42 protein-coding genes are annotated in these 42,026 nt (G+C 45.3%); 32 read left to right on the top strand and 10 right to left on the bottom strand.

Features of this window, described 5'->3' with window-relative positions; all coding sequences use genetic code 11:
- Positions 1-249: 249 nt before the first annotated feature.
- The gene (mutS, locus tag AC1YY3_RS08440) at positions 250-2,817 is read right to left on the bottom strand and encodes a DNA mismatch repair protein MutS (protein WP_481824397.1); all 2,568 of its coding nucleotides are present in this window, start codon (positions 2,815-2,817) and stop codon (positions 250-252) included.
- 35 nt (positions 2,818-2,852) lie between these two features.
- Between mutS and AC1YY3_RS08435 the strand changes: the two genes are divergently transcribed.
- Complete coding sequence (locus AC1YY3_RS08435) at positions 2,853-3,332, top strand: CinA family protein (RefSeq protein WP_481824396.1); 480 nt, start codon at positions 2,853-2,855, stop codon at positions 3,330-3,332.
- Here the strand turns inward: AC1YY3_RS08435 and AC1YY3_RS08430 are convergent.
- The 4 genes from AC1YY3_RS08430 to smc all read right to left on the bottom strand — a co-directional run bounded on the left by AC1YY3_RS08430 (position 3,322) and on the right by smc (position 10,455).
- Positions 3,322-4,161 carry a quinoprotein dehydrogenase-associated SoxYZ-like carrier gene (locus AC1YY3_RS08430; protein ID WP_481824395.1) on the bottom strand — a complete coding sequence of 280 codons (840 nt, stop codon included), beginning with the start codon at positions 4,159-4,161 and terminating at the stop codon, positions 3,322-3,324. The genes AC1YY3_RS08435 and AC1YY3_RS08430 overlap by 11 nt on opposite strands.
- Before the next feature lie 96 nt (positions 4,162-4,257).
- Positions 4,258-6,222, bottom strand: a complete 1,965-nt coding sequence (locus tag AC1YY3_RS08425; protein WP_481824394.1) for a BRCT domain-containing protein — start codon at positions 6,220-6,222, stop codon at positions 4,258-4,260.
- Positions 6,223-6,229: 7 nt separating this feature from the next.
- On the bottom strand, positions 6,230-6,946 hold the full coding sequence (locus AC1YY3_RS08420) for a cell division protein ZipA C-terminal FtsZ-binding domain-containing protein (protein WP_481824393.1): 717 nt from the start codon (positions 6,944-6,946) through the stop codon (positions 6,230-6,232).
- Positions 6,946-10,455: a chromosome segregation protein SMC gene (smc, locus tag AC1YY3_RS08415; protein ID WP_481824392.1), complete on the bottom strand. Its 3,510-nt coding sequence runs from the start codon at positions 10,453-10,455 to the stop codon at positions 6,946-6,948. Before smc ends, AC1YY3_RS08420 begins: the two co-directional genes overlap by 1 nt.
- A 53-nt stretch (positions 10,456-10,508) precedes the next feature.
- Here smc and queF point away from each other — a divergent pair, with 53 nt between their 5' ends.
- Positions 10,509-10,898, top strand: a complete 390-nt coding sequence (queF, locus tag AC1YY3_RS08410; RefSeq protein ID WP_481824391.1) for a preQ(1) synthase — start codon at positions 10,509-10,511, stop codon at positions 10,896-10,898.
- Between the two features lie 19 nt (positions 10,899-10,917).
- Entirely contained in the window at positions 10,918-11,796 is an 879-nt protein-coding gene (asd, locus tag AC1YY3_RS08405; RefSeq protein WP_481824390.1) for an archaetidylserine decarboxylase, read from the top strand.
- 210 nt (positions 11,797-12,006) lie between these two features.
- Here the strand turns inward: asd and AC1YY3_RS08400 are convergent, their stop codons facing one another.
- Positions 12,007-12,444 carry a hypothetical protein gene (locus AC1YY3_RS08400; RefSeq protein ID WP_481824389.1) on the bottom strand — a complete coding sequence of 146 codons (438 nt, stop codon included), beginning with the start codon at positions 12,442-12,444 and terminating at the stop codon, positions 12,007-12,009.
- A 313-nt stretch (positions 12,445-12,757) separates the two neighbouring features.
- Between AC1YY3_RS08400 and AC1YY3_RS08395 the strand changes: the two genes are divergently transcribed.
- The 10 genes from AC1YY3_RS08395 (at position 12,758) to lysS (ending at position 21,736) form a co-directional block, all read left to right on the top strand.
- Positions 12,758-15,136, top strand: coding sequence for a DNA translocase FtsK (locus AC1YY3_RS08395; protein WP_481824388.1), 2,379 nt, complete (start codon positions 12,758-12,760; stop codon positions 15,134-15,136).
- Between the two features lie 2 nt (positions 15,137-15,138).
- On the top strand, positions 15,139-15,327 hold the full coding sequence (locus AC1YY3_RS08390) for a hypothetical protein (protein ID WP_481824387.1): 189 nt from the start codon (positions 15,139-15,141) through the stop codon (positions 15,325-15,327).
- 4 nt (positions 15,328-15,331) lie between these two features.
- Positions 15,332-15,757 carry an EamA family transporter gene (locus AC1YY3_RS08385; protein WP_481824386.1) on the top strand — a complete coding sequence of 142 codons (426 nt, stop codon included), beginning with the start codon at positions 15,332-15,334 and terminating at the stop codon, positions 15,755-15,757.
- 66 nt (positions 15,758-15,823) lie between these two features.
- Positions 15,824-16,486 carry a hypothetical protein gene (locus tag AC1YY3_RS08380; RefSeq protein WP_481824385.1) on the top strand — a complete coding sequence of 221 codons (663 nt, stop codon included), beginning with the start codon at positions 15,824-15,826 and terminating at the stop codon, positions 16,484-16,486.
- 16 nt (positions 16,487-16,502) lie between these two features.
- On the top strand, positions 16,503-16,877 hold the full coding sequence (locus AC1YY3_RS08375) for a hypothetical protein (RefSeq protein ID WP_481824384.1): 375 nt from the start codon (positions 16,503-16,505) through the stop codon (positions 16,875-16,877).
- Positions 16,878-17,018: 141 nt separating this feature from the next.
- Positions 17,019-18,117, top strand: a protein-coding gene (gene prfB / locus AC1YY3_RS08370) for a peptide chain release factor 2 (RefSeq protein WP_481824383.1) whose coding sequence is annotated in 2 segments (ribosomal slippage) — positions 17,019-17,093 and positions 17,095-18,117 — 1,098 coding nt in all. Because the reading frame shifts where the segments join, the coding sequence is not laid out codon by codon here.
- A gap of 1 nt (position 18,118) precedes the next feature.
- Positions 18,119-18,856, top strand: coding sequence for a DNA cytosine methyltransferase (locus tag AC1YY3_RS08365; RefSeq protein WP_481824382.1), 738 nt, complete (start codon positions 18,119-18,121; stop codon positions 18,854-18,856).
- Positions 18,846-19,250 carry a DNA cytosine methyltransferase gene (locus AC1YY3_RS08360; protein ID WP_482194407.1) on the top strand — a complete coding sequence of 135 codons (405 nt, stop codon included), beginning with the start codon at positions 18,846-18,848 and terminating at the stop codon, positions 19,248-19,250. The genes AC1YY3_RS08365 and AC1YY3_RS08360 overlap by 11 nt, the downstream gene beginning before the upstream one ends.
- The gene (locus AC1YY3_RS08355) at positions 19,243-20,199 is read left to right on the top strand and encodes an AvaI/BsoBI family type II restriction endonuclease (RefSeq protein WP_481824380.1); all 957 of its coding nucleotides are present in this window, start codon (positions 19,243-19,245) and stop codon (positions 20,197-20,199) included. Before AC1YY3_RS08360 ends, AC1YY3_RS08355 begins: the two co-directional genes overlap by 8 nt.
- A 37-nt stretch (positions 20,200-20,236) precedes the next feature.
- Positions 20,237-21,736 (top strand): lysine--tRNA ligase, encoded by a 1,500-nt coding sequence (lysS, locus tag AC1YY3_RS08350; RefSeq protein WP_481824379.1) that lies wholly within the window; start codon positions 20,237-20,239, stop codon positions 21,734-21,736.
- Positions 21,737-21,843: 107 nt separating this feature from the next.
- Here the strand turns inward: lysS and AC1YY3_RS08345 are convergent, their stop codons facing one another.
- Positions 21,844-22,773 (bottom strand): hypothetical protein, encoded by a 930-nt coding sequence (locus AC1YY3_RS08345; RefSeq protein ID WP_481824378.1) that lies wholly within the window; start codon positions 22,771-22,773, stop codon positions 21,844-21,846.
- Between the two features lie 432 nt (positions 22,774-23,205).
- Between AC1YY3_RS08345 and AC1YY3_RS08340 the strand changes: the two genes are divergently transcribed.
- The 14 genes from AC1YY3_RS08340 (at position 23,206) to AC1YY3_RS08275 (ending at position 34,674) form a co-directional block, all read left to right on the top strand.
- Positions 23,206-24,612, top strand: a complete 1,407-nt coding sequence (locus AC1YY3_RS08340) for an FAD-binding oxidoreductase (RefSeq protein WP_481824377.1) — start codon at positions 23,206-23,208, stop codon at positions 24,610-24,612.
- 43 nt (positions 24,613-24,655) lie between these two features.
- Entirely contained in the window at positions 24,656-25,672 is a 1,017-nt protein-coding gene (locus AC1YY3_RS08335) for a pyridoxamine 5'-phosphate oxidase family protein (protein ID WP_481824376.1), read from the top strand.
- A 176-nt stretch (positions 25,673-25,848) separates the two neighbouring features.
- Positions 25,849-26,205, top strand: a complete 357-nt coding sequence (locus tag AC1YY3_RS08330; RefSeq protein WP_481824375.1) for a type 1 glutamine amidotransferase family protein — start codon at positions 25,849-25,851, stop codon at positions 26,203-26,205.
- A complete protein-coding gene (locus AC1YY3_RS08325) occupies positions 26,190-26,885 on the top strand; it encodes a GlxA family transcriptional regulator (protein ID WP_481824374.1) in 696 nt (231 codons plus the stop codon). The genes AC1YY3_RS08330 and AC1YY3_RS08325 overlap by 16 nt, the downstream gene beginning before the upstream one ends.
- Before the next feature lie 110 nt (positions 26,886-26,995).
- A complete protein-coding gene (locus tag AC1YY3_RS08320) occupies positions 26,996-27,226 on the top strand; it encodes a hypothetical protein (protein WP_481824373.1) in 231 nt (76 codons plus the stop codon).
- Between the two features lie 57 nt (positions 27,227-27,283).
- Positions 27,284-29,071: a hydrogenase maturation protein gene (locus AC1YY3_RS08315; RefSeq protein ID WP_481824372.1), complete on the top strand. Its 1,788-nt coding sequence runs from the start codon at positions 27,284-27,286 to the stop codon at positions 29,069-29,071.
- 149 nt (positions 29,072-29,220) lie between these two features.
- Positions 29,221-29,373, top strand: a complete 153-nt coding sequence (locus AC1YY3_RS08310) for a hypothetical protein (RefSeq protein WP_481824371.1) — start codon at positions 29,221-29,223, stop codon at positions 29,371-29,373.
- Positions 29,374-29,622: 249 nt separating this feature from the next.
- Positions 29,623-30,000, top strand: coding sequence for a succinate dehydrogenase, cytochrome b556 subunit (sdhC, locus tag AC1YY3_RS08305; protein ID WP_481824370.1), 378 nt, complete (start codon positions 29,623-29,625; stop codon positions 29,998-30,000).
- A 3-nt stretch (positions 30,001-30,003) separates the two neighbouring features.
- Positions 30,004-30,366, top strand: coding sequence for a succinate dehydrogenase, hydrophobic membrane anchor protein (sdhD, locus tag AC1YY3_RS08300; RefSeq protein ID WP_481824369.1), 363 nt, complete (start codon positions 30,004-30,006; stop codon positions 30,364-30,366).
- Positions 30,367-30,391: 25 nt separating this feature from the next.
- A complete protein-coding gene (gene sdhA, locus AC1YY3_RS08295) occupies positions 30,392-32,176 on the top strand; it encodes a succinate dehydrogenase flavoprotein subunit (protein ID WP_481824368.1) in 1,785 nt (594 codons plus the stop codon).
- Complete coding sequence (locus tag AC1YY3_RS08290) at positions 32,176-32,955, top strand: succinate dehydrogenase iron-sulfur subunit (protein ID WP_481824367.1); 780 nt, start codon at positions 32,176-32,178, stop codon at positions 32,953-32,955. Before sdhA ends, AC1YY3_RS08290 begins: the two co-directional genes overlap by 1 nt.
- A 12-nt stretch (positions 32,956-32,967) precedes the next feature.
- Complete coding sequence (locus AC1YY3_RS08285; protein WP_481824366.1) at positions 32,968-33,168, top strand: FAD assembly factor SdhE; 201 nt, start codon at positions 32,968-32,970, stop codon at positions 33,166-33,168.
- Between the two features lie 111 nt (positions 33,169-33,279).
- On the top strand, positions 33,280-34,188 hold the full coding sequence (gene ylqF, locus AC1YY3_RS08280; protein WP_481824365.1) for a ribosome biogenesis GTPase YlqF: 909 nt from the start codon (positions 33,280-33,282) through the stop codon (positions 34,186-34,188).
- 141 nt (positions 34,189-34,329) lie between these two features.
- Positions 34,330-34,674 (top strand): PilZ domain-containing protein, encoded by a 345-nt coding sequence (locus tag AC1YY3_RS08275; protein ID WP_481824364.1) that lies wholly within the window; start codon positions 34,330-34,332, stop codon positions 34,672-34,674.
- A gap of 364 nt (positions 34,675-35,038) precedes the next feature.
- Here the strand turns inward: AC1YY3_RS08275 and AC1YY3_RS08270 are convergent, their stop codons facing one another.
- The 3 genes from AC1YY3_RS08270 to AC1YY3_RS08260 all read right to left on the bottom strand — a co-directional run bounded on the left by AC1YY3_RS08270 (position 35,039) and on the right by AC1YY3_RS08260 (position 36,746).
- On the bottom strand, positions 35,039-35,593 hold the full coding sequence (locus tag AC1YY3_RS08270; RefSeq protein ID WP_481824363.1) for a hypothetical protein: 555 nt from the start codon (positions 35,591-35,593) through the stop codon (positions 35,039-35,041).
- A 133-nt stretch (positions 35,594-35,726) separates the two neighbouring features.
- Complete coding sequence (gene hemJ / locus AC1YY3_RS08265) at positions 35,727-36,152, bottom strand: protoporphyrinogen oxidase HemJ (RefSeq protein WP_481824362.1); 426 nt, start codon at positions 36,150-36,152, stop codon at positions 35,727-35,729.
- A 3-nt stretch (positions 36,153-36,155) separates the two neighbouring features.
- Positions 36,156-36,746 (bottom strand): peroxiredoxin family protein, encoded by a 591-nt coding sequence (locus AC1YY3_RS08260; protein ID WP_481824361.1) that lies wholly within the window; start codon positions 36,744-36,746, stop codon positions 36,156-36,158.
- 2 nt (positions 36,747-36,748) lie between these two features.
- Here AC1YY3_RS08260 and serA point away from each other — a divergent pair, with 2 nt between their 5' ends.
- The 5 genes from serA to AC1YY3_RS08235 all read left to right on the top strand — a co-directional run bounded on the left by serA (position 36,749) and on the right by AC1YY3_RS08235 (position 41,885).
- The gene (gene serA, locus AC1YY3_RS08255; RefSeq protein WP_481824360.1) at positions 36,749-38,335 is read left to right on the top strand and encodes a phosphoglycerate dehydrogenase; all 1,587 of its coding nucleotides are present in this window, start codon (positions 36,749-36,751) and stop codon (positions 38,333-38,335) included.
- On the top strand, positions 38,332-38,973 hold the full coding sequence (locus AC1YY3_RS08250) for an HAD-IB family phosphatase (RefSeq protein ID WP_481824359.1): 642 nt from the start codon (positions 38,332-38,334) through the stop codon (positions 38,971-38,973). The genes serA and AC1YY3_RS08250 overlap by 4 nt, the downstream gene beginning before the upstream one ends.
- A 622-nt stretch (positions 38,974-39,595) precedes the next feature.
- A complete protein-coding gene (locus AC1YY3_RS08245) occupies positions 39,596-40,342 on the top strand; it encodes a YebC/PmpR family DNA-binding transcriptional regulator (RefSeq protein WP_481824358.1) in 747 nt (248 codons plus the stop codon).
- A gap of 103 nt (positions 40,343-40,445) precedes the next feature.
- The gene (locus tag AC1YY3_RS08240; protein WP_481824357.1) at positions 40,446-40,976 is read left to right on the top strand and encodes an REP-associated tyrosine transposase; all 531 of its coding nucleotides are present in this window, start codon (positions 40,446-40,448) and stop codon (positions 40,974-40,976) included.
- Between the two features lie 126 nt (positions 40,977-41,102).
- Complete coding sequence (locus AC1YY3_RS08235) at positions 41,103-41,885, top strand: hypothetical protein (RefSeq protein ID WP_481824356.1); 783 nt, start codon at positions 41,103-41,105, stop codon at positions 41,883-41,885.
- The last annotated feature ends 141 nt before the right edge of the window (positions 41,886-42,026 follow it).

Here is a 42,026-nt window from a genome sequence, read left to right as displayed (position 1 = left end):
CAATGGCAAGAATGGTAAGGCTATCGCCTGCGCCGCTATGCGTAAACTCATTCATCTTAGCTTTGCTATCTTGAAATCAGGCGAACCTTTTGATCCTCTTTTCGCAGTAAAATAAGCCTTGACACTTGGGTTTTAAGACGGTATCTACGGGTTGTCAGGTGCATTCCATGCACCAAAAACGACAAATGCACTGCTTATGAAATTGGTATTATTAGTCAAATACCGATATTTTGGTGCGTAGAACGCACCTTAAAGCAATCCCCTAAGCCGATAAACCAACTCCAACGCCTGTTTAGGGCTTAGCTCGTCAGGGTTAACATCCTCAAGCAACGTAATAGCCGGATGACTTTCTTGGTTGGCGAATAAATCCAGTTGGTTCGTGCCTGATTCTGCCTGTTGTTCAATATAGGCTTTATCTTCCAGATGCCTGAGTTTTGTTTTGGCTTTCTCGATAACCGACCGTGGCACACCCGCCAATGAAGCGACTTGTAAGCCGTAACTTTGGTTGGCGGGACCGTCCTTGACCGCATGGAGGAAGATGATCTTGTCTCCATGCTCCATCGCATCCAGATGGACGTTAGCGATAATTTTTTGCTCGTCAGCCAATGTCGTGAGTTCAAAATAATGGGTGGCGAACAAAGTAAAGGCTTTGGTTTCCTTGGCGAGATAATCGGCACACGCCCAAGCTAATGAAAGCCCATCGAAGGTGCTGGTGCCACGGCCTATTTCGTCCATCAGGATAAGGCTGTTGGCTGTTGCATTGTGTAAAATATTGGCAGTTTCAGACATTTCCACCATAAAAGTCGAGCGGCCACTTGCCAAATCATCTGATGCGCCGATGCGAGTGAAAATCTTGTCGATAGGGCCGCAAATCAGGTTAAGGGCGGGTACGTAACAGCCTATATGCGCGATTAGCACAATCAACGCAGTTTGACGCATGTAGGTCGATTTTCCGCCCATGTTCGGGCCGGTAATCACCAGCATCCGGCGTTTATTGGATAAAGCCAAATCATTGGCGACAAACGGCATATCTGATACCTGCTCGACTACCAGATGCCGCCCGCCTTCTATATGGATTCCAGCCCTGTCACTTAGTGTTGGTTGCGATAAATTCAACGTGTAAGAGCGATCGGCAAAGTTGGTTAGCACGTCCAGTTCCGCCAAGGCGGCGGCACATTGTTGCAAAGGCAGTAAGTCCAATGAAATTCGGGTCAGTAGCTCGTCATACAAGGCTTTCTCGAAAGCCAACGATTTTTCTTTAGCACTGAGGACTTTATCCTCAAAGGCTTTTAATTCCTCAGTAATATAGCGTTCCGCACCTTTTAGGGTTTGCTTTCGAGTGTAATGGGGCGGGATTTTACTGGCATGAGTGTGGGAAATCTCGATATAGTAGCCATGCACACGATTGTAATTGACTTTAAGCGTGTTGATACCCGTTGCCAGCCTTTCCCTGCTTTCCATATCGAGCAGGTATTGGTCGGCATTTTGGCTTAAGTTCCTGAGTTCATCCAGTTCTTGGTTGTAACCTGTCGCTATCACGCCACCATCACGAATCAATACGGGTGGATTTTCGACGATAGCCTGTTGTAATAACGACAATAGCTGCGGATGTTCGCCGATGTCTTGCAGCAATAAAGTCAGGTGAGGGTTGTCACAAATACCCAGTACGCTTTGCAAGTCGGGCAAAACAGCCAACGTATTACGCAGCACCAACAAATCGCGTGGACGGGCAGATTTCAAGGCAATCCGGGAACTAATCCGTTCGATGTCACCCACTCGACGTAAGTGAATTTGCACGTCTTTGTACAGCTTGCCATCGAGCAAGCTGGCGATACAGGCATAGCGGTGTTTGAGAACCGTATGGTCACGCAATGGCCTGTTAAGCCAACGCCTTAAACAACGGCTACCCATTGCAGTTGTGGTTTTATCCAGTACGCCCAGTAAGGTAAATTCTGTTTGTCCCGTCGGGTGAAAGTCCAGCTCCAAATTACGGCGGCTGGCGGCATCCAGAGCTATGCTGTCGCTGCTGCTTTCCGTGCTAATGCCTTGAATATGCGGCAATGCGCTTTGTTGCGTATCTTTAATGTATTGAAGTAATGCGCCAGCAGCGGCGATGGCGGCAGGTAAATTATCACAGCCGTAACCTTTAAGATCTAACGCGTTGAATTGCTTCAATACCAGTAATCGGGCGCTTTCCGGCTCAAAATGCCAAGGTGGTCGTCTGCATAAGCCGCCGCGTTGTTTCAGGCTTAAAGGAAGTATCCAGCCTTCGCTGAATAACAATTCTGCCGGATTAAGTCGTCCGATTTCACTCAGCAACTGGTCTTCGCTATCAACTTGTTGCAACACAAAGCGTCCACTGGTTACATCCAGACTGGCTATGCCGTATTTGCTGTCAAAACCACACACGGCAACCAGCAAATTATCCTTACGGTCTTCCAGCAAGGCATCATCAGTGACAGTGCCAGGAGTGACAATTCGCACAACCTTCCTATCAACTGGGCCTTTACTGGTTGCCGGATCGCCGATTTGTTCGCAAATCGCCACCGATTCGCCATGCCGTAATAGTTTGGCAAGATAGCCTTCAGCGGCATGGTAGGGGATACCTGCCATCGCAATCGGCACACCTGCTGATTGACCACGGCTGGTTAAAGTAATATCGAGAATTTGCGAGGCTATTTTCGCATCATCGTAAAACAACTCATAAAAGTCACCCATGCGATAAAACAGGAGGGTATCGGGATGTTCCGCCTTGATACGTAAAAATTGTTGCATCATTGGCGTGTTCGGGTTGGCGGCCTTTTGCTCTATACTCATGAGCCTATTTTATCTGAACTCCAGGGAGTCTACACATGGATAATGCGTTATTTGAACTGGCAGAACGATTAGGGCAAAGCTTAAAAGCTAAAAGCTACAAAATTGCCACGGCGGAATCCTGCACGGGCGGCTGGATAGCGCAAGCCATTACTGAAGTGCCGGGCAGTTCCACTTGGTTTGACCGTGGCTTTATCACCTACAGCAACAGCGCAAAAGTGCAAATGCTGGATGTAAGCCCACAAACTTTAGAGCAGCACGGCGCAGTCAGTGCAGAAACCGCATTACAAATGGTGGCGGGAGCTTTGGTTAACAGTGAGGCAGATTGGGCGGTTGCAGTCACGGGCATAGCAGGACCTGATGGCGGCAGTGCAGAAAAACCCGTCGGAACAGTTTATGTCGCATGGCAAGACAAAGCTGGACATGCAAAAGTTGAAAGGCTGCAACTGTCGGGAAACCGCCATCAAATCAGAAAACAGACTGTTATCAGGGCAATTGAGGGCAGCATTAGGGATTAATAGCAAAAGTTTCCGTATAAGTACTGCCTTTTTTGCACACATCTCGTGCCGTTGGACTTTCACAGGAGGTATCGGAAATCTCGGCTTTTAAGATGCCAGCTTCATCAGGAACAAAGTAAAATCGAAGGTTGGGGTCAGAGCTGATTGCGATGTCGGTTTTTGCAATCAATATCGGTTTATCGTTAAATGAAACCTTCATTTGTTCAACAAAATGGGATTTTTTGATGAATCGTGATACTTGATCCATCTGCATACCACTTAAGTTAGGATGACTTATCAAAAGTTGCACCAGCGTGGGTTCTTTGGTTTTAATGCCATCATCCAAACGGAATTTCATTTTGCCTAGACGCTGCATGGCGGCATCTAAGTCCGCGCCTACAGGTGCAGAACAACCGCCGCTGGCTTTAACGTATTTCTTCGACATATACAATTTGCCATCATTCATTTCAGCAATCGCGCGGATATAACTGTAGGTGTTGACCCGAATTCGCAGCGCAAGGTCGGCTTTGCCACTGTGTGGGCTGAATTCAAATTCGCCGACGAAAGGGAAGGGGTTTTTATCGACCAATACCAGTATTTTCTTGATATAGCTGGAATCTGTTTGTTTGATTTTGGTGTTGATTTTTAATGGCACCAGAGCAGGATCTTCCGCTCTAACGGGGGCATCCAATTCAATGATGTTAGTCGATTCTTCAATTGACTTGCCCGAAAAATACTGGTTTTTTAAGGTATTGTCCCACTCGTTTTCGTTTTGGGTTTCAGCATGTAACAGCGCGGGTACTACCAGTAAAGCCAGTATGGATGACCTAAAAAATATTTTAAATAGCATGGTTATTCCTCCGTAGTGAGGACTATTTTAGCAAGGTAGGGCGAAATAACGTAATGTATTCCGCCGTTTGCAATATCGTTTTTCTGTGGTTACCTGTTATGAACTCAAAAGTGACAAATACTCGTCTTCACTGACGATTGCAACGCCATTTTCCTTGGCGGCTGAAATTTTTGCTATACCTACATCAGCACCTGTTACCAATAGATCAGTTTTTCCGGTGACGGAAGTGCCCACTTTTGCGCCTAAGCGTTTGGCTTCTTTAATCATATCGTCGCGTTTGCCGTGTACCATTGTGCCAGTGAAAACAAGGGTTTTTCCGGCAATAGGGCTGGATTTTTGCTGTTGTTCGGTAATCAAAGGCGTTTGGATTAGATTGAAACCTAAACTATAGATTTTCATAAAATCTTTTTTAATCAGCATCAAACATTCGACTACTGCGGTAGCGGTTTTTTCGGCAAAACCTTCGATGAGGATGATGTCCGCTATGCTTAATTCAAATATATCCAATAGTTGATGATGCTGTAGCAAGCGTTCGCAATTGCCCAAACCCATGCGGTAAATGCCGAATGCGCCTAGGAAACGCCAGTCTTCTATGGCTTCGGTGCGGCTGCGTTGGAGTTGGTCTAGCAGGTTTTTGGCAAGCTGGTTTTTTCCGTCCTGGCTGCGAAAACCCGTGTCGATCAATTGCTCCAAGGTAAGTTGATAGACTGCATAAACTGAATTAACACCATTGGCATGAAGTTTTTCGATGGTCTTCTGTCCAAAACCGTCATTATTGGCAAGCGTCCTGAAAAAATGTTCGATGGTGTTTTCAATTTGTGCTGGACATTGGCTGGTGTTTAGGCAGTAAAGATAATCGCCATCCCACACTAGGTTGCTTCCGCAACTGGGGCAATGTTCGGGGATTTGCGGTGGCTGCGGCGTTATCACCCGTTCGATTTTAGGGATAACCATGCCGCTACGGGTCAATTCGATCAGCGTTCCTACACCTATGCCTTGTTCCTTGACCATGCCGTAATGGTGTGCGGTGGCGCGGGAGATCATTGCGCCACTTAAACGGGTGGGTTCGAGTTCGGCGACCGGATTAACTCGACCTGAGCGTGAAGTTTGTGGCGTGACTTTTAATACGATGACTTGCGCGGTCTCTGCATTGCTTTTGTAAGCAATTTGCCAGCGATGGTGGTGGCGGGTTGCACCTAAGTGTTGCTTGATGCGGTCATCTGTAACTTCAAAGACAACACCATCAACATCGTAATCGACTAAGGTGTGTACTTTGGCGATGATAGCTTCATAATCTGAGGCTAATTCGGTGGCTGAACCTTGCCAGTCCGGTAGTTCGCAAAAGGGGTAAAATACGGCGGCGTGGTTTTGTATGGCTTCCAAGGCATGAGGTTCCAGCTCTTTTTCCTTGATGACGCTGGCTTGGAAATTACGGGCGTTTTCAAAGGTGTCCGCTAAATGGGTATTGAAGTACGTTTGGTTGACGACGATTTCACCCGCACCCAGCCCACGTTTACCGCTGCCGCCGACGATCATGCCGCGTTCAAATACGCGGGTAATGTCCGTGCCTTTGCGACCATCACCACGGGTGTAAAGGATTTTGCCGTCGTCGAAAGCGGCGAAACCGTCTAGCTTGGGGGTTGCTCGGAATATCAAGGTTTCTGGGTTGATTTCTAATTCCAGTGCGGCTTTCTCAATATTAGACAGCCATTTTTCGATGCTGCTTTTGGTGTAGGCTTTTTCGGTGGACAGCATCCGCTGTGGTAAGGCGACTGTTTTGCCAGCAAACGCTTTTTCGGCTTCTACTGCATGTAGGTAAGGATGGTCGGGGTGTCGTCTTTCCAATTCAGCCAGAAAGATTGAATCGTAAACCTTATCAGAAATAAGCGGCTCGCCGCTACGGTATAAGGAGTTGCAGGTTTGCAGGAATACCAGCAATTCTTCATCAGACAAATCGCTAATTTGCGTTTGTTTAGCGATTGTTTCTAATCTTTCTGGTCGTATGCTGAGTGATAACTGCTTTGATTTGCTGATGATTTCCAGTTGGGCAGCACTAAGCATCGGCTCATTACAAGCTTAACAAGATTGCCTGGATAGTGGCTTCGGTGAGTGGTTGCCGTTGGTGATCCCAGATTACGCCATCAAGTTCTTTTGCCACGGTTTTGATGGTGTCCACAAAATCTTCAAATACGGTTTGGGCATCTTCCAATTCTCGGTGCTGGAGGTAAAACACGATGCCAGGGCAATTAAATGCCATCAGGTCTTCGGCTTCTGGAAATGTACCAGGTTCAACCATGCAGGCGACACCAAAATCGACATCACCGTGTTTGTTGATGCGTTCATATACCTTCAAATCGCCGTATTCAAGCCCCACCATTTGGAACGCGAGTACTAAATCAACACCATTAAAGCCTTCGTCAGCATCCGCTACCACACCAAACTGGATAATGTCAGGGATAGCAAGGCGCGTGTCGGATTCTATGTCGTCATCGTCGAAGTTTTTGTTGAAACCCTCATTGAACTCATTGCTCCAATCGGATTCTTCTTCCTCATCAAGTGTGCGCGTTGCTGATCCCATTGGGATGATGTCAAATTCATCGCGTTCAGGGTGAATTTTTAATGATGGATCAATTGCGGCAGGTGAAGAGCCGATTGCTTGCTCGTTTTCAAAAACGTCCTCGTCTTGCTCCGTACTTCGACCTTTTATATAGCCCCACAAAATCATGCCGATAATGACCAGCAAGCCAGTGGCTATGATGACGATTCTTAAAAGTTCTTTATCCATTAGTGTTCCGCCAGACTGACTGCTTCATCAATATCAACCGCTACCATACGAGATACGCCAGGTTCTTTCATGGTAACACCTGCGAGCTGCTTCGCAATTTCCATAGTGACTTTATTGTGGGAAATATACAAGAATTGTATAGATTGTGACATATCTTCCACCATTTGTGAAAATCGAACAACATTCGCATCATCCAGCGGCGCATCGACTTCATCCAGCAAACAAAAAGGCGCTGGATTTAGCTCAAAAATTGAGAACACCAAGGCTACTGCTGTTAGTGCTTTTTCACCACCCGATAGCAAATGAATGGAACTATTGCGCTTACCGGGCGGCCTGGCAATGATGTTTACGCCTGATTCCAGTAGGTCGTCTTCAGTCAATTGCAGATAAGCTTGCCCACCACCAAATAATCTGGGGAATTTTTCTTGCAAGCCTGCGTTAATTTTATCGAAAGTTTCTTGAAAACGCAGCTTACTTTCTTTGTCGATTTTGCTGATGGCTTGATCTAAGGTGTCCAAGGCTTCCGTGAGATCGGCATGTTGTTCATTGAGAAAGTTCATCCGTTCTGATTGTGCCTGGAATTCTTCGATAGCGGTCAGGTTTATTGTTCCCAAGCGTTCGATTTGCCCAGTCAATTCATCAACTTTGCGTTTCCAGATAGGTTCTTCAGCATCTTCAGGTAGGGTTTTAAGTACGTCTTCGGCATTGGCATCAACTTCTTTAAGCTGCTCGTTGACGGTTTGCTGACGGACTATGCTTTCTTGCAACTCCATTCGCAGGGCGTATAAAACCTCTTTTTGTTTCTCTAAATCCCTTTCTGTACGAGCCTGTTGTTCTGATAATTGTGTTATTTGTGCTTCGATTTCTTCTAATAACTGACGTTGCGTTTTTAATTGTGCTTCCAAAGCTTGTTTATTGATAGCAAGGTGTTCTAGCTGCTTTTTTTCATCATCAATGGGTGCAAGCGTTTGTTCTAATTTGCTTTTAAGTTCAGATATTCGGGTTAACGCCTGCTGCTGTTGCAGTTGTAAGCGTTCAATCTGTTTGCCGGTCAAGGTTTCTGATGAGCGTAGCGATTCCAGTTTTGCCTTGATGCTGTAAACCTGCTGCTTGGCTTCATTGGCGGATTGTTCAGCTTGATGCAACTGACTTTGCAAGTCTTGATTGATGCCTTCCAGATTTTGACGGATGTCTTCCTGCGTTACGATTACAGTTTCGGCTTCGCTCAATAACGATTTAGCCTCTGCTAGTTTTTCAGCATTTTCTGATAATTCGTCAATTAGCTGGTTTTGTTCGTTGTTGATGTGTTCTAAGCGGCGTTGTTGTTGCTCAAGACGCGCCGAAAAAGCACTAGCTCCTGCCTGTTTTTGGGAGAGTTCTGTACCTAATATTGTATGCTGTTGTTGAATGGATTCGCGGTTGCCTTCCACTTCTTTCAAGCGTTGTTCGGCAGTTTGCAACTGATCTTCAACGGTTTCTATTGCAATGTGCAACTCTTGTTGCCGTTGCTTCAATGTGCGTAAGTCTTTCTCGCGTTGTAACACGCCGGATTTGCTGTCTTTATTGTTCTTAATACTTATCCAACTTGGGCCAAACCAACTGCCATCTTGGGTAATGATTGATTCATGCGCTTTAAGTTGTAAGGATAATGTTCTGGCTGATTCGATATTTTCAGCGCAATAAATGCCTGATAGCAGGGCGTTTAGATTCCAAGGTGCATTAACTTTATCCTGTAAGCGAAGCATTGCAGCATTTGATTCGGCAGAAACTTGGTTATCGGTTTCAAATAAACTTAATGAACTATCGTTGAGTTGATGCAGTTCAGGGATAAGCGGATTGACATTATCGGTGCATATTGCTTCAAGATTGCTGCCTAAAACCGTTTCAACCGCATTTTCCCAGTCGGACGCGACTTCCAGGTGTTCCGCTAAACGCTGGTTATTTGCCAATCCCATTTGGTCTAACCAAACACCTAACTTCTTGTTATCCTTGCCCATTGCATGTTGCTGTAGCAATTCCAGGGAGGTAGTTTTGCCCTTGACGTGCTGGATTTCAGAACGATGGGTATGCAATTCATTTTGAGATTGCTTGATCTGCTCTCGTAACTCGTTGATTTGTTGCCGACGTTGTTCCAATTGTGAATGGAGATCGACACGTTGGTTTTCTAATATGTCGATGGTTTCTGCCAGTGCTTCGATTTCACTTTGGAATTCATTTGCAGAAAGTTCACTGCTTTCGCCGTGCAACTTGTCCAGTCGGACTTGCAATTGCTGGTTCTGGCTGTCTAATTGGCTTATTTTTAGCCGCTGAATCTCCGCTTGTTCACGGTATTTAGCACTTTCTGTGCGGTAAGTTTCCCATTGAGCTTGCCAGGTGTTTTTTTGCTGTTGATATTCGCGGTAACGCTGTGCGGTTTCCTGTTCGCGTTCATCGGAAGTTTCTAACGTGGCTTCTGCTTCCAGAATGGCCTGTTTTATGGATTCTAATGCCAGTAAATCCGCTTCAATTTCATTTTTGGAATGATCGGCTTGCTCTTGAGATCTTTTGATTTCCAGCAAGGCTTGTTCGTGGCTGGTTTCAGTAAATTTGATGGTTTGCTCTAGGCTGCTGACTTCAGCAACTGCCGTGTAGTAATCTGCTTGAGTTTTATCCAAAGATTGTTGCTGGATTTTGTAATCGCTGCGCTTGGTGTCAATTGTTGTGTTTAGGTCGCGCAGTTGCTCAAACAAACGGTTATGTTCCAGTGCCACTTCTTGTAGCTTGGTTTCCATGTCTTTGGCAGCTTGATGGTAAAGATTCCAACGCATTGCCAATAATTCCAGTTTGAATTGGCGTTCTTCCTTTTTTAATTCGGTATATTTTTCGGCTTTTTCCGCTTGCTTTTGCAGGTGCTTGATTTGCTTATCGACTTCATCACGCAAATCATCCAGCCGCTCCAGGTTTTCCCGCGTGTGTTTCATGCGGGTTTCGGTTTCGCTGCGGCGTTCCTTGTATTTAGAGATACCTGCCGCTTCTTCGATATGGACGCGCAACTCATCGGGCTTGGCTTCCACCATACGTGAAATCGTGCCTTGCTCGATGATCGCGTAGCTTCTGGAACCTAAGCCCGTGCCTAAAAATATATCGGTAATGTCTTTGCGGCGGCATCTTGCGCCATTGAGCAGGTACAAAGACTGCCCATCTCGGCTAACTTGGCGTTTGATGGCGATTTGATTGTACTGGGCATATTCGCCGCCGATCTTGCCTTCGCTGTTGTCAAACACCAACTCGACAGACGCAGTGCTGACGGGCTTTCGCGTAGAAGAGCCATTGAAGATGACATCCGCCATGCTACCGCCGCGCAAATGCTTGGCGGAACTTTCACCCATGACCCAGCGTATCGCGTCGATGATGTTGGATTTGCCACAACCATTAGGCCCGACAATAGCTGTTAGGTTGCCATGTATGGGGATAACCGTTGGATCAACAAAAGACTTAAAGCCTGAAAGTTTGATTTTTTCCAGTTTCATTACTGGTAGAATAGCCTGTTAACTGATTTGAACAACGCGGTATTATAACGATTATGACAACTAAACCAAGCAAAGACCTGGAGACTTTCCCCAACCCGCAGCCAGGGCGGGATTTTACGATACGGATTACCATTCCTGAGTTTACTTGCCTGTGTCCGAAGACCGGGCAGCCTGATTTTGCCACGATAAGCATCGAGTATGTTCCTGACAGTTTATGCGTTGAACTGAAGGCGTTAAAACTTTATATGTGGTCATTCCGCGATGAAGGCGCATTCCACGAAGCCGTCACCAATGAGATGCTCAACCATATCGTCAATGCTATTGCCCCTAACTTCATGCGGATTCGCGCTGAGTTTAACGTACGTGGCGGCATTTACACCACCGTGATCGCCGAGCATAAGAATCCTGATTGGAAAGCGCCGGATTTAGTTAATCTTCCCTAATTTTCTACCGAATACAAGCATGAACTTCAAAGACGCATTAACGACATTGCCGCAATACATTTACCCTCAGCATACCTTATCCAAGCTGATGAGCTACATTACGCATTCGGAAAACAAAGCCCTCAAGAACTGGTGTATCACCACGATTATCAAGCATTATGGTGTAAATATGGAGGAGGCTAATGAGCAAAATCTGGATGAGTTCAAAAGCTTTAACCATTTCTTTACTCGCGAGCTAAAACCAGAAGCCAGACCTTTAACCCAGGTTAATAACGCCGTCGCTTGCCCTGCTGATGGCGCAGTCAGCCAAGCCGGTAAGATTGAAGACGGCAATATCTTTCAAGCCAAAGGCATGTCATTTACTGCTGTGGATTTATTGGGTGGCGATGTGGAACGTGCCAAACCCTTTGAAGACGGCGTATTTACCACGATTTACCTGTCACCTAAAGATTACCACCGCCTGCACATGCCACTTACGGGAACATTAAGGGAAATGGTGCATATTCCAGGCAAGCTGTTCAGCGTAAACACCGCAACTACGCGTTCAGTTCCTGGTCTATTTGCCAGAAATGAACGCGTTGCTGCCATATTCGATACCGAAGCAGGGCCGATGGCTTTGGTGTTGGTGGGTGCCATTTTCGTCTCCAGCATCGAAACCGTTTGGCATGGCGTAGTCACACCGCCCACCGCTCCATCTGTGCAAACTTGGTATTACGATAAGAAACCCATTACCTTGAAAAAAGGTGAAGAAATGGGGCGGTTTAATATGGGTTCAACGATTATAGTCTTGTTCGGCAAAGATAAAGTGCAGTGGGATAGTGAATTTAAGGCTGACCAACTGGTTAATTTGGGGACGAAGATTGGTGCGTTGGTCGCTAATCTTGATGAAGTAAAGTAGACTACGTTTACGCACCCAATAAGGTGCATGGAATGCACCTTACACGACTTTATAAGCGTTAAAATAGTGGAGTATAAACCTAGGTTTGTAGCTAAATTATATTTTAAAATCAAATAGCTATAAAAACACCTTAGCAGGTCGGTGCATTTTGCCCCGTGCTGAGGCGCGCCCTTCTAGGGGATACCTTACGGTTGATTAATAAGAACAACGTCAATCACATTCATCCTGCACGAGACTTTCATCTTCCTGCTTTGGATTTTCATCTTGTTGCTCTGGTTTTTCGACTTTGAACAACTCGGTGAGCAGGTCAATTTGAGCCGTCAACTGAGGAATAGCAGGAATTTTCCAGTCTTTTCCGATGATACCGGATAGCAAATTACTTAACCACGGACGGTTTGATTGCGCTTGTTGAATAATCATTTTGTAGGATTCTTCATCCTTAAAAACTGCAAAACCGTCTAGCCATACCTCAATTGATTCTGTTTCGCCGAAAAGTGTTGCTTGAACGTATACTTTGCGTGCTTCGAGGTCAAAATTAAAATCGGTTAATTCCGCAATCCCCTTAAGCTTACTGTTTGCCACCCACATAATCATCTTATTGGGTGTCCACTTTATTGCCGTCTTTATTAAACTGATAGTAACGCTCATTTGTTGCCTGCATCGGGTATGGTAAAAACGGTAATTTTAACCGTTCTTTGCTTGGGACGGTAAACACAATCTAAAAGGCGAGCTTGCTAATAGGTTCTGCCAAGTTGGAAACCGTTTGCCATTCAACCTTACAGCATCAAAAGTCTTCGTACCTATTTCGCAGATTTACTTGATCTATTGGTTCATTACCTGGGTTTATTTCGCGTAAATCTGTGAAAAAGAGGTAAAATTTTTTCATTATTTAATTAATGTAAAACCTTTCATTATTGGTCTATAATCATGTTTCATTGGAATTTTTATAGCGGGTTCTATCATGGCTGCTGTATTAGAAGAAAAAACATTTCGGAGTTTACGGGAAGTAGCGGTGCTGGTTTTTTTTGCTGGCGCATTATTTTTCCTGATTTCTCTGTTCACCTACAGCAACGAAGATGCGGGCTGGACGCACAGTAGCACAGTGCAGACGGTCACTAATGCCGGTGGGGTAGTCGGCGCATGGTTAGCAGACTTTTGTTTCAGCTTTTTTGGCGTGGTGGCGTACCTTTTGCCTTTAGTGATTATACGTCATGCCTACTTTGCATATATCCTCAACAAAGAAAGCCGCAAGAAAACGACGCTAGCCTTGCATTGGCTAGGTTCTGTCATCGTTATTATCTCCAGTGCGGCTTTATTTTATCTGCATGTTTTAAGAATCAGCGTGGAACTCCCTGGCAATACAGGCGGCATTATTGGTCAGGAAATCGGCGATGGCTTGCTGCTATTGTGCGGCAATTCCGGCGCGACTGTGCTGCTGATTGCGTCATTTTTGGCGGGTGTTACCCTTGCTACGCAATTGTCGTGGTTAACAATATTGGATTTAATCGGAAAATACTCAGTTCTATTGGTAGATGTCGTGGGAAATAGTGTGCTTCGTTTCTGGGAATTGGTGAGCAATCGCCCCAGACCTGCCATTGTGTCTGGATTTGCCGAGCAGAAATTAGAGGCGTATTTTAAACCGGTTTTTTCACCAGAAAAACCTGCAACAACAGCTTCATCACCGTCAATGCCTGCATCTAGCTCTAGCACGACGAAAAAACCTACGTCAGAGCTTAAATTACCTACCTTGCCCTCGTCGATTTTTAGCCCTGTTGAAACAGCCGTTAAACAACCGCAAAAACAGGCGCGCCCTACGCATTCGCCAGACACCAATGGCGAAGTTTTACCGGGTCTGACTCTCCTTGATAATAGGGATACCCGCGTAAAAGGCTATACCCAAAGCGACTTGGAAGAAATGTCGCGCTTGGTGGAAGATATTCTCGCCGATTTTAACGTGTCGGTAGAAGTCGTAGGCTTCCTGCCCGGCCCTGTCATTACCCGCTTTGAATTGCAACCTGCGGCTGGCGTTAAGGTGAGCCGCATCAGCAGCTTGTCCAAAGACTTGGCGAGGGCGTTGTCCGTCACCAGCGTGCGTATCGTCGAAGTCATTCCTGGCAAGTCGGTTATCGGTCTGGAAATCCCTAACCGTGAACGGGAAATGGTGACCTTGCGTGAATTACTGGCATCACGCACGTTTGAAAAATCAACTTCCTTGCTAACTCTGGCAATGGGCAAGGACATTTCAGGACAACCCCTGATGGCTGATTTGGGCAAAATGCCCCACGCACTGGTCGCCGGAACAACAGGTTCTGGTAAATCCGTCGGCATCAATTCCATGATCTTAAGCTTGCTTTATAAGGCTACGCCGGAACAAGTGCGGATGATTATGATCGACCCGAAAATGCTGGAACTATCCGTTTATGAAGGCATTCCGCATTTGTTGACCCCAGTGGTCACAGACATGAAAGAAGCCCAAAATGCGCTGCGTTGGGCAGTGGCGGAAATGGAACGGCGTTACAAGCTAATGTCCAAAATGGGCGTGAGAAACCTAGCTGGCTTCAACCAATTGATTGAAGATGCCGCCGCCAATGGCAAAACCATTCGTGACCCTATCTTCCAAATGCTAAACCCACTAGCGGAAGGCGAAGAATTTCCGACACTCGAAACCCTTCCCAGCATCGTCATCGTCATTGACGAATTGGCCGACATGATGATGATCGTCGGCAAAAAAGTGGAAGAATTGATTGCCCGTCTCGCACAAAAAGCCCGTGCCGCTGGCATCCACCTGATCTTGGCAACCCAACGCCCGTCGGTCGATGTCTTGACCGGACTGATCAAGGCTAACATCCCCACCCGTATTTCCTTTCAGGTTTCATCCCGTATTGATTCGCGCACCATACTCGACCAAGGCGGCGCGGAAGCCTTGTTAGGCAATGGCGATATGCTGTTTTTGCCTTCCGGCACTAGCATCCCGATTCGCGCACATGGTGCTTTTGTGGACGACAACGAAGTGCATCGTGTCGTCGAATTTTTAAAACAGACTGCGCCACCGAATTACCTTTCTGAAATCACCAGCGAAAGCTTTGAAAACAGCGATGGTTTCGGTACATCTGGCGGTGGTTACAGCAGCGATCCTGAATCCGACAGCTTATATGATCAAGCCGTGGAATTCGTCACGCAATCCCGTAAAGCCTCCATCTCCAGCCTACAACGGCGATTTAAGGTTGGCTATAACCGCGCCGCCACAATGATAGAAGACATGGAAGCCGCTGGCGTGGTAACTCCAGCAGAAACTAACGGCACACGCATGGTGTTAGCACCACCGCCGATGCGGGATTAAGCGTGTCATACGCGGTAATTGGTATTGTGCTGGTGATACTTTCAACAGTACTTAGCCTGCTAACCCTCAAATTCAAATCAGCCGAGCAACCCAAGCAAGTCAAAATCATCCTGTTTGGCTTGTACTTCTGGGGCTTCATTTTTCTGCAACTGGCTGTGTGTGCCGTGATTTATTACTTCCAAAAACAATAAGCAGATGGAAAAGTGGGTAGCTTTCGCATTAATTTCAATGATCTTTGCCGGATTTACCTCGGTAATCGCCAAAATGGGCTTGGTCGGTATCTCCGGCGAACTCGGCCTTACCATCCGTACCTTATTTGTCAGCCTATTCGTATTGGGCTTTGCAGCCATTGCCGTACCATTGAATGACTTTTCATTGCTCAACCGGACGAATATTATTTGGCTAAGTCTATCCGCCCTTACCACCACGCTATCGTGGATTTTTTACTATAAGGCACTGAAATTGGGTGATGTGGCAACCGTCGCATTAATCGACAAAGGCAGCGTCGTGGTCGCCATCTTGCTCGCATGGCTGTTGCTTAAAGAAGTGATTACGCTACGTATTCTTATTGGTGGGGCTTTGATTGTTGGGGGGTTGTTGGTGATGGTTAAGAAGCCATAAGTTTGGTAAGTTTGGTATGATGAGTGCCGAACAAAGACAAGTATTTCAATATACAGGAGAAATATCATGAAAACCAAACTTTTTATTTCCATAGTCGTTCTACTCTTTTCGCAGGCTATAACCCTCAGCAAAGCCGCGACACCTCCGCCGAATCCTACCCAAAGTGATCCAAATGGCAATACCGCAGGAGGTACTAGCGTATTATTAAATATAACGCCAATTGATGCTTTTCCTGATTTTCGCAGAGATCTTGGGAATACCGGATTTGGGTTTCAAGCACTCTATGCAAATTCGGGAGGATCTGGTAACACCGCCGTAGGTTCGCAAGCTCTCTGGCGTAATATCGGTGGTAATAGCAATACAGCTATCGGTGCTAATACAATCTCGCTCATCACGGCAGGTAGCGAAAACACTGTATTAGGTGCTGGAGCTGGCAGTAATTTAACTTCCGGTAGTAATAACCTTTACCTTAGCAATCTAGGGGTATCTAGTGAATCAGCAACCGTCCGTATTGGTGGTTCAAAACAAAAACGTATATTTATTGCTGGCATACGCGGTAAAAAGACTGGAAAGGGTAATGCTGTGCCTGTAATGATAGACAGCAAAGGGCAGCTAGGTACTATAAATTCATCAGAACGGTTCAAGAAAGACATTCATGATATGACCGATGCCAGCCATCGCCTATTAGAATTGCGCCCAGGTCACCTATCGCTACAAGGAGGAAAATGACGATGGCTCAAACCCCTTGGAATACGGTTTGATCGCCGAGGAAGTCGCCAAAATTTACCCTGACTTGGTAGCTTACGGCGCGGACGGTAAAATTGAGACTGTGCAGTACCACAAATTGACCCCGATGTTAGTCAATGAAGTCAAACGGTTAAGCACCTTACTGCAATCTGAAAAAGATAAGAATGTGTCTCAAACTAGAGAAATTTCAGAATTAAAAACGCAATCTCAAAAAATTGCTTTACTAGAAAGCAGACTTCAAACGCAGAACCAAGAAACTGCCTATCTGAAGCAACAAATGATAACCTTGCAAACGCAAGCTAAATCTCTTGAAGCCTTAACAACACGGCTATCCCGTATTGAAGCCACAAAGGTCTTGGGTATGGTCGAATAAAATAGCGAATTTCGCAGATCGTAGGCCGGCTTTCGTACCTCAACCCAGCCTACGAACGAATTGGCAAAATGCCCCATCCGACATAAAGTGATATAATTTCAGGCTTGAATTAATCAACGCCCTGCAACATCACACACCTCCATGCAAGAAATAAACCCCATCAAAAACCATATCGCTGACCTGAAAAGCCGTGGCGACGCGCTTAGGAGGTATCTTTGACTTTGACAACAAGAGCGAACGCCTCGTTGAAGTTTTAAGGGAGCTAGAAAACCCGAAAATCTGGGATAACCCCGAACAAGCGCAAGCCTTAGGCAAAGAACGCGGGCAACTGGAAATTGTCGTCAATACCATCCGCGACTTGGAGCAAGGTTTGGCCGATGCCGAAGAATTGCTGGCGATGGCGGTCGAAGAAAACGATGAAGCCACGGTTGACACCGTTGTCGATGATCTGGCTGACTTTGAAAAACGCGTTGCCGACCTGGAATTCCGGCGCATGTTTTCCGGTGAAATGGATGCCAACAATGCGTTTTTGGACATCCAATCCGGCTCCGGCGGCACGGAAGCGCAAGACTGGGCCTCCATGATCGAGCGGATGTATCTGCGCTGGGGTGAAGCCAAAGGCTTTAAAACCGAATTGATTGAAGAATCGCCCGGTGATGTCGCGGGAATCAAAAGTGCCACCATCAAATTTGAAGGCGATTACGCCTTTGGCTGGTTACGTACGGAAACGGGTGTCCATCGTTTGGTGCGTAAATCGCCCTTTGATTCCGGCAACCGCCGCCATACCTCGTTTGCTTCCGTATTTGTCTCGCCGGAAATTAATGACGATATTGATATAGACCTAAACCCTGCCGATATCCGCGTGGATGTTTACCGCGCCAGTGGCGCAGGTGGACAGCACGTCAACAAAACCGAATCCGCTGTACGTATGACCCACAACCCGACCGGAATTGTCGTGCAATGCCAAAGTGACCGTTCCCAGCACAGAAACCGTGATACCGCGATGCAGCAGTTGAAAGCAAAACTGTATGAGCTGGAAATGCGTAAGCGCAGCGAAAGCTCACAGGCATTGGAAGATTCCAAGTCAGATATTGGTTGGGGCAGCCAAATTCGTTCTTACGTGCTGGATCAATCACGGATTAAGGATTTACGTACCAATGTTGAAACTGGCAATACCCAGGCTGTTTTGGACGGATCTTTAGATCAGTTTATTGAAGCGAGCTTGAAGAGTGGGCTATAACATGAAAGTGATAAGTCTTTTTTCTGGTGCAGGAGGCATGGACATTGGCTTTGAAAAAGCGGGCTTTGAAATTGCTGTCGCAGTAGAACAAGACCCATCATGTTGCAACACGCTAAAACTTAATAGACCCAATTTGAAAGTAATACAAGGGGATATTTCTGGAATTGAAGCAGCGCATATTCTAAAAGAAGCGGACTTAACTCCCCTTGAACCCGCCTTAGTCATAGGCGGCCCCCCATGCCAGTCGTTTAGTTTGGCTGGAAAAAGACTTGGGATGGGCGACAAACGTGGCATGTTAATCCTCGAATTCGTCAGGATTGTTCATGAAACTTTGCCGAAAGCGTTTGTTATGGAAAATGTTCAAGGCATGATGAATTGGGAAAACGGTAAGGCACTTGAAACAGTGTTGAATGAGTTCAGAGACCCAGTAATCTATAACGGTAAAGAGTATAGCTATGATGTTAGCTACCACGTCCTCAACGCAGCTGATTACGGTGTTGCTCAGTTTCGGGAAAGACTTTTTATCGTTGGTAATAGATTGAAAAAGAATTTTACTTTTCCCTATCCAACACACGGAGCGAAAGAGTTAGCAGGTTCAGATATGTTTGGTAATAAAAATCTGCCCTATAGAACAACATGGGACGCTATAGGAGGGCTTCCCGATGCAGATGAGCCGTCCGAAACGGCAAAACGAGTTTCACAAACCATAAAGGGGCGTATCGAAAAACATGGTTATTAAAAATCATCAAATGACTTCTCATTCACCTACAACATTAGAAAAAATCATATCTGTGCCCATAGGCGAAAAACTTTCAACGCAGCAAAAAACCTTTGGTTCAACCTACAGACGGCTAGACCCTAACATCCCTTCGCCAACGGTAACACGTAGTGGTTATCGTGACTTTATTCATCCTTACGAGGATAGAATGTTAACGGTTAGAGAACTGGCTTGTTTGCAATCGTTTCCGTTGGATTGGGAATTTACCGGGGTAAGGTTAGATTCCTATAGCAGCAAAAGAATCACCACCATGACGCAATTTGGTCAAGTCGGTAACGCTGTCCCCCCAGGGCTTGCTTTCGTGGTTGCTAAATCGATAAAAGAACAATTTTTTATGGATGTTGAAGTTGAATAAACATGTAAAAAATCCTATAGACTTACAAACCACTTATGATGAGACTAAAAGTGGTTTTTTATCTATTGCAATCAGGAAAAGCAAAGAAGCATGTTTTTACATTGAAAAAGCCAAAGCCTTTAAAAAAATTGTTTCCGATTATAGCGATCCCAACGAGTTAATTAAAATTGGCAATATTAAAGACAGCCTTTGTGAAGCCGCAGGTGTTTCAACGAAAGCACGGGCATATCTAAAACCAAAAGACATAGAACTTATTCTTAGTGAATTTAGCGAGGAATTTTTGATCCACGCAGGAATTAACTTTGTTGATGAGCTTGTTAGCAGATACCTGCTTACACTAGGGGATGCCCTTGGTGGGAGAATGCGAAATATCGTAGGTAGCATTGCAAACGAAAAATTGACACAACATATAATCGCCACTCTCCAAGTTAGAAATTATCCATTTTCTTACTTTGATAAACGGGCAATCAAGTGGCTTGACGGAATATCGTTTAGGACAGAAATTAGCCCTGATGTAAAAGCTATCCGCTGGATCAACAACAACCAAACTAGACTTTTATATTACGATTTGACCGTACCAATTGTTAAAAAAAATATCGATATAGTTGTTTTTAACAATGATGATGTAAACATTACCCATACAGAAAAATTTAAGGCATTCAAAAACAACCCATCCAACTACTTAATTTTAGGTGAACTAAAGGGTGGGATTGATCCAGCGGGAGCCGATGAGCATTGGAAAACAGCAAGTGCCGCTTTAAACAGAATTAGGGCTTCGTTCTTGAAAGAAAATATCAATATTTTTACTGTATTCATCGGGGCAGCAATTGAAGCCGCAATGGCTAAAGAAATTTATAACCAGTGCATCTCAGGTGAACTAACTAATTGCGCCAATTTGACAAAAGACGACCAGTTAATTGAGGTCTGCGATTGGCTGGTATGCAAATGAATATAATCATATAAATCAATTTCACAACCTAAACAAAATGTCAGAAATCCAACAAGACGAACAAGAACAAATTCGCCAACGTCGCAGCAAACTCAATGAGTTACGCGAAAACGGTGGTATAGCCTTCCCTACCGATTTCCGCCGCAATGTGGTGGCGGGTGAACTGTCGGCGGAATATGGCGAAAAATCCAAGGAAGAACTCGAAGCCGAACCGTTACGCGTGAAAATCGCCGGACGTATCATGACCCGCCGCATCATGGGCAAAGCCAGCTTTGTGCATATTCAAGATATGTCAGGCAAGATTCAGCTTTATGTGACCCGCGACACCCTTCCCGAAGGCTTTTACAACGAGCAATTCAAAAAGTGGGATATTGGCGACATCATCGGTGCAGAAGGGGTGTTGTTTCGTACCCAAACTGGCGAACTTAGTATTAAGGTCGATGACATCAGGCTGCTCACTAAAGCCCTGCGCCCACTGCCGGAAAAATTTCACGGTATCGCCGACCAGGAGATCAAATACCGCCAGCGTTATCTCGACTTAATCATGAGCGATGACACCCGTAACACTTTCCTTATACGCTCGAAGATTGTCGCTCATATCCGCCAATTCTTGATCGAACGGCAGTTTTTGGAAGTGGAAACGCCCATGATGCAAGTCATCCCTGGTGGTGCTACCGCTCGTCCATTTATTACCCATCATAATGCGTTGGACATGGACATCTTCCTGCGTATCGCGCCGGAATTGTATTTAAAACGCTTGGTGGTTGGTGGTTTTGAGCGGGTATTTGAAATCAACCGAAATTTCCGCAATGAAGGGCTGTCCACACGGCACAACCCTGAATTCACTATGCTGGAATTCTACCAAGCTTATGCCGAATACCATGACTTGATGGATTTGACTGAGGAAATGTTGCGCGGTATCGCACAAGAAGTCGTAGGTCATTCCATTATTGACTACCAAGGCGAACAGTACGATTTCGGCAAGCCGTTTGACCGGATGACCGTGGTGGAATCCATCCTGCATTTCAATCCCGGCGTTACCTTAGAGCAAATCAGCACCCGTGATGGCGCGGTAAAAATCGCCACTGACTTGAAGATTCCGGTAAAAGACAGCTATGGTTTGGGTAAAATACAAATCGAAATTTTTGAAAAAACCGTCGAAAGCAAGTTGATGAACCCGACTTTCATCACCGCTTATCCGGTGGAAGTCTCGCCACTGGCGCGACGTAACGATAACGATCCGCACGTAACCGACCGCTTTGAATTTTTCGTCGGTGGGCGCGAAATCGCCAACGGTTTCACCGAACTAAACGATGCCGAAGACCAAGCGGCGCGTTTTCAGCAACAGGTACAAGATAAAGAAGCAGGTGACGATGAAGCCATGCACTTCGATGCCGACTACATCACCGCCCTGGAACACGGAATGCCGCCAACCGCAGGCGAAGGTATCGGTATTGACCGCTTGGTGATGTTATTTACCGATTCGCCGTCGATTCGGGATGTGTTGTTGTTCCCGCACATGCGACCTAAGGGTTAAGCAAAAAGTTAATCTTATGAGGGCTATCACCGCTGGGCATAAGCATACTTGATATTACACTGCATTTGCGTAATATGATCAATACTGTACAAACTACTGGGGCTTACTTATTTTTGCCCCAGGTTTTTGAGTATTTCCTTCAAAGGCACAAGATTCATCGTAATCCTGAACAACACAGCATTATTCTCTAACAAACCGTAACAGTTATAGCTTCTAAGCTGAATGTTGGTTTGATTCAATGTGTGATTGCGGGATTCTGGTAATTGTTTGACCAGAATATGCAATGTGTCATTATTTTTAAGCTGACCGACAAACTGGCGATCGACCGAAATTTCGTGCGATGTGTATACCATCGGGTTGAGTTTAAAGTCGTGGTTTTCCAATTGCGCTTTTTCCAGCAAAGCACCTGATGACAAGCTGCATGGGAAAATTTCAGGATAATTAGCTACTTGTGTTAATTCATCAAAATAATCCGATTGTTCGGCAAAAGAGCCGGACAGAAAGTTTTTGACCGAACCGTTATTCAGGTATTTCCGTTTGAGAAAGTAATCCGTGCCAGGAATAATGCTACGGTCAGGGATTTCGTTAAGATCAGGTAAGCCATCTAGTTGAGTATCTGCCAAAAATAACGGCACTTGCGTTTCCTTTTTAAACCCCAGCAACACGGTTTTACCGTCGGATTTCATGGAAATGCGATTGGCAAGCGTTAGATTAGGGATAGTGTTAATCAGTGTCTTTTTAATGTCCAGAAAGACAGGGACTCTAGGCCTGACGGCGTTAACAAAAGTAATCTGATAATTGCTGAACCGTAGCTTGTTCTCGGCAATCACCTTATTTTCATGATGCGCTTCCCGATACAGGCGCATTTGGTATTCAATCAGGGTATTGAGCTGATAGCCCAAAACAATAGGGCCTCTAAACGGATTATGGGTAATCTGTAACCATTTGTGCTTATCGTGGAACAAGTTAAAGTCATCGGATGCATTTCGCGCTACTTCGATATGAATTTGCTCGAAAGTGAAAGGTTCGTTACTCATAGTTAGCTTAGTCGCAACATGATTAGGCGTTAGCACAACTCAGGATTAAACCGAGATTGTAACCAAAACGCCGTAATATTGTGCATAAATCAGGTGATTTCAAGCTTCACTTGGCTATAAGCAACCACCCTGCTCACAAAACCAGCCTAATAAATTGTCCGAAAAAGAGGGATTATTGTCATTGTGACTGCAAAATAACAGCGCACAATTACCTTTAACAATAACCATCAAATCGGCTATATACCCTCCTTAAGTAGGGCGAAAATAGCTGTTTTTGCTGTTATTCTGGTACGCAGCAGTAATCGGATAGTGAATATATCACTAAATTCAAGTGGAAATAGTAACAGACTAAATACTATGTAATTGCATACACTTTAGTTTAACAAGTCAGATAATCTGTGAAATCACGGCAATCGTCGGGCAGGGATGATTATGAATAATAACGATAATAAAAAATCAGCAAAACTCTGGACACATCAGTTGTTCAAACAAACTTGCACATCGAAAACTGCGCTGAATAGTAAAACCTATTTTGCCCATCGCTATCATGAAGATGATGCTGGACTGGCGAAAATTCCATTCAGTGCATTTTTTTCTGATGGTGGCGAATATCAGGATAATCTGAAAGCTGATACAGCTAACTCTCTAGCGTTTGTCGAACATGGCTCAGTGTTATCGGAAGGCAATCTGGATGCTGATGAATTTGCTCAATCCAAGAGTAAAAATGGGTCGCTAGCGTCAGTTAACGGGTTTGATATGGCAAGCAGTGTCGCAGAAAGTACGCAATTCACCGTGTTGAATTGCTATGACGAAACCAGTGATACCAAGACTTTCCGGCTCGGCAGGCTTGATGGGCAGGTGTTTGATTATCTGCCAGGTCAATATATTACGCTGTCTGTGGTCATCTCAGGGCAGGAACACAAACGTTCCTATAGTCTGGCTTCTACATCTTCCCATCCAGGCATTCTGGAGATTACGGTAAAAAAATCGCCGAATGGTGTGGTTTCCAATTGGCTTAACGATCATCTAAAAGTTGGTGACACCCTCAATGTAAAAGGACCTTACGGAAAATTCAGTTGTGCAAAGCGCAACCCCCCAAAAATCCTATTTTTGGCGGCAGGTAGCGGCATAGTGCCGATTATGTCCATGTTGCGTTGGCTTGCCGATACCGAGGCGCAGGTTGATGTCACGCTATTGCTGTCGTTTCAAACCTTCTACGACATCATCTATTGCCAAGAACTTAATTTGATCGCCGCTCACCATAAAAACATCAAATTATTTATCACCTTGACAAAAGAACCGAGTGTACTCAATCAATGGACGGGCTTATTGGGGCGTATTAACGAAAAAATGCTTAATGCGCTGGTGTCGGATTTGCCAGAACGGGCAGTTTATTTGTGTGGACCAGATGCCTTCATGGAAGACTGCAAATATTATTTGCAGAAGCTGAAACTGCCAGCAGAACACCTGTTTTGTGAAAGCTTTACCGTCAACAGTCCACAAGTAATAGAACAAACAAAAGACCAAGCTTCCGCTCAAACATCCATTATTGGTCGCCCATCGAGAAGCACAACTGGAAGCTATCGGATCAGATTTGCCAAATCCGGTAAAACCATTGTTGCCGATGGCAGTGTTTCACTGCTCGAACTCGCGGAAAAATCTGGAGTTTCCATAGATCACGAATGTCGTGCCGGTAACTGCGGAGAGTGCATGGTCAAATGCCTGAAAGGTAGCGTTGAAATGACCGAGCAAGCGGAAATCGCCAATTTCGATAGAAAGAAAGGCTGGGTTTATGCTTGCTGTGCCTATCCGTCTTCCAATGCTGTGTTAGATGTGTAAGCAGGTATTGTAAGCACTCGGTTAAATAATAAAGGAGAACAACATGTTCCGATTATTTAAAGCCAAACCAAGAATTGTGCCGTCTTCTGTAGCTCCGCTCACCTTACTTCCAGGGTCTGAAGGTGAGCATTTTTTACAACAAAAATATGGCACTATGCAACGTGCATTACGTTTTTACGACAAGCAAGTATTAAATTATCTATCGCCGGTCATGAAAGAATTCATCGCTCGGCAAGAAGTGCTGTTTATAGCCACGTCGGACAAACACGGCGATTGCGATTGTTCCTTCCGTTTCGGCAAGCCGGGTTTTGTTAGGACACTTAACGATAACTATCTGGTGTATCCAGAATATCGCGGTAATGGTGTGATGGCAAGCCAAGGCAATATCACCGAAAACCCGCATATTGGCATGATTTTCGTAGATTTTTTTGCCAGCACCGTTGGGCTGCATGTGAACGGCAAAGCAAAAATTGTCGAAAATGACGATTTGCTGAAATACCGCAAAGAATTGTCTAAAGATGTCATTGACGAGCTGAAAGCCGAGGGCAGGTTTCGCCCAGAACGCTGGATAATGGTCGAGATAGAAGAAGCCTATATCCATTGCTCCAAACACATTCCTCTGCTCAAAAAAGCGGAAAAAGACATTACCTGGGGTACCGATGATGACGGACTAAAACGCAGTGATTTTTTTGCCTTGCAGGATATTCCACTTTATCAAAGAATCGGCGGTGAAGCGGCGATTCAAGCCATTGCCGAAGCGGTTACACGGAAGTTGTTGCTAGATGAGCAGCTAAGTCCGTTGATTAATGAAATCAATCTCCAAAAACTGTTGGATAAGCAAAAACATTTCCTAAAGACCGTATTTGGTGCTTATGAGGAAAAACAAGATTTGCCAGAAAATCTACGCGAACTTTATCGACAACAAAGCAATTCGCGCATGAGTGATGAGCTTTTGGATATGGCGTTAGTCCACCTAAAAGCTACCTTGGTCGAATTGGATGTACCTGAGCATGAAATTACTCAGCTGATGACGAATTTGTCGAAGAAAAGTAAGTCATGAATTCGGTACGAGACGTTTCTAAATCCAGTATTTTCATATAGTTGTTGGGTTTAGCAAACCAGCCTACAACTTGGCAAAACAAGCTAAAAGTTTGTCCGAAAAAGAGGGGTTATTGTCATTGTGTCTGCAATAAAAAAGCGCAGAATAACTGCTAAGTTTACCCACTGGAGCTTGTTATGAATCACGTCAAGCCTACCTACACTCAGCAACATCGGCATATTGCGATGTTAACGTATCCAGACTGCATGTTGATAGATGTATGCGGCCCGATGGATGTGTTTAATTTTGCCAATCATGCCTTGCGAATGCTGGGTCGGATTTCACCGTCCGAAATTGCTTATACATTGACTATTGTTGCTGAAAAAAGCGGGCCAGTTAAAACATCGTCAGGAATTTGTATTGTTGCCGATAAAGGCTACGAAGATCTGGATGAGGGCGTTGATACCTTACTGGTAACGGGATCGGCATCTGTCGATTCAGCCGTGCAAGTGTCGATTCAGCCGTGCAAGATACCAAAATGCGGGCGTGGTTAATGCACATGATGCCCAAAGTAAGAAGGATGGGTTCTATTTGTTCAGGTGCTTTGGTACTTGCGGAAAGCGGCCTGCTGAATGGCCGCAAAGCGACTACCCATTGGTTGTATTGTGATGAAATGGCGAAGAAATATCAAAATATCCGGGTTGAACCCGATAAGATATTTGTCCGTGATGGCAATATGTACACTTCCGGCGGCGTTACCGCTGGCATTGATTTGGTCTTGAGTTTGGTCGAAGAAGATTGGGGTTGGGAAATTGCTGCGGGAGTGGCGCGTGCAATGTTAATTTTTATGCGCCGTCCCGGTGGGCAATCGCAGTTTAGTAGCTACGTGTTCAATGAAGCAAAAACCCGTAAAGATTTTCGTGATTTACAGGCATGGATAGTCAGTAATCCACAAGCCGACTTAGGTGTTGAACAATTGGCTGAACGAATGGCTATGAGTCCACGTAATTTTTCCAGGCTGTTCTGTCAGGAAATTGGTGTGACACCGGCTAAATTTGTCGAAGGAATTCGCCTGGAGGCTGCCAGGAATATGATGTTACAAACTGATTTGCCCATGGAAAGTGTCGCTACCAATTGTGGTTTCACCAATGCGGAACAGATGCGGCGGACATTTCAACGCTTGTTGAAGACGACACCGCAAGAGCATCGGGCATATTTTAAGATAGCAGGATAACGTTTTGCATCATTCCTGCGCGGTTTCGTAAGTTGGGGCAGCAATGATTACAAGGAAAGTATCGTTTTAAAAATGAAATTGTTTTTTCACCGTTTTATAAGGAGAAATGTATGTCCAGTTACAACACAATGTTTAAGTTAAGTATTAAGGAAGTTGATTTGATTGAATCTTCAATCCGGTCTCAAATCAGCCAGTTCTCGCGTTTAGATGCTACCGAGACACACAGCGTAGCCGTAGATAGCCATAAACGCATTATTGAATTGATGCACGTCATGGGTACGTTACACAATCAGAAGATTTGGTATGGTCAGGTTCATCACACCGGTGTTCCTATGGGATAAGGCAAAAGTATTGTTAAAACATCATCATTAAAATAGCCCATTAAGGAACAATGCACCATGAAAATATTATTACTTTCATCAGCTTACAACGGCTTAACGCAACGAGTCCACATTGAGCTTTTGCAATGTGGACATACTGTCTCCATTGAAGTCGCTATTAATGAGCAAACCATGCTGGAAGGTGTGCAATTGTTTAAGCCTGACATCATCATCTGCCCGTTTTTAAAGCATAGAATCCCAGAAAGTATATGGCGGCATTATGTCTGCGTAGTCGTGCATCCAGGCATTAAAGGTGATCGTGGCGCATCATCCATTGATTGGGCGATCCAAAACCAGGAAGCGGAATGGGGTGTGACTGCATTACAAGCCGCCGCTGAAATGGATGCAGGTGATATTTGGGCAACCGCAACTTTTAAAATGCGTCCCGACACCAAAAGCAGTGTCTACTCCGTAGAAGTTACCGAGGCGGCGGTCAAGGTGGTATTGCAAACGCTAGACCGCTTTCAGGATGCCTGCTTTAAACCAGAACCCCTGGATTACAACAATCCTGATGTACATGGACAACTGCGACCTAACATGCAGCAACAAGATCGTCGCATAGATTGGCAGGTTGATTCTACCGATACCATCCTGGATAAGATACGCGCTGCCGATGGCAGTCCTGGTGTTGTTGATACTCTATTTGGCAATGACTATTATCTCTACGGCGCGACCAGGGAAATTACCTTAGGGGAAAGCCATCTGGGTGATCCTGGTGAGTTGCTTGCCACCCGATTAGGCGCAATATGTCGCGCTACAAGCGATGGTGCAATCTGGTTGTCGCACCTTAAACGCAAGGCCACAAATGGCGATAAACCGACCCTTAAATTACCGGCCGCAATGGTTTTGGGCGAGAAGATAAAAGATCTGCCGGAAATTCCGATTAGCATCTACCACAGCACACCCAACACCTTCAGGGAAATCTGGTACGAAGAGAAAAATTCGGTCGGATATTTGCATTTTGATTTTCATAATGGCGCGATGAGTACCGAACAATGCTTGCGCTTACGTGATGCAGTCATTGAGGTACGCAATCGTCCAACACGGGTATTGGTGTTGATAGGGGGAAGGTCTACCTGGTCAAATGGTGTCCATCTCAACGTTATCGAAGCGGCAGACAATCCCGCCGAGGAGTCTTGGCATAATATTAATGCGATTGATGACCTTATCTTGGCTATTCTCAATACCACGACCAAAATAACCGTTGCTGCGGTTCATGGCAATGCCGGAGCAGGTGGCGTACCGTTTGCACTGGCTTGCGATAAGGTGTGTGTGCGATCAGGCGCGGTATTTAACTGCCATTACAAAAGCATGGGTTTGTATGGCTCAGAATACTGGACGTATAGCTTACCTAAACGGGTCGGCTACGAAAAATCCCTTGAAATAACAGAAGGTTGTCTGCCTATGGGTATGCAAGAAGCCAAGCAAATCGGCTTGATTGATTTCATCATACCTGAGCTGTTAACTGCTTTTGATAACAAAGTGGAGATCATGGTTGAAACCCTTGCCCAAAGCAATAATTACGAAAAAATACTGGAGAGCAAAGTGCTAAGGCGTAGCCATGATGAATTTATCAAGCCGTTAAAGGTTTATCGCCAGGAAGAATTAAGGCACATGCGGGAAGATTTCTATAAAGCGAATTCGCCTTATCATCCCGCCCGGAAACAATTTGTGTATAAGATGCCAGCAACGGAAACGCCGGAACGCTTGGCACACCATCGACAATTTGATCGCAACGATAATAGTGTTTTGTCACTAAGGGAAAGAAATGGCAGCCCAGTTGCTTTAATACAAAGCGTGAACTAAAAAAAGGATGGATGGGGCATAAAAAAACTCCCAGGCTAAAAAAGCACTGGGAGTGTCAAATCAAACACATCAGGAGGATTCAATGTTTGTGGGGGTATGCCAGAACTGGCATAATAAGTTGAGCCGCAGGTTGAAAACTTATCGCTAGGATGGCTACAAGTCAACGTGACGGCAAAACAAAATTACACTGGATGAAAGCCCTGGTAGTCCATTATGTACATCGGGCTTGGTCATTCAGCTTAAGTCGCTCGTTAAGTAATGATTTAGGAGGTAAAAACAAAAATAAACAACTTGGTGCATAGTATATATAAGTCTTTATTGGTTAACAATGTGGCTATTAAGTAATGAATAGTTTCTTATAAAGAAACTATATGCGCTTGCCAGCCAAACAACCGCGCAAAGCGTTTGTTGTTCAATAAACAGTTTAATTGTTATACTCACACAGTGTAATCTACAATCTAACTTGCATAAGAAATGCGGAGTCTACGCATGATTGATGTGAGCATACGAAATGTAGACTTTGGTGGCAATACCAACCTGTGCGGGAAAATATGACGGCTAAACATTCCAGACCCACTTCACCCCACCTACAAGTTTATAAATTGCCGCTGACCGGCCTTATTTCTATCTCGCACCGCATTACCGGTGTCCTGCTGTCCGTAGGGTTGCTGCTGGTTGTCACGCTTTTTTGTGCGATTTCACAAGGCGCGGATAGTTATGCCGCCATGCAAAGCGTGTTTAACGTCTGGTTGGTAAAATTGATTTACTGGGGATTTATTTACGCGCTGTTCTTTCACTTATGTCACGGCGTTCGGCATTTATTTTGGGATATTGGCGGAGGCTTCGCGCCAGATAAACTAAATTGGTATGCCAAAATTGAATTAGCAGTGGCGTTTGCACTCACTTTAGCCACTTGGATTTTCATTTAGCCCATGATGAATAAACTAGCCATATTTGCAAAAGGTGCAGCAACATCGGCGACTCGGCACTGGTTGATGCAGCGTGTTACGGCAATCATCCTGATCCCATTAACTTTTCGTCTTATCGTTTTCCTCAATCTGTGTATGACTGCGCCGTATCAGGAAACCGTGGCGTGGTTGAAGTCGCCGTTAAATACGATCTGCATCGAGGTTTGGTTGCTTGCCGTTTGCTATCACTCGGCAATAGGTTTACAAGTCGTCATTGAAGATTATGTTGCCAATCAAGAACGTCAAGTTAAGTTAATTAAAGCAATCAATCTGAGTTTTCTATTTTTGGCTGTTGCGGCATTATTTTTTATCTTTCGCATTATGTAACCCATAAAACTTATCAGGACGACGCATGGCTAGCGATTACAAGATTACCGAACACGAATACGATGTCATCGTGGTCGGAGCAGGCGGAGCAGGATTGCGCGCAACATTAGGGATGGCTGAAAGAGGTTTAAGCACGGCCTGTCTCACCAAAGTGTTCCCAACCCGCAGCCATACCGTCGCTGCCCAAGGTGGTATTAGCGCCGCACTCGGCAATATGGGTGAAGACGATTGGCGTTTCCACATGTACGACACCATTAAAGGTTCGGATTGGTTGGGCGACCAAGATGCCATCGAATATATGTGCAAGGAAGCCATTCCCGCCGTCATCGAACTCGAACACTACGGCGTCCCGTTTTCCAGGCGCGAAGACGGCAAGATTTATCAACGCGCTTTTGGTGGCATGACCACGCATTATGGCAAAGGCCAAGCCCAGCGTACTTGTGCGGCGGCAGATAAGACAGGCCATGCCATTCTGCATACTTTGTACCAACAATCCTTAAAACATAATGCGTTGTTCTTTATTGAATACATTGTGTTGGACTTGATTATGCAGGACGGCGAATGCCGTGGTGTGCTGGCATGGTGCCTGGATGATGGTTCGCTACACTTATTCAAAGCCCACATGACCGTTTTGGCAACGGGTGGATATGGACGCACTTACTTTTCTTGCACATCCGCACATACTGTTACAGGTGACGGCAATGCGATGATATTGCGTGCGGGTTTGCCCTTGCAGGATATGGAATTTATCCAATTCCATCCCACTGGCATTTATGGCGCGGGTTGTTTAATCACCGAAGGTGCAAGAGGAGAGGGTGGTTATTTGACGAACTCCGAAGGCGAAAAGTTTATGGCGCGTTATGCGCCTCATGCGAAAGACCTTGCCTCACGCGATGTGGTCAGCCGAGCTATCCAAATTGAAATTAACGAAGGCCGAGGGCTGGGCGAACACAAAGACTACGTTCACTTACACATTGAACATCTTGATCCAACTGTTATCCATGAACGTTTGCCTGGCATTGCCGAAACATCAAAGATATTTGCCGGAGTCGATGTCACCAAAGACCCAATTCCGGTACTTCCCACCGTGCATTACAATATGGGTGGTATCCCGACCAATTATAAGGCAGAAGTCGTGACGTTGGCGGACGGCAATCCCGATAAAGTCGTTCCAGGTTTGATGGCGATAGGTGAAGCGGCCTGCGTCTCAGTGCATGGTGCTAACCGTTTGGGTTCCAACTCCTTACTGGATTTAATCGTATTTGGGCGTTCTGCCGCAATCCGCGCTGCTGAGATCATCAAACCGAAAACGAAACACAAGCCTTTGGCAAAGACCGCTTGTGATAAGGCATTAGCTCGTTTCGATAAGTTTCGACATGCCAATGGCAATCATCCTACCGCAGAGATTCGCTTGAATATGCAAAAAACCATGCAAAACAAAGCGGCGGTGTTCCGAACACAAAAAACAATGGACGAAGGCATAACCATGATGAAAGACATCATGCAATCATTGGGCGATGTCAAAGTCACCGACAAGTCATTGATCTGGAATACCGATCTGGTCGAAACCCTGGAGTTGGATAATTTACTGTGCCAAGCGATGGTGTCAATTTCTGCCGCCGGTAATCGCCAGGAAAGCAGGGGCGGTCATGCACGGGAAGACTTCCCTAAGCGCGACGATGTCAACTGGATGAAACATACCTTGACGTGGTTAGATAAAGATAAGGTCACGTTCGGCTACCGTCCCGTACATTTGTATACATTAACGGATGAAGTCGAGGTGGTCATGCCGAAAGAGAGGGTCTACTAATGGCTGAATTTACCCTGCCCAAAAATTCTGTCGTGGCTAAAGGCAAAACCTTTACAGCGCAAGAAGGCACGAAAAACATCCGCCGATTTGAAATCTACCGATGGGATCCTGACACAGGCGAAAACCCGCGCATCGACATTTACGAACTGGATGCCGACCTGTGCGGAACAAAGGTATTGGATGGCATCATCCATATTAAAAGCGAAATCGACAGTACCTTAACATTCAGGCGTTCCTGCCGCGAAGGGGTTTGCGGCTCTTGCGCCATGAACGTCAATGGCAAGAATTCGCTGGCGTGTACCAAGGCGATTAGCGATTATCCCGATACCATCAAGATTTACCCGCTGCCGCATTTGGATGTTGTCAAAGATTTAGTGCCGGACATGACTCATTTTTATGCCCAATATGCAGAAATAAAACCCTGGTTAACTGCCAATACCACACCCCCTGCAACAGAACGTTTACAAAGCAAAGAAGAGCGCGACAAACTGGATGGCTTGTATGACTGCGTATTATGCGCCTGTTGCTCCACCAGTTGCCCCAGCTATTGGTGGAATAGCGAGAAGTACCTGGGCCCTGCGGTCTTGTTGCAGGCCTATCGTTGGTTGGTCGATAGCCGCGATGAAAACACCGAAGAGCGGCTAAACCAGCTTGACGATGCTTATAAATTGTACCGCTGCCACACCATCATGAACTGCACCGATACTTGTCCTAAAGGATTGAACCCTGCCAAAGCCATCGCGGAAACCAAAAAACTTTTGGTTCAGCGGAAAGCGTAATCGGCATTTTCTATGGACGAGTTGGCAAAATTGAGGTGGCAATGTCGAAGAGGTTCTAAAGAACTGGATTTGCTGCTAATTCATTATCTTGAAACGCGCTATCCGATTGCCGACAAAGAAGAAAAAGCCCGTTTTGCCGAAATACTAAAACTGGATGATGCCGAGTTAATGATGCAACGAGATGTTTATTGGAGTTGCCCACCTCAAAAATAGGTCATATTTTAACCTGACAATCGTTAAACTCAGCTTGAGCTTATTCGCTCAAGCATCAACATAGCTAGAGCTGGTACACTACCGACTCTTATTCCAGCTTATAGAAAGATCATGACCATTCAATGGTATCCAGGCCACATGCACAAGGCGGGGCGAGAGATTAAAGAAACTCTTGTTCAAGTCGATGTGGCGATTGAAATCCTGGATGCGCGGATTCCGTTTAGCAGTGAAAATCCCATGTTGGCGAGGTTGCGGGGCGACAAGCCGTGCATCAAGGTGCTGAACAAAAGTGACCTTGCCAATCCCGACATCACGCAGCGTTGGCAAACCTACCTGGAACAGCAGAAAGGCGTAAAAACGCTGGCGTTGTCCATGGATCAGGCTGATAAAATCAAACAACTGACTGATCTTTGCCGCAAACTTGCCCCAGCGGATAAAAGCGAAGGTAAGCTCATAAATGCCCTGATTATGGGCATTCCAAACGTTGGTAAGTCTACATTAATCAATGTGTTAGCAGGCAAAACCATCGCAAAAACTGGGGACGAACCCGCCGTCACCAAACATCAGCAGCGTATAGCAATTGGCGATAACGTGGTCTTACTGGATACGCCGGGTATGCTCTGGCCGAATCTGGAAAATAAAAATACCGGTTATCGCTTGGCAGTCACGGGAGCCATCAAAGATACGGCAATTAGCCATGACGATATTGCTTTTTTTCTGCTGGAGTATTTGTTAGAAAAATATCCAGACATGCTAAAAACTCGCTTCCAGCTTGATAGTTTGCCAGCCACCGCACAGGAATTGATAGCCATTATTGGAAAACAGCGGGGATGCCTACGCGCAGGTGGATTAATTGATGTAGACAGGGTTGCTAAAATTCTATTGAACGAATTGCGTTCAGGCACACTTGGGCGAATCAGCTTGGAAACGCCAGAAATGATGGAAGTAGAATTGGTAGAACTGGCGGTGATTCAGCAGATAAAGGCCGAAAAAAAACAGCAGCGCAAAGCCAAAAAATAGTAATGATATGTTTTAATCTATTGAATTAAAACATTTATTATTTTATGCTCTCCGAGCTTACCCCTTTATATTCGCCTAATCTTGTTGTTATCAGCAAATTGCCTATAATCAACACAGTTAAAATTTGTTGGAATCCAAGTCATGACCGAAGTAGAAAGACGACAATCGCCCCGATTTAATCCGCAAGGCTTAAAAGCCAATATTATCTTCGAACCACCACATGAGCCTGCTAACCTGCAAGGTGAGGTTGTCGATATAAGTCATACAGGTGTTAAAATCAAATTAAATTCGCCAGCCGCCGCTGGTTTGAATGGCAAGGTCAAGATACAACTTTTTTTACCTGAATCAGGCATCCCGTTCTCCATTAGCGGAATCCTTAAATACCACAATAATTCCGATGAATTAGGACTTCATTACATGGATTGTCCGGTCGTAGAAGCGTTAGACAGCTTTATGTTTGAGTGTGTCAAGTTGTCAAAAACTTGAAAAATATCAATAAATTAGAGTGAAATACATTGGGTGTTTCGCCAAGAATGTCGGAACACGGCTAACGCCGCTTTATTTACGGGTTATCAAAAACCCAAGCAATTATCTGGAGTAAATACCATGAGCAAAGAACAAAAAAGTAACAAAGAAGACAAGAAACAACCTGCCCTGAGTCCGAAAGAAAAGAAAGCGGCTAAGAAATCCAAGAAGGATTCTAAGGGTTAATAAAGTTTGTAGGCGGTTGTATATAATAAGTTTTATGGGAATGCGTAGGGCGGAAACTGGCAGGTGTTCCACCTAAAACATCGGAACAAGGCTAACGCCGCTTCCGACTTGCCGAACTATAAGCGAAATCGACTTTTGTTCAGAAATGATGAATTTTGCATATTTTCGATAAGTTCCCTAATTTAATACGTCGCTCAGAATAGCTACTGGCTTGAATATTGCGCTGTACACCTAGTGGTACAAGTTTAGCTTCGACGTTATATACATCGAACGCCCCGTTCACAGCAAATGCGAGCCGATATTCATTCTGCCATGAAAATGACGAAAGCTTAGAAAGTGCAATCTTCTCAGGTAATGCCCAATCAATAATTGGTGGCTCATATGGTTTGTAGTACTTCACTAGGCTATATTCCAAGTGCTTATTTTTTATGGATGGCCTTCGATTTAAAGCATTTTGGATTAAACCAATAAACAACATTGGTTTCAGTATTTCAATACAAGATTTTGCTTCAAATTTCTCGGCAAGAATTCCGCTACAGGTTGTGCTTAAGCAGTAGACGAATATGTCATCTTCTTTTGCAATCGATTCGAAAGTATGTGCTAATGGTATTTCTTCACCAGTATCAACTTTTGTGATTTTCAAGCCATCAATTGGCAGATGTATTTTGGTTCCTTCGTATTCATCTCTTCGCACATTTTTGTCCTCAAAGTCTCGGTAGTAAGACAATGGCCGAAATAATATTTCTCCACGTTTTATAAACGATTCGACGTATTCTTCAGAGCTATAGCGAAAGAGACTTTGTTCGACTGTGTTTTAACGTGTTTGCTTAAAACGGTTTCACCACCGCTAAAATAACAATCGCAATCAAAAACAGCACCGGCACTTCATTCATCCAGCGGTAAAAAACATGCCCGTGCTGGTTGCGGTCGTATTTGAAATCCAGTAGCCACTTGCCGCAGATAATATGGTAAATAAATAGTACAGCCAATAAGCCCAGCTTGGCATGTAGCCAGCCACTGCTGCCATAAACATCCCAGGCATAACTGGCGAGCATCCAGATCCCGAAGACAAAGGTCAAGATCATGCCCGGTGTCATGATGCCGAAATAGAGCTTTCGTTCCATCACTTTAAAACGCTCAATACTGATCGCGTCGTCGCTCATGGCGTGGTAAACAAATAAGCGTGGCAGGTAAAACAACCCAGCAAACCAGGTCACCATAAAAATCAAATGTAAGGCTTTTAACCAGAGCATAATTTATCCTTTGAGTAAATGTTGAATGCGGTTTTGCATATCTGTTAGCTCAAATGCACCAACGACACGTTTTGCAACCGTGCCATCACCACCAATCAGCAACGTCGTCGGGGTTGCCCACACCCGACCAAATGCCCTGGCATGTTCCGAGCTAAGATCAAGCACAACAGGATAAGGCAATTTACGTTCCTTGGTCATGGCGACAACTTGATTCGGAGGATCATAAGCCATTGCAATCGCAATGATTTCAAGCCCTTGCGGATGAAACTGCTGATACAAAGCAAGTAAATGAGGGATTTCCTTGATGCAGCTAGGGCAATTCGTCGCCCAAAACGTGATGAGGACGGGCTTTCCCTGCAAGTCTTGCAATGCCAAATGCTTCCCGGTAATCGTGGTAAAAGTTGTCTTTGGTGTAAAAGTATATTTCTCGCTTCTCGCCATCCATAAGGCAAGCGCGATCAACGCTATCAACATGAATCCTCTTAGCCACGGATTGGTTTTAACACGTTGTAAGTTCACATCTAACATATCCCGATTATACCAAAGCTGGTAAACTATTGGATTTTTAGCGTCTTTTCTTTTGGTTTTTAACATACATGAAAAAAATCCTTATTTCCGACAAATTGGCAGAAGCCGGCATCAACTATTTAAACGAACAAGCCGAGTCCGGCATTAAAATTCACATCGAAACCGGCCTTGATGAAGAAGGGCTGTGTAACATCATCGGCGAATACGATGCCTTATTGATTCGCAGTGATACCAAAGTCACCAAAAAAGTGCTGGAAGCCGCCAAAAACCTGAAATTAATCGGCCGCGCTGGGATCGGTGTAGATAACGTCGACATTCCCATGGCAACCGAAATGGGCGTGATCGTTATGAACACCCCTGACGCCAATGCCACCACCACGGCGGAATTGGCGATTGCCCACATGATGTCGTTGAGCCGTCGTTTGCCCGCTGCTGACCGTTCCGTACGCGCCGGCAAATGGGATCGTACGTTGGTTGGTGCGGAAATCGCCCATAAAACCTTGGGTATCGTCGGTTTTGGAACGATAGGCCGGATCGCTTCTACACGTGGGTTAGGTTTAAGAATGGACGTGATTGCATACGATCCGTTTGTTGCCCCAGAAATATACGCAGAATACGGTGTTGAGTCTGTCAGCCTCGACGATTTGGTCAGCCGCGCCGACTACATCACCTTGCATTGCCCATTAATCGAAAAAACCAAAAACCTCATCGGTGCAGCGCAGTTTGCCAAAATGAAAAAAGGCGCTCGTATTATCAATTGCGCCCGTGGCGGCTTAATTGACGAAAAAGCCTTGTACGATGCACTTAAAAACGGCCAATGCGCGGGTGCAGCGCTCGACGTTTATGAAAACGAACCGCCAGCCGGATCGCCATTGTTGGAATTGGAAAACATCGTGTTTACCCCTCACTTAGGCGCATCAACGTCAGAAGCGCAAGTGGCGGTGAGTGTTGAAATCGCACGGCAAGCGGTGTTGTTCTTGAGAACGGGCGAAGCGGTTAATGCGCTCAATTTGCCAAGAGTATCGGCAGAAGATCTCAATAAGTCGCATGATTTTATGAATTTAGCCACAAAATTAGGCAAAATATTGGCTGGATTAGCCAACCAGCCTATCACAAAAATAGAAGTGGCGTTATACGGCAAAGCGGCTGATGCGGCGGTGCGTCCAGTTTCGGTTGCCGCCCTGATTGGGGTGTTGAGCGGTCAGGTTTCCGCTCCCGTCAATCGCGTGAATGCCGAAAATATTGCCAAGCGTCAAGGCATTGCCTTGGTTGAGTCGGTTTCACAAGACTCGCCAGATTACGTATCACTTATCAAGGTAACTGCACATTGTGCCGATCAAAGCATCTCGCTTTCTGGTGCTTTACTCGGTGGTCGCCAGCCGCGTCTGGTTTGCATTAACCATTTTGATATTGAAGTCGTGCCAGAAGGCACATTGATCGTTACCCGTCATGACGATAGGCCAGGCGTTATTTCCCAGATCAGTTCGGTTTTGGGCAATGCCAATATCAATATCACCCGTATGCAAGTGAGTACGGTAGATGTCAAAGACCAGGCAATGGCGGTTATTAGTGTGTCAGAGCCAGTGTCCGATGCCATCATGCAGCAAATTTGCAATCTCACTCCCGTGTGCAATGCCAAGCAAATTAGCCTATGAGCTATGACGTAATCTGCTTTGATTGCGATAGCACCTTAAGCAAGATAGAGGGTATAGACGAGCTGGCGCGACGAGCAGGTTGTTTTGATGCAATGGCTAAACTGACCGATTTAGCCATGAACGGTGAACTGCCGCTGGAAGCCGTGTATGGCAAACGCCTGGAAACTATCAAGCCGGATAAAACTAGTATCGATTGGGTAGCCGACTTGTACATAAAAGAAATCGTTAATGGTGTAACAGAGGTGTTCGCCTCATTGTCGGCACGCGGCAAAGAAATTCATATCATTAGCGGCGGTTTACGGCAGGCAATTCTACCTTTGGCAAAATTCTTAGGATTACCGGAAGACCATGTCCATGCGGTCGATATAGTTTTTAAGGATGACGGCAGTTATCGCGGCTATAACGAAAAATCCCCGCTAGCACGATCAGGCGGCAAATCTGAAATTTGCAAGCAATTGTTGAATGGCAAGCAATCTCTGGTATTAATTGGCGATGGCAAAACCGACATGGAAGCCAAGCAACCTGGGGTGACGGTGATTGGTTTTGGTGGGGTTTGTGATCGTCAGATTGTGCGCGAAGTTGCCGATTATTTTATTGCCGAAACTGATTTAAAAGCGATTCTTCCTTTAATCTTATGATTTTATTTAGATGTTTTGAGGGACTCATTTCATGCTATCGCTCAATTGTCGAGTAATTCTTTTATCCTTCAATGGTATTTTATCGACTCCAGAGCATTGTGAGCCTAGTGAAAACTATTGGGAATTAATTGGCGAACGCGGAACCGTAATAGAAAAAGTCAACGAGAGAGGTCGAGTTCTCGTCAAGTTTGACAATACTGTATCTGATCTTGGTCTTCAGTGTCACAATCCTATTCCGAATAGCTTGTATATACTTGAAACGGATCTTAAAAAAGCTTAAACAACTTACTCGAAAAACACGAAATATTTTTATCGCTCCCACACTCAGTGACACTGTCATTAAGTTAAGCAATGCGGAGTCAAAAAACATGTTTTTTGATTCCTTATAAACAGTGAATGCCGACGCGCAAACCTAGGTTTGCACTCCAAGTTAACGATGTCTCAACGCTTAATTTATTAGCAGTGTCACGGAGCGTGGGAATAACGAAGGATCATTAATAGGACGAAATAGTCGCGTAGGCTGCATTCCATGCACCAAACACGGCTGATGGTGCGTACAACGCACACTACGAATTGAAAATATTATCTTAAACATCAGAAATACACAGAGAGAAAAGTAACAATGGCTGGACACAGTAAATGGGCTAACATCAAACACAGGAAAGCCGGGCAAGATGCCAAGCGCGGCAAAATCTTTACCAAAGTGCTGCGTGAAATCACCGTCGCTGTAAAGACCAGCGGGGCGGATGCCGCCAGCAATCCCGCCTTACGTACCGCAATTGACAAGGCGCTGGGCAATAACATGAAGCGTGACACCATCGACACCGCCATCAAAAAAGCCTCCGGTGCATTGGAAGGCGCAAATTACGAAAACGTCCGCTATGAAGGCTACGGCCCAGGCGGTACGGCGGTGATTGTCGATTGCCTGACCGACAACCGCAACCGCACCGTCGGCGAAGTCCGCCACGCCTTCACCAAAGCCGGCGGCAACTTGGGTACGGATGGCTCCGTGGCTTATCTATTCAACAAATTAGGCATCCTCAGTTATGCGCCCAGCGTGGACGAAGATGCCCTGATGGAAGCCGCGCTGGAAGCAGGCGCAGAGGATGTAGTCACTTATGATGATGGTTCTGTAGATGTGATGACAACACCGGAAACTTATCTTTCTGTTAAAGAAGCCTTGGTTACAGCGGGATTCGAGCCGGATAACGCCGAAGTCACGATGCAAGCAGCAATCCAAGCTGAGTTGGATGCCGAAACCGCCGAGAAAATGATGCGCCTGATTGACCGTCTGGAAGACCTGGATGACGTGCAGAATGTCTATTCCAATGCGGATATTAGTGATGAGATTATGGAAGGGTTGGAGTAAACCAAAAAACAAGTTAAACAATCACAGCATATCGTTCCCACGCTCCAGCGTGGGAACGCAACCCCAGACGCTCCAGCGTCCAGTCCAATAATACAACCGACAAATGGGAAGAAGCCGTTACACCATAACCGAACCCGATAAGCCACACTTTATGACCTGTACCGTAGTAGAATGGTTGCCTGTTTTTACACGCCCGGACACGGTAGAAATCTTGCTGGATTGTTGGCGTTACCAACGGGAAAACGAAGGCTTAAAACTCTACGGTTACGTCATCTTAGAAAACCATTTACACTTTATCGCCCAGGCAAAAAATTTAAACAAATGCGTGAGTAGTTTCAAATCGTTTACTGCCCGGAAGATTATCGACTATCTTAAGCTACAGAAAGCAGAGATGTTGTTGACACGATTGCGTTTTGCCAAACAAGCCCACAAGCAGGATAGGGAATATCAATTTTGGCAGGAGGGCGTACATGCCGAACTGATATTTAGCGAGACGATGATGCGCGAAAAGTTGGACTACATCCATGCCAATCCCGTAAAACGCGGTTATGTAAACCTGCCAGAACATTGGCGCTATTCGAGTGCGAGTAATTACGCGGGGCAAGTCGGCTTGATGGAAATAGATGTTTGGTGAGACGTGACGCTGGAGCGTCCAGGGCTGCATTCCCACGCCGGAGCGTGGGAACGATGAATTTTAGTTAGCCCTCAATCGATAGGGCTTTAGGGTGCGAATTCAATATGCAAAATGGAGATTGATAATATGGGTTTAATGAAATGGCTCACAATTAGGCAAGAGAATAATAAGACAAAGGAAAAAGTAAGGCTTTTTCGAATAATGATCCGGGACCATATCAATGAGTATCTTTACAATGGGGAGGGCAGATTACTCTCTAATCATACCGAAGAATTCAAGCAATACTTAATTGATGAACTTGAACGCATGATTCAGGAAATTAATACCGCCGATTTTCCAATACTCGCGCTTCGAAAACTATTGTCATCGCTAGTTTTATCATTTGCATCCTATATGGTTCTTGCATTAACTGAAGAAGAAAAAAAAGCAATGGAGGATTATGCAGAAGTCCCATGGATTAGTGGACAGCTATACCATAACTTGCCAGCTATAAGTGAATATTCTGAGGAACTCAAGAAAGCTCGCTGGGATGGCAATATCGCGGACGATGATCTACACGATTATTGTTATGCGCAAGGAAGGAAACTATTGTTTTACGCCAATGGGTTGCATTATTTTCGAGTGGTTTTTGACGACACAGCAGGAGACAAAGATTGGTTTAGACCACTAATTGTCGCTAATATGATTTGGTGGGAAAATCAATACCGCTTCCTCACGGACATGGAGAACCTGGGGCTGGACATCGTCTTAGGAACGACATATAGCGAATTTGGTAAGTTTGTATATTCAGGAATTAAAAGCCCATTCTATGAGTTTGTTATGTTTTGGGATAAAGTTACGAAGGAACTTGGTTTTCCTGGGCAACACCATTTTCTTCCGGATAGACCAGGATACAATTCAAGCCCGTAGATACCGTCTTAAAACCCAAGTGTCAAGGCTTATTTTACTGCGAAAAGAGGATCAAAAGGTTCGCCTGATTTCAAGATAGCAAAGCTAAGATGAATGAGTTTACGCATAGCGGCGCAGGCGATAGCCTTACCATTCTTGCCA

The sequence above is a fragment of the Methyloglobulus sp. genome, from assembly GCF_964779595.1.
The sequence above is the reverse complement of the archived record's forward strand: the minus strand, read 5'-3'. Positions and strand labels throughout refer to the sequence as shown.

Coding starts and splice junctions, on each gene's coding strand:
- AC1YY3_RS08235 (WP_481824356.1), top strand. CDS start 41,103: ATGGGTTTAATGAAATGGCTCACAATTAGGCAAGAGAATAATAAGACA.
- AC1YY3_RS08260 (WP_481824361.1), bottom strand. CDS start 36,746: ATGTTAAAAACCAAAAGAAAAGACGCTAAAAATCCAATAGTTTACCAG.
- AC1YY3_RS08335 (WP_481824376.1), top strand. CDS start 24,656: ATGTTCCGATTATTTAAAGCCAAACCAAGAATTGTGCCGTCTTCTGTA.
- ylqF (WP_481824365.1), top strand. CDS start 33,280: ATGACCATTCAATGGTATCCAGGCCACATGCACAAGGCGGGGCGAGAG.
- AC1YY3_RS08435 (WP_481824396.1), top strand. CDS start 2,853: ATGGATAATGCGTTATTTGAACTGGCAGAACGATTAGGGCAAAGCTTA.
- AC1YY3_RS08325 (WP_481824374.1), top strand. CDS start 26,190: ATGCGGGCGTGGTTAATGCACATGATGCCCAAAGTAAGAAGGATGGGT.
- AC1YY3_RS08285 (WP_481824366.1), top strand. CDS start 32,968: ATGGACGAGTTGGCAAAATTGAGGTGGCAATGTCGAAGAGGTTCTAAA.
- AC1YY3_RS08345 (WP_481824378.1), bottom strand. CDS start 22,773: ATGAGTAACGAACCTTTCACTTTCGAGCAAATTCATATCGAAGTAGCG.
- AC1YY3_RS08275 (WP_481824364.1), top strand. CDS start 34,330: ATGACCGAAGTAGAAAGACGACAATCGCCCCGATTTAATCCGCAAGGC.
- serA (WP_481824360.1), top strand. CDS start 36,749: ATGAAAAAAATCCTTATTTCCGACAAATTGGCAGAAGCCGGCATCAAC.
- smc (WP_481824392.1), bottom strand. CDS start 10,455: ATGAAACTGGAAAAAATCAAACTTTCAGGCTTTAAGTCTTTTGTTGAT.
- AC1YY3_RS08365 (WP_481824382.1), top strand. CDS start 18,119: ATGAAAGTGATAAGTCTTTTTTCTGGTGCAGGAGGCATGGACATTGGC.
- AC1YY3_RS08250 (WP_481824359.1), top strand. CDS start 38,332: ATGAGCTATGACGTAATCTGCTTTGATTGCGATAGCACCTTAAGCAAG.
- mutS (WP_481824397.1), bottom strand. CDS start 2,817: ATGAGTATAGAGCAAAAGGCCGCCAACCCGAACACGCCAATGATGCAA.
- lysS (WP_481824379.1), top strand. CDS start 20,237: ATGTCAGAAATCCAACAAGACGAACAAGAACAAATTCGCCAACGTCGC.
- sdhD (WP_481824369.1), top strand. CDS start 30,004: ATGATGAATAAACTAGCCATATTTGCAAAAGGTGCAGCAACATCGGCG.
- AC1YY3_RS08380 (WP_481824385.1), top strand. CDS start 15,824: ATGAAAACCAAACTTTTTATTTCCATAGTCGTTCTACTCTTTTCGCAG.
- hemJ (WP_481824362.1), bottom strand. CDS start 36,152: ATGCTCTGGTTAAAAGCCTTACATTTGATTTTTATGGTGACCTGGTTT.
- AC1YY3_RS08290 (WP_481824367.1), top strand. CDS start 32,176: ATGGCTGAATTTACCCTGCCCAAAAATTCTGTCGTGGCTAAAGGCAAA.
- sdhA (WP_481824368.1), top strand. CDS start 30,392: ATGGCTAGCGATTACAAGATTACCGAACACGAATACGATGTCATCGTG.
- AC1YY3_RS08240 (WP_481824357.1), top strand. CDS start 40,446: ATGGGAAGAAGCCGTTACACCATAACCGAACCCGATAAGCCACACTTT.
- AC1YY3_RS08425 (WP_481824394.1), bottom strand. CDS start 6,222: ATGCTTAGTGCTGCCCAACTGGAAATCATCAGCAAATCAAAGCAGTTA.
- asd (WP_481824390.1), top strand. CDS start 10,918: ATGAACTTCAAAGACGCATTAACGACATTGCCGCAATACATTTACCCT.
- AC1YY3_RS08340 (WP_481824377.1), top strand. CDS start 23,206: ATGAATAATAACGATAATAAAAAATCAGCAAAACTCTGGACACATCAG.
- AC1YY3_RS08385 (WP_481824386.1), top strand. CDS start 15,332: ATGGAAAAGTGGGTAGCTTTCGCATTAATTTCAATGATCTTTGCCGGA.
- sdhC (WP_481824370.1), top strand. CDS start 29,623: ATGACGGCTAAACATTCCAGACCCACTTCACCCCACCTACAAGTTTAT.
- AC1YY3_RS08360 (WP_482194407.1), top strand. CDS start 18,846: ATGGTTATTAAAAATCATCAAATGACTTCTCATTCACCTACAACATTA.
- AC1YY3_RS08430 (WP_481824395.1), bottom strand. CDS start 4,161: ATGCTATTTAAAATATTTTTTAGGTCATCCATACTGGCTTTACTGGTA.
- AC1YY3_RS08310 (WP_481824371.1), top strand. CDS start 29,221: ATGGCTACAAGTCAACGTGACGGCAAAACAAAATTACACTGGATGAAA.
- AC1YY3_RS08320 (WP_481824373.1), top strand. CDS start 26,996: ATGTCCAGTTACAACACAATGTTTAAGTTAAGTATTAAGGAAGTTGAT.
- AC1YY3_RS08330 (WP_481824375.1), top strand. CDS start 25,849: ATGAATCACGTCAAGCCTACCTACACTCAGCAACATCGGCATATTGCG.
- queF (WP_481824391.1), top strand. CDS start 10,509: ATGACAACTAAACCAAGCAAAGACCTGGAGACTTTCCCCAACCCGCAG.
- AC1YY3_RS08420 (WP_481824393.1), bottom strand. CDS start 6,946: ATGGATAAAGAACTTTTAAGAATCGTCATCATAGCCACTGGCTTGCTG.
- AC1YY3_RS08395 (WP_481824388.1), top strand. CDS start 12,758: ATGGCTGCTGTATTAGAAGAAAAAACATTTCGGAGTTTACGGGAAGTA.
- AC1YY3_RS08315 (WP_481824372.1), top strand. CDS start 27,284: ATGAAAATATTATTACTTTCATCAGCTTACAACGGCTTAACGCAACGA.
- AC1YY3_RS08245 (WP_481824358.1), top strand. CDS start 39,596: ATGGCTGGACACAGTAAATGGGCTAACATCAAACACAGGAAAGCCGGG.
- AC1YY3_RS08400 (WP_481824389.1), bottom strand. CDS start 12,444: ATGAGCGTTACTATCAGTTTAATAAAGACGGCAATAAAGTGGACACCC.